This window comes from Haloarcula sp. CBA1127, from assembly GCF_001485575.1.
In the GTDB taxonomy this organism is placed as follows: domain Archaea; phylum Halobacteriota; class Halobacteria; order Halobacteriales; family Haloarculaceae; genus Haloarcula.
In genome coordinates this window covers 1167012-1222923 of the sequence record NZ_BCNB01000006.1, presented here as the reverse complement: position 1 = coordinate 1222923, position 55912 = coordinate 1167012, and the positions used below count along the sequence as shown (strand labels likewise).

The 55912-nt window shown below is 62.9% G+C and carries 58 protein-coding genes and 1 tRNA gene (1 of these 59 running past the window's edge); 33 read left to right on the top strand and 26 right to left on the bottom strand.

Annotated features, from left to right (window positions below; genetic code table 11):
- Nucleotides 1–350: the final stretch of an FAD-binding and (Fe-S)-binding domain-containing protein gene (locus tag AV059_RS10850; RefSeq protein WP_058994423.1), read on the top strand. It extends 2698 nt beyond the left edge of the window; the window shows 350 of its 3048 coding nt (coding positions 2699–3048); its start codon lies off the left edge, out of view; its stop codon occupies nt 348–350.
- Nucleotides 351–784: 434 nt separating this feature from the next.
- On the opposite strand, the gene AV059_RS10845 is transcribed toward AV059_RS10850, so the two are convergent.
- Together AV059_RS10845 and AV059_RS10840 are read right to left on the bottom strand one after the other, a co-directional pair.
- On the bottom strand, nt 785–2083 hold the full coding sequence (locus tag AV059_RS10845) for a DUF362 domain-containing protein (protein WP_058994422.1): 1299 nt from the start codon (nt 2081–2083) through the stop codon (nt 785–787).
- A 123-nt stretch (nt 2084–2206) separates the two neighbouring features.
- Nucleotides 2207–3340, bottom strand: a complete 1134-nt coding sequence (locus AV059_RS10840; protein ID WP_058994421.1) for a serine hydrolase — start codon at nt 3338–3340, stop codon at nt 2207–2209.
- A gap of 145 nt (nt 3341–3485) precedes the next feature.
- Between AV059_RS10840 and AV059_RS10835 the strand changes: the two genes are divergently transcribed.
- Complete coding sequence (locus AV059_RS10835) at nt 3486–4256, top strand: IclR family transcriptional regulator (RefSeq protein ID WP_058997567.1); 771 nt, start codon at nt 3486–3488, stop codon at nt 4254–4256.
- Nucleotides 4257–4316: 60 nt separating this feature from the next.
- Here AV059_RS10835 and AV059_RS10830 read toward each other — a convergent pair whose 3' ends face one another.
- A complete protein-coding gene (locus tag AV059_RS10830; RefSeq protein ID WP_058994420.1) occupies nt 4317–5480 on the bottom strand; it encodes an acyl-CoA dehydrogenase family protein in 1164 nt (387 codons plus the stop codon).
- Nucleotides 5481–5562: 82 nt separating this feature from the next.
- Here AV059_RS10830 and AV059_RS10825 point away from each other — a divergent pair, with 82 nt between their 5' ends.
- Together AV059_RS10825 and AV059_RS10820 are read left to right on the top strand one after the other, a co-directional pair.
- Nucleotides 5563–7032 (top strand): aldehyde dehydrogenase family protein, encoded by a 1470-nt coding sequence (locus tag AV059_RS10825; RefSeq protein ID WP_058994419.1) that lies wholly within the window; start codon nt 5563–5565, stop codon nt 7030–7032.
- A gap of 94 nt (nt 7033–7126) precedes the next feature.
- Nucleotides 7127–7942, top strand: coding sequence for an aminoglycoside N(3)-acetyltransferase (locus AV059_RS10820; RefSeq protein WP_058994418.1), 816 nt, complete (start codon nt 7127–7129; stop codon nt 7940–7942).
- Nucleotides 7943–7975: 33 nt separating this feature from the next.
- On the opposite strand, the gene AV059_RS10815 is transcribed toward AV059_RS10820, so the two are convergent.
- Together AV059_RS10815 and AV059_RS10810 are read right to left on the bottom strand one after the other, a co-directional pair.
- Nucleotides 7976–9037 carry a zinc-dependent alcohol dehydrogenase family protein gene (locus AV059_RS10815; RefSeq protein WP_058994417.1) on the bottom strand — a complete coding sequence of 354 codons (1062 nt, stop codon included), beginning with the start codon at nt 9035–9037 and terminating at the stop codon, nt 7976–7978.
- 146 nt (nt 9038–9183) lie between these two features.
- Nucleotides 9184–10839 carry a long-chain-fatty-acid--CoA ligase gene (locus tag AV059_RS10810; RefSeq protein WP_058994416.1) on the bottom strand — a complete coding sequence of 552 codons (1656 nt, stop codon included), beginning with the start codon at nt 10837–10839 and terminating at the stop codon, nt 9184–9186.
- Between the two features lie 171 nt (nt 10840–11010).
- On the opposite strand from AV059_RS10810, the gene AV059_RS10805 reads away from it, so the two are divergent.
- The 3 genes from AV059_RS10805 to AV059_RS10795 all read left to right on the top strand — a co-directional run bounded on the left by AV059_RS10805 (nt 11011) and on the right by AV059_RS10795 (nt 15051).
- Nucleotides 11011–11805 (top strand): enoyl-CoA hydratase/isomerase family protein, encoded by a 795-nt coding sequence (locus AV059_RS10805; protein WP_058994415.1) that lies wholly within the window; start codon nt 11011–11013, stop codon nt 11803–11805.
- Nucleotides 11806–11848: 43 nt separating this feature from the next.
- Complete coding sequence (locus AV059_RS10800; protein ID WP_058994414.1) at nt 11849–12919, top strand: phosphotransferase family protein; 1071 nt, start codon at nt 11849–11851, stop codon at nt 12917–12919.
- A gap of 167 nt (nt 12920–13086) precedes the next feature.
- Complete coding sequence (locus AV059_RS10795; RefSeq protein WP_058994413.1) at nt 13087–15051, top strand: 3-hydroxyacyl-CoA dehydrogenase/enoyl-CoA hydratase family protein; 1965 nt, start codon at nt 13087–13089, stop codon at nt 15049–15051.
- A 26-nt stretch (nt 15052–15077) separates the two neighbouring features.
- Here the strand turns inward: AV059_RS10795 and AV059_RS10790 are convergent, their stop codons facing one another.
- On the bottom strand, nt 15078–16295 hold the full coding sequence (locus tag AV059_RS10790; protein WP_058994412.1) for an acyl-CoA dehydrogenase family protein: 1218 nt from the start codon (nt 16293–16295) through the stop codon (nt 15078–15080).
- Nucleotides 16296–16463: 168 nt separating this feature from the next.
- On the opposite strand from AV059_RS10790, the gene AV059_RS10785 reads away from it, so the two are divergent.
- Nucleotides 16464–17159: an HAD family hydrolase gene (locus tag AV059_RS10785; protein ID WP_058994411.1), complete on the top strand. Its 696-nt coding sequence runs from the start codon at nt 16464–16466 to the stop codon at nt 17157–17159.
- A gap of 39 nt (nt 17160–17198) precedes the next feature.
- On the opposite strand, the gene AV059_RS10780 is transcribed toward AV059_RS10785, so the two are convergent.
- Complete coding sequence (locus AV059_RS10780; RefSeq protein ID WP_058994410.1) at nt 17199–18008, bottom strand: SDR family NAD(P)-dependent oxidoreductase; 810 nt, start codon at nt 18006–18008, stop codon at nt 17199–17201.
- A 277-nt stretch (nt 18009–18285) separates the two neighbouring features.
- On the opposite strand from AV059_RS10780, the gene AV059_RS10775 reads away from it, so the two are divergent.
- Nucleotides 18286–18729: a MaoC/PaaZ C-terminal domain-containing protein gene (locus tag AV059_RS10775; protein WP_058994409.1), complete on the top strand. Its 444-nt coding sequence runs from the start codon at nt 18286–18288 to the stop codon at nt 18727–18729.
- Between the two features lie 30 nt (nt 18730–18759).
- Here the strand turns inward: AV059_RS10775 and AV059_RS10770 are convergent, their stop codons facing one another.
- A complete protein-coding gene (locus AV059_RS10770; protein WP_058994408.1) occupies nt 18760–19899 on the bottom strand; it encodes an acyl-CoA dehydrogenase family protein in 1140 nt (379 codons plus the stop codon).
- 222 nt (nt 19900–20121) lie between these two features.
- Between AV059_RS10770 and AV059_RS10765 the strand changes: the two genes are divergently transcribed.
- The 7 genes from AV059_RS10765 to AV059_RS21605 all read left to right on the top strand — a co-directional run bounded on the left by AV059_RS10765 (nt 20122) and on the right by AV059_RS21605 (nt 27050).
- Nucleotides 20122–21492 (top strand): ABC transporter substrate-binding protein, encoded by a 1371-nt coding sequence (locus AV059_RS10765; protein WP_058994407.1) that lies wholly within the window; start codon nt 20122–20124, stop codon nt 21490–21492.
- A 3-nt stretch (nt 21493–21495) separates the two neighbouring features.
- A complete protein-coding gene (locus AV059_RS10760; protein WP_058994406.1) occupies nt 21496–22383 on the top strand; it encodes a branched-chain amino acid ABC transporter permease in 888 nt (295 codons plus the stop codon).
- Nucleotides 22376–23497, top strand: a complete 1122-nt coding sequence (locus AV059_RS10755) for a branched-chain amino acid ABC transporter permease (RefSeq protein WP_058994405.1) — start codon at nt 22376–22378, stop codon at nt 23495–23497. The genes AV059_RS10760 and AV059_RS10755 overlap by 8 nt, the downstream gene beginning before the upstream one ends.
- A complete protein-coding gene (locus tag AV059_RS10750) occupies nt 23494–24231 on the top strand; it encodes an ABC transporter ATP-binding protein (protein ID WP_058994404.1) in 738 nt (245 codons plus the stop codon). The genes AV059_RS10755 and AV059_RS10750 overlap by 4 nt, the downstream gene beginning before the upstream one ends.
- Entirely contained in the window at nt 24228–24944 is a 717-nt protein-coding gene (locus AV059_RS10745) for an ABC transporter ATP-binding protein (RefSeq protein WP_058994403.1), read from the top strand. Before AV059_RS10750 ends, AV059_RS10745 begins: the two co-directional genes overlap by 4 nt.
- Before the next feature lie 877 nt (nt 24945–25821).
- A complete protein-coding gene (locus tag AV059_RS10740; RefSeq protein WP_058994402.1) occupies nt 25822–26157 on the top strand; it encodes a hypothetical protein in 336 nt (111 codons plus the stop codon).
- A 545-nt stretch (nt 26158–26702) separates the two neighbouring features.
- A complete protein-coding gene (locus AV059_RS21605; RefSeq protein ID WP_079990755.1) occupies nt 26703–27050 on the top strand; it encodes a four-helix bundle copper-binding protein in 348 nt (115 codons plus the stop codon).
- Nucleotides 27051–27159: 109 nt separating this feature from the next.
- Here the strand turns inward: AV059_RS21605 and AV059_RS10735 are convergent, their stop codons facing one another.
- Nucleotides 27160–27408, bottom strand: coding sequence for a PRC-barrel domain containing protein (locus AV059_RS10735; protein WP_369815292.1), 249 nt, complete (start codon nt 27406–27408; stop codon nt 27160–27162).
- 146 nt (nt 27409–27554) lie between these two features.
- Between AV059_RS10735 and AV059_RS10730 the strand changes: the two genes are divergently transcribed.
- Entirely contained in the window at nt 27555–28205 is a 651-nt protein-coding gene (locus AV059_RS10730; protein WP_058994400.1) for a helix-turn-helix domain-containing protein, read from the top strand.
- A 27-nt stretch (nt 28206–28232) separates the two neighbouring features.
- Here the strand turns inward: AV059_RS10730 and AV059_RS10725 are convergent, their stop codons facing one another.
- The 4 genes from AV059_RS10725 to AV059_RS22395 form a co-directional block, all read right to left on the bottom strand.
- Nucleotides 28233–28598, bottom strand: coding sequence for a hypothetical protein (locus AV059_RS10725; protein WP_058994399.1), 366 nt, complete (start codon nt 28596–28598; stop codon nt 28233–28235).
- A gap of 80 nt (nt 28599–28678) precedes the next feature.
- The gene (locus AV059_RS10720; RefSeq protein WP_058994398.1) at nt 28679–29437 is read right to left on the bottom strand and encodes a YihY/virulence factor BrkB family protein; all 759 of its coding nucleotides are present in this window, start codon (nt 29435–29437) and stop codon (nt 28679–28681) included.
- Nucleotides 29438–29825: 388 nt separating this feature from the next.
- Nucleotides 29826–30815, bottom strand: coding sequence for an aldo/keto reductase (locus AV059_RS10715; RefSeq protein ID WP_058994397.1), 990 nt, complete (start codon nt 30813–30815; stop codon nt 29826–29828).
- Nucleotides 30816–30937: 122 nt separating this feature from the next.
- Nucleotides 30938–31087, bottom strand: a complete 150-nt coding sequence (locus tag AV059_RS22395) for a hypothetical protein (RefSeq protein WP_195156651.1) — start codon at nt 31085–31087, stop codon at nt 30938–30940.
- Between the two features lie 253 nt (nt 31088–31340).
- On the opposite strand from AV059_RS22395, the gene AV059_RS10710 reads away from it, so the two are divergent.
- From AV059_RS10710 to AV059_RS10700, 3 genes are all read left to right on the top strand, one after another.
- Nucleotides 31341–32522 (top strand): alanine--glyoxylate aminotransferase family protein, encoded by a 1182-nt coding sequence (locus tag AV059_RS10710; RefSeq protein WP_058994396.1) that lies wholly within the window; start codon nt 31341–31343, stop codon nt 32520–32522.
- Nucleotides 32523–32754: 232 nt separating this feature from the next.
- A complete protein-coding gene (locus AV059_RS10705) occupies nt 32755–33573 on the top strand; it encodes a universal stress protein (protein ID WP_058994395.1) in 819 nt (272 codons plus the stop codon).
- Nucleotides 33574–33725: 152 nt separating this feature from the next.
- Complete coding sequence (locus AV059_RS10700) at nt 33726–34187, top strand: hypothetical protein (protein WP_058994394.1); 462 nt, start codon at nt 33726–33728, stop codon at nt 34185–34187.
- A gap of 126 nt (nt 34188–34313) precedes the next feature.
- Here AV059_RS10700 and AV059_RS10695 read toward each other — a convergent pair whose 3' ends face one another.
- Nucleotides 34314–34514, bottom strand: a complete 201-nt coding sequence (locus tag AV059_RS10695) for a hypothetical protein (RefSeq protein WP_058994393.1) — start codon at nt 34512–34514, stop codon at nt 34314–34316.
- Between the two features lie 412 nt (nt 34515–34926).
- Nucleotides 34927–35000 (bottom strand) — tRNA-Tyr (locus AV059_RS10690).
- A gap of 266 nt (nt 35001–35266) precedes the next feature.
- Here AV059_RS10690 and AV059_RS10685 point away from each other — a divergent pair.
- From AV059_RS10685 to ftsZ, 3 genes are all read left to right on the top strand, one after another.
- On the top strand, nt 35267–35890 hold the full coding sequence (locus tag AV059_RS10685) for a zinc ribbon domain-containing protein (RefSeq protein WP_058994392.1): 624 nt from the start codon (nt 35267–35269) through the stop codon (nt 35888–35890).
- A gap of 237 nt (nt 35891–36127) precedes the next feature.
- Entirely contained in the window at nt 36128–36304 is a 177-nt protein-coding gene (locus AV059_RS10680) for a ribbon-helix-helix domain-containing protein (RefSeq protein ID WP_004515010.1), read from the top strand.
- A gap of 2 nt (nt 36305–36306) precedes the next feature.
- Nucleotides 36307–37545 (top strand): cell division protein FtsZ, encoded by a 1239-nt coding sequence (gene ftsZ, locus AV059_RS10675; RefSeq protein ID WP_058994391.1) that lies wholly within the window; start codon nt 36307–36309, stop codon nt 37543–37545.
- A gap of 80 nt (nt 37546–37625) precedes the next feature.
- Here the strand turns inward: ftsZ and AV059_RS10670 are convergent, their stop codons facing one another.
- The 3 genes from AV059_RS10670 to AV059_RS10660 form a co-directional block, all read right to left on the bottom strand.
- Nucleotides 37626–38621, bottom strand: coding sequence for a TIGR00269 family protein (locus AV059_RS10670; RefSeq protein WP_058994390.1), 996 nt, complete (start codon nt 38619–38621; stop codon nt 37626–37628).
- An 88-nt stretch (nt 38622–38709) separates the two neighbouring features.
- The gene (locus AV059_RS10665) at nt 38710–39408 is read right to left on the bottom strand and encodes an alpha/beta hydrolase (protein WP_058994389.1); all 699 of its coding nucleotides are present in this window, start codon (nt 39406–39408) and stop codon (nt 38710–38712) included.
- 88 nt (nt 39409–39496) lie between these two features.
- Nucleotides 39497–40519, bottom strand: a complete 1023-nt coding sequence (locus AV059_RS10660; protein WP_058997563.1) for a DUF2332 domain-containing protein — start codon at nt 40517–40519, stop codon at nt 39497–39499.
- Between the two features lie 163 nt (nt 40520–40682).
- On the opposite strand from AV059_RS10660, the gene AV059_RS10655 reads away from it, so the two are divergent.
- Both AV059_RS10655 and AV059_RS10650 read left to right on the top strand, forming a co-directional pair.
- Nucleotides 40683–42161 (top strand): NAD(P)/FAD-dependent oxidoreductase, encoded by a 1479-nt coding sequence (locus AV059_RS10655; protein WP_058994388.1) that lies wholly within the window; start codon nt 40683–40685, stop codon nt 42159–42161.
- Nucleotides 42162–42275: 114 nt separating this feature from the next.
- A complete protein-coding gene (locus tag AV059_RS10650; protein WP_004591112.1) occupies nt 42276–42926 on the top strand; it encodes a hypothetical protein in 651 nt (216 codons plus the stop codon).
- A gap of 27 nt (nt 42927–42953) precedes the next feature.
- Here the strand turns inward: AV059_RS10650 and AV059_RS22390 are convergent, their stop codons facing one another.
- Entirely contained in the window at nt 42954–43112 is a 159-nt protein-coding gene (locus AV059_RS22390; protein WP_195156650.1) for a hypothetical protein, read from the bottom strand.
- Between the two features lie 169 nt (nt 43113–43281).
- Between AV059_RS22390 and AV059_RS10645 the strand changes: the two genes are divergently transcribed.
- The 3 genes from AV059_RS10645 to AV059_RS10635 are packed head-to-tail and all read left to right on the top strand — an operon-like array spanning nt 43282 to nt 45173.
- A complete protein-coding gene (locus AV059_RS10645) occupies nt 43282–44112 on the top strand; it encodes a hypothetical protein (RefSeq protein ID WP_058994387.1) in 831 nt (276 codons plus the stop codon).
- Between the two features lie 52 nt (nt 44113–44164).
- Nucleotides 44165–44596 carry a CopD family protein gene (locus tag AV059_RS10640; RefSeq protein WP_058997561.1) on the top strand — a complete coding sequence of 144 codons (432 nt, stop codon included), beginning with the start codon at nt 44165–44167 and terminating at the stop codon, nt 44594–44596.
- Nucleotides 44589–45173 carry a hypothetical protein gene (locus AV059_RS10635; RefSeq protein ID WP_058994386.1) on the top strand — a complete coding sequence of 195 codons (585 nt, stop codon included), beginning with the start codon at nt 44589–44591 and terminating at the stop codon, nt 45171–45173. The genes AV059_RS10640 and AV059_RS10635 overlap by 8 nt, the downstream gene beginning before the upstream one ends.
- Here AV059_RS10635 and AV059_RS10630 read toward each other — a convergent pair.
- The 3 genes from AV059_RS10630 to AV059_RS10620 form a co-directional block, all read right to left on the bottom strand.
- Nucleotides 45151–45897, bottom strand: coding sequence for a methyltransferase domain-containing protein (locus AV059_RS10630; RefSeq protein ID WP_058994385.1), 747 nt, complete (start codon nt 45895–45897; stop codon nt 45151–45153). The two genes, AV059_RS10635 and AV059_RS10630, sit on opposite strands and share 23 nt — an antisense overlap.
- Before the next feature lie 93 nt (nt 45898–45990).
- Entirely contained in the window at nt 45991–46824 is an 834-nt protein-coding gene (locus AV059_RS10625; RefSeq protein ID WP_058994384.1) for a deoxyribonuclease IV, read from the bottom strand.
- 40 nt (nt 46825–46864) lie between these two features.
- On the bottom strand, nt 46865–47182 hold the full coding sequence (locus AV059_RS10620; RefSeq protein WP_058994383.1) for a hypothetical protein: 318 nt from the start codon (nt 47180–47182) through the stop codon (nt 46865–46867).
- 211 nt (nt 47183–47393) lie between these two features.
- Here AV059_RS10620 and AV059_RS10615 point away from each other — a divergent pair, with 211 nt between their 5' ends.
- Entirely contained in the window at nt 47394–48143 is a 750-nt protein-coding gene (locus AV059_RS10615) for a helix-turn-helix domain-containing protein (protein ID WP_058994382.1), read from the top strand.
- A gap of 75 nt (nt 48144–48218) precedes the next feature.
- Here the strand turns inward: AV059_RS10615 and AV059_RS10610 are convergent, their stop codons facing one another.
- From AV059_RS10610 to AV059_RS10600, 3 genes are all read right to left on the bottom strand, one after another.
- Complete coding sequence (locus AV059_RS10610; RefSeq protein WP_058994381.1) at nt 48219–49013, bottom strand: biotin/lipoate A/B protein ligase family protein; 795 nt, start codon at nt 49011–49013, stop codon at nt 48219–48221.
- 278 nt (nt 49014–49291) lie between these two features.
- On the bottom strand, nt 49292–49768 hold the full coding sequence (locus AV059_RS10605; RefSeq protein ID WP_058994380.1) for a cupin domain-containing protein: 477 nt from the start codon (nt 49766–49768) through the stop codon (nt 49292–49294).
- Nucleotides 49769–49901: 133 nt separating this feature from the next.
- Nucleotides 49902–50579 (bottom strand): helix-turn-helix domain-containing protein, encoded by a 678-nt coding sequence (locus tag AV059_RS10600; protein WP_058994379.1) that lies wholly within the window; start codon nt 50577–50579, stop codon nt 49902–49904.
- 88 nt (nt 50580–50667) lie between these two features.
- Between AV059_RS10600 and AV059_RS10595 the strand changes: the two genes are divergently transcribed.
- From AV059_RS10595 to AV059_RS10580, 4 genes are all read left to right on the top strand, one after another.
- Nucleotides 50668–52305, top strand: a complete 1638-nt coding sequence (locus AV059_RS10595) for an NADH-quinone oxidoreductase subunit D (protein WP_058994378.1) — start codon at nt 50668–50670, stop codon at nt 52303–52305.
- 64 nt (nt 52306–52369) lie between these two features.
- Nucleotides 52370–52894 (top strand): peptide-methionine (S)-S-oxide reductase MsrA, encoded by a 525-nt coding sequence (msrA, locus tag AV059_RS10590; protein WP_058994377.1) that lies wholly within the window; start codon nt 52370–52372, stop codon nt 52892–52894.
- The gene (locus AV059_RS10585) at nt 52891–53310 is read left to right on the top strand and encodes a thioesterase family protein (protein ID WP_058994376.1); all 420 of its coding nucleotides are present in this window, start codon (nt 52891–52893) and stop codon (nt 53308–53310) included. Before msrA ends, AV059_RS10585 begins: the two co-directional genes overlap by 4 nt.
- A gap of 102 nt (nt 53311–53412) precedes the next feature.
- Nucleotides 53413–54600, top strand: a complete 1188-nt coding sequence (locus tag AV059_RS10580) for an AI-2E family transporter (protein WP_058994375.1) — start codon at nt 53413–53415, stop codon at nt 54598–54600.
- Between the two features lie 4 nt (nt 54601–54604).
- Here the strand turns inward: AV059_RS10580 and AV059_RS10575 are convergent, their stop codons facing one another.
- Entirely contained in the window at nt 54605–55837 is a 1233-nt protein-coding gene (locus AV059_RS10575) for a DolP-mannose mannosyltransferase (protein ID WP_058994374.1), read from the bottom strand.
- Between the last annotated feature and the right edge of the window lie 75 nt (nt 55838–55912).

Genomic DNA, 55912 nt, shown 5'->3' with positions numbered 1-55912 from the left:
CCGGCGCGGTCAGCTACCACGGCCACTGTAACCAGAAGGGGACCAACAAGGACCACCACGCCGTCGGCGTCATGCGCCGCGTCGGCTACGAGGTCGACCCGCTGGACTCGACGTGCTGTGGCATGGCCGGGAGCTTCGGCTACCATGACGAGCACTACGACCTCTCGAAAACTATCGGGCGGCTGCTGTTCGACGAAGTCGATGAGAGCGATGGTGACCGCGTCGTTGCTCCGGGCGGCTCCTGCCGCTCGCAGTTGGGAGACCGCGACGGCGTCGACGAGATTCCGCCACACCCTATCGAGGTCGTCGCCGAGCAACTACCAGACACGACAGTCGAGCAGTCGGTATGACAGGTTCGGCGACTGTTCGCGTAACTCAGAGGGCAGACCTGGTGGAACGTATCCGGTAGTTTCCGGACACACCTGAGTCTGAGGATAATTGAGTCGTGTATGTCTCCAGATCTTGCGTTTTCATCGGCTCTTGTAGTTAGATAGGGGCAAGCTATACTATTTCTTACTTTCAATTCCATATTCGCGTTAAAATACTCGAATCATTTCTTTCTGAGAATAGTAGGCGCGATATAGATGTATATATCCACTCAATAGGATTGGTTCCCTCAAAGTGGAAGTAATACTCGTGCCTCTGCTTGCATCCAGTGCTGCCAGTTCAGACTGAATCCTATTCCGATAGTCTCATCTATCTGAGGTTTTGTGGCTAGGGAAACGAATGTACAGTTGTTAGAAATTGTTCCAGATGCATGACGGGGACCGTCGCTACCCGGTAGTCAGTTCCCGAGAAACGACGCGGTGCCGTCGGTGAACGCGAGCGACTCGCGGTCGGTAACTGTAGCGGCATTCGGCAGGTCCCCGACAAGCGGCTCGGAGACGTGGAGCGTCGAGAGGTCCTGTGTGGTCTGTATCCAGACGATACGGACGGTGTCAGGATCGTAGCCCCCGAGCGCGGACAGCGCCGCCCGGATGGCGAACTCGTCGTCCGGCGCAACGAGTGGGAGCTTCGCCTTCGCCGTCGAGCCGCTGGTGAGCGCGTTCGCGTACGTCTTCTGCAGGTCCAGCTGGTCGACGGCGGCCCGGCGGGTGATGTCGGCCAGGCCGATACCGTTGCCGTTGCCCTTCGTCGCCTCGGTGAGTCCGCGGGCGTACAGCAACTTGATAGACGGTTCGTCGGGGTCTGGCGCGTTGAGGACGCGGTAGCGGCCGATGACGTTCGTGTCCATCCCCGCGCCGGAGACGTCCTTGCCGAGCTCGTCGACGACGAGCAGGTCGATATCGTCGACTGGGAGCGTCGCCATCTCGTCGTAGGCCTGTTCCAGCAGCGCTGGCTCACGGTCGGTGAACGAGCCCGCTGGAATCGCCTCGACGTGGGCCGTCTCCTCGTGGAAGTTCTCGACCAGCGCCACGCCGCCGACCAGCGGCAGTGCCGACTCGACAACCGGGAGTGCGGCTTCCAGCGTCTCCACGTACCCCTGCTTGATGGCTGTCGAGTGGAACGCCTTCGCGCCGTGTTGCTTGCCCAGCCCGACGACGGTCATCTTCGTCAGACCGCTCTCAATGCGGCCACTGTAGTTGGTGTGAGGTTTCACTCGGTTCACGACGACGACGGCATCCGCCTCCCGTGCCGCCGTCGAAACGTGGACCGGAAACTCGGTGTCACCGACGGTGACGGTGTCGACCTGTGCAGTGTCCATCCGAGCGTCGATGGGGGCATCGAGGCGCGATTCCGTGATACCCAGGCTTTCCAGCACTTCACGCTGGCCCTCGGGCGTTGCCCCGCCGTGGCTCCCCATCGCCGGGACGACGACCGGCTCGAAACCCTTGTCGCGAACAGCTTTGACGACAGCCTCGGCGATATCGTCGATACAGTGAATGCCACGGCTGCCGACGGCAACGGCAACGGTCGCGCCCGGTTCCAGCCCGTCGAGATCGAGGCGGTCGAGTTCGGCCCGCACCGCAGCAGACGGGTCATCGACGGCGGCCGTCTCCGGCTCGTACTGGACGCGAGCGAAGTTCGGCAGCGGCTGTGGGTCAATGAGGGCATCCACGTCGCCTCGGTCGGGGAAGTTCATATCAGAGGATTAGCGGCGGGCCATACAAAAACCAGGGTCGCCCAGCCCTATTGTGGCCGGAGATACGAACGTCGGCCCGAACAGTCGGAAATACCTACGGCGGCAGCCCCTAGATCGGCGCGGTCAGTCCTGCAACAACAGCCGGACGGCGTCAGAAAGCTGGCCGACACGAGCGGCGTGTTCGAAGGACTCCTCGCGGATACCGTTCGTGACGAGCGCGAACCCGACGTTCAGTTCAGGGTCGCCCCACCCGAACGAACTCCCGAGGCCGGCGTGGCCGAACATCCGTTCTTTGCTGGCGGCCCCGAACATATCGGCGGCCAGCCCGCCGGTCCAGACGCCGAGTCCGTAGCGGGCCGGACGCGACAGCGTGCCGTCGGATTCCGTTTCAGCGTGGGTCGTGGTTGCCTCGTCAACAGTCGCTTCGGTCAGCAGTTGCGTCCCGTCCAGCGACCCGCCGTTTGCGAGACAGGCGTAGAACCGGGCCATGTCCCGGGCGGTGCCGATGCCGTTGGCTGCTGGAATCACCGCCCGATGGGTCGCTTCCTGATTGTACGCCGCGGCGTACTCGGCGGCAGGGTCTTCAAGCCCTTCTTCGACGTCGGTACACCGCTCGGACGTCTCGTAGCCGGCGAGTGTCGCCACGTCGTCGGGTTCGTCGTCGCGCAGGCCGATACCGGTATCGTCCATCCCAAGCGGCTCGAACACGTTTTCGGCGACGTATGCTTCGACCGGCTGGCCGCTACAGCGTCGGATGAGTTCGCCGACCAGCCAGCCGTAGTTGATGGCGTGATACGCCGGAGTCGTTCCAGGCTCGAACACGGGCTCGATATCTTCCATCGCCGTGACGACGGCATCCCAGTCGCCCCATCGCTCGGGCTGGTCGTCAAACTCGCCGAAAGGGATACCGGCGGTGTGGCTGAGCACCTGCCGGACAGTGATCGATGCTTTCTGTGTGCCGTCGTCGGCAAACTCCGGCCAGTGCTCGACTACCCGGTCGTCGTAGTCGAGTTCGCCCTGCTCAACGAGTTGGTGCAGGCCGACGCCGGCGAACGGCTTCGTACAGGAAAACAGGAGGTGACGCGTCTCGGGCGTCGTTTCGTCACCGTCGGGACCTGTGGAGCCGCCGGCGAAATCGACGACTAGGTCGCCGTCGACGTACACCGCCAGCTGTGCACCGTGGTGCAGTCCGACATCGAGCTGTCGCTCGAACTGGGCCCGAAGCTGTTCGATGGCGTCCGCGCTGAGCTGTGGCATGGTATGACTTGAATCCGGCCAGGTAATAGAAGTTAGGTTCGGCTGCGAAATCGAACGGCGGATCGCTACTGGTTGCGTTCGGGCTGTCGAACCATCATGGTCGATTATGCGAAACGTTGATGACACTGAGCAGTCACAACTCCGTATGCTCGAAAACAAGAACGGAACGTCCGAGGTGTCGACGACCCGGACGTCGTTTGAGATTCTGGCGCTGATTCGGGATGCGGGCGGCGCGACAATCGCGGACATCCGGGCAGAGACGGGCCTGGCAAAGAGCACGGTGTATCGGCATCTCAAGACGCTGCACGACATGGACTATCTCGTCGCTGAAGACGGGGAGTACCGGCTGTCACTCCGGTTTCTACAACTCAGCGAACCGCCGCGGATACGGCGGCCAGGCTATCTCGTCGCCAAGCAGAAGGTCATCGAACTGGCGATAGAGACTGACGAGCGAGCCCTGTTTCTGGTCGAGGAGGGGTTCGAGGGCGTGTATCTGCACCGGGCCGGCGGCCGGAATCCACTCCAGAGCGACACGATGATTGGCAAACGCCGGCCACTGCACGCGCTCGCCTCAGGGAAAGCCATTCTTGCGGAATGGGCTGACGAACGCATCGAGGAGTTCGTCGAAACCACGCCCCTCGACGGGCTGACGGCGAACACGATCACTGACCGGGACGCGCTGTTCGAGGAACTCGAACAGGTCCGCGAGCAGGGCTATGCGACCAATATGTCCGAACACATGGATGGCCTGCGTGCGGCAGGTGTCCCGGTGTACAACCACAAGGACGACCTCATCGGCGCGCTGAGCGTCTTCGGCCCGAGCGGCCGGGTGAGCCGGGAGGATGTCGAATCGACGTATCCCGACCTGCTGGAACGGAAAGCCAGTGAACTGAAGATCGACCTCACGTACGATTGAGAAGTGCTGGTTCGCGCCGGCGCGGTCGTTCCACATACCGGAATGTATCGGACAGCCGCCTTACTCGAAGGCCGGGATGCCAGTCAGGTCGTGGCCGATAATGAGCGAGTGGATGTCGTGAGACCCTTCGTAGGTGTAGACGGTTTCGAGATTCGTCAGGTGCCGCATCGGGGAGTAATCAGCCGTGATGCCGTTACCGCCGAGCATCTCGCGGGCCACCCGTGACTGCTCGCGGGCCATCCGCGCGTTGTTGCGTTTTGCCATCGACACCTGTTCCGGGCGGAGGTCGCCGCGTTCCTTCAGGTCGGCGAGTCGGTGGGCGAGCAACTGGCCTAACGATATCTGGGTCGCCATCTCAGCGAGCTTCTCTTGCTGGAGCTGGTAGCCGGCGATCGGCTTCCCGAACTGCTCGCGGTCGGTGGCGTACTCGTGGGCGGTTTCGAAACAGTCCATCGCGGCCCCCACTGTCCCCCAGGCGATCCCGTAGCGGGCCTGCGTGAGACAGGACAGCGGTCCCTTCATCCCCTCGACACCCGGCAGGACGTTTTCCTCGGGGACACGGGCGTTCTGCAGGCTGATCTCACCGGTAATCGAGGCCCGCAGTGAGAGCTTTTCGTCTATCTTGTTCGTCGTCACACCGTCACGCTCCGTTTCGACGAGGAAGCCCCGAACGGGGTCGCCGTCAGCGGAGGTGACCTTTGCCCAGACCACTGCGAGGTCGCTGATAGGCGCGTTCGTGATCCACGTTTTCGAGCCGTTCAGGACGTAGCCGTCGGCGTCCCGTTCGGCCGTTGTCTCCATCGCTGATGGGTTGGACCCGTGTTCGGGCTCGGTCAACCCGAAACAGCCCACCTGCTCGCCGCTGCCGAGTGCCGGCAGCCATTCCTCCTTCTGGGCGTCGCTACCGTAGGCGTGAATCGGGTACATGACGAGTGCCCCCTGCACGCTGGCCATCGAGCGCAGGCCGCTGTCGCCGGCCTCCAGCTCCTGCAACAGGAGGCCGTACGCCGTCTCGCTGAGGCCCGGCAGGCCATACCCATCGAGGTTCGGGGCGTAGAATCCGAGGTCGCCCATCTCGGTGATGAGGTCCGTCGGGAACGTGCCGTCGATCCAGTGTTGCCCGACATCCGGCTTGACTTCGTTCTCGACGAACTCCCGGGCTGTGTCACGGACCATCCGCTCTTCCTCGCCGAGGTCGCCTTCGAGACCGAGGTAATCGATCATATAGGATCTGTGGCCGGGGTTCAATTAAGCGTTTGCCTGGTGCCAAAGTGCTAAAAGTCCGTGGCGCTGTCGACACTATGGAATGTCACAACCAGATAGCCAGATGGCGTGGGACCGACTGTACATCGACGGTGAGTGGCGAGACGCTGGCGCATCTGAGACGATTCCGGTGACTAACCCCGCGACAGGCGATGAAATCGCGGCGGTACCCGCCGGAACGGAGGGCGATGTCAACGATGCCTATCAGGCAGCCGATGCGGCCCAATCCGACTGGGCGGCGCTGTCGCGCGAGGAGCGCAACGAGTACGTCCAGGCGATGATTGGGGTGATGCAGGAACGACTCGACGAGATCATCGAACTGCTCGCGACGGAGTCGGGCAGTGTTCAGGCCAAAGCAACTGCTGAGGCCAACTTCGCCATGGCGGACTTCCAGAGTGCGCTGGAGATGGTCCCGCCGGAGGAAGAGGTACGCGATTCGATGTATCACGAGGACAAGGACCATCACATCGTCCGCGAGCCCGCTGGCGTCGTCGGGATTATCTCGCCGTGGAACTTCCCACTGCACCTCACGACACGAGCGCTCGGCCCCGCGCTAGCGCTGGGGAACACTGTCGTTATCAAGCCCGCAACGGACACGCCGATTACCGGCGGACTCCTGCTGGCCGACATCGCCGAGGAAGCCGGCGTTCCGGACGGCGTCGTCAACGTCGTCACGGGCCACGGCTCCGACATCGGCGACCGGATGGCCGGCCACCCGACCGCCCGCGTGATGTCGTTCACCGGGTCGACGGCAGTCGGCAGGTCCGTGGCCAGTCAGGCCGGAGACGCGCTCGCCCTCCCGGCGCTTGAACTCGGTGGGAACGGACCGTTTGTCGTCACTGAGGACGCCGATATCGAGGCGGCCGCCAAGGCCGGCTCTGTCGGCGCGTTCGGGCATCAGGGACAGGTGTGTATCTCGATTAACCGCCACCTCGTCCACGAGGATGTCTACGATGAGTACGTCGAGAAGCTCGTCGAACACGCGGAGTCGCTGACTATCGGGAACCCAACCGACGAGGACGTGGAGTTCGGTCCGATCATCAACGAGAGCCAGGTCGACCAGCTCACCTCGTTCATCGAGCAGACTGTCGATGCCGGTGCGACGCTGGAAACGGGCGGCGAGGTCGAGGACCTGTTCCTCGAACCAACCGTCCTCTCGGGGTGTACCAACGATATGTCCGCGGCGTGCAACGAGCACTTCGGCCCCGTCGCTCCGGTCATCCCCTTCGAGTCCGACGAGGAAGCCGTCGAACTCGCAAACGACACCGAGTACGGCCTCGCCGCAGGCGTGTACAGCGACGATGTCGAACACGGGCGGTCCATCGCCGACCAGATCGACGCCGGGATGGTCCACGTCAACGACCATCCGATTCAGGACGAACCCAACGCCCCGTTCGGCGGGATGAAAAACTCCGGCCTCGGCCGGTACAACGGTGAATGGATCATGGACGAACTGACCGAGACCAAGTGGATCTCCGTCCAGCACGAAGAGCGCGATTACCAGCTGCTCTAAGCCAGTCGACTCGGGGGCATAGCAGTAACCCAGAACAGCGGCTCGGTGTCTCCGGGAACACGAAACTTATGCCCGCTTTCGGCTATCGTCGCTCATGGACACGCCGCGCCCAAGCGACCGTTCAGCGGAACCGGTCACCGTGGATTCGATAGCACAGGACCTCCGGACGCTGGGTCTCGAACGCGGGGAAACAGTACTGGTCCACGGGTCGCTGTCCGAACTGGGATGGGTCTGTGGTGGCGCACCAGCGGTGGTAGACGCCCTGCAGCGTGTCGTCACGGAGAGTGGGACGGTAGTGATGCCAACGCATTCACCCGGCAACAGGGACCCCGACAATATGGAGAACCCACCGGTCCCAGACTCGTGGGCCGATACAATTCGCGAGCAGTTCCCCCCGTACCGCCCAGCAGTGACGCCGACGCAAGGGATGGGTGCAATCGCCGAGTGTTTTCGCACGTATCCAGCTGTCCACCGGAGCGACCACCCACAGCATTCCTTCGCCGCGTGGGGTACCGACGCCGAGGCCATCACGGGCGGTCACACCTACGATTACTCGCTCGGGGAGGCATCACCGCTGTCCGAGGTCTACGACCGTGCTGGGAGAGTCCTGTTTCTTGGAACCTCACATGCGACAAACACCTCGCTGCACCTCGCTGAGTACCGCGCCGATATCGACACCGACACGACAGAGCACGCCAGCGCCGTACTTGTAGAGGGCGAGCGCGAGTGGTGCCACTGGACGGACATCGAGCTTACCGATACGGATTTTCAGGCCTGCGGTGAGGCATTCGAGCGTGCCCATCCCAGCGCCGTCGAGACGGGGACTGTCGGCGTCGGCGAGTCGAAGCTCCTCGAACAACGGCCGATGGTGGACTTCGCCGTTGAGTGGCTGACAGCGAACCGTTCGTAGGTATCGGCGACCACAGCGTAGTGCCGCCGTGTCTCAGAACTCGTCGATAACGGGGATGCCGACCGTCTCGTACTCACCCATCGACGAGAGAGTAGCCGGCACGTCTTCGAGTGCGAGCGTCTCCCCGACGATCTTGGCGGGGTCAAGCGTCCCGGCGTCGATGAGCCGGAACAGTTCGTCGTAGCGGATCGGCGGCATCCCATAGGAGCCATGGAAGTCGATTTCCTGCAGTGTCATCGTGTCCACCGGGAGAGAGATTTCCCCAGCCTCCACGTCAGTCGTGAGCCCGACCTGCACGTGGGTACCTTGTTTACCCAGCGAGCCGACCGCGTTGCGACACGTCTCCGCGATACCCAGCGCGTCGATAGCCACATCGGCCCCGCCGTCCGTGACTGCGTGAACCTCTCCGGGAACGTTGTCTGCCTCGGCAGCGTTGATTGTCGTCGCCGCGCCGAGGTCCAGCGCCCGGTCGAGTTTGCTGTCCTGCACGTCGACCGCAATCGGTTCGGCTCCCAGTGCATCGGCGATATGAACTGCCGAAAGTCCAACGCCGCCACAGCCGTGAATCGCGACGGCGTCGCCCGGCCTGAGATCCGCCCGGTCAGTCAGCGCGTGGTACGCCGTCATGAACCGACAGCCGAGCCCAGCCATCTCGGTGAAGTCGACAGCGTCCGGCAGTGTGACGCAGTTGAAGTCGGCTTCACGAACGGGAAACGCCTCGGCGAACGCCCCCGGTGCGGCGTCAAGGAAGCCGAGCGGCATCGACGTCTCGCAGATGTTGGCGTGCCCGCGCTGGCAGTACTGACACGACCCGTCACCGAGGTGAAACGGGACCGTAACGCGGTCTCCCTCGGAGAACTGTTCGACGTCCGCACCCACGTCGGCGACGACCCCAGCCGGCTCGTGTCCCAGAATCTGCCCGGGACCGGTCTGGATGCCGAACCACTCCCAGTCCCCCTGCCAGGCGTGCCAGTCGCTCCGGCAGACCCCGCAGGCTTCGGTCTCGATGACGACCTGGTCTGGCTGGGGCTCCGGATAGGGCACGTCCTGAATCGTGAGCGGTTCGCCGTGCTCCTCAATGACAGCTGCTCGCATACCACAATCATCACAGGACTATCATAAATACCTATCCGCGGTTGGAGGTGTTGTGGCTGGAGCAGTACGATGGCTGCACGCTACCGAGAACGCCGCCGTCGATAATGTGTCCGACAGCCAGAACGCGCTGCCACATTTCGGCCGAGTTACGTCGCTGGAGCGTTCTCGGCAACAGTTTCGATGACCGACTCGTCAACGTACTCGTCACGGAGTGTCTGCTTGGAGAACTTGCCGGTCGCGCCCTTGGGAATCTCATCGACCAGACGGATGGCATCGGGGACCCACCACGACGGATAGGACTCGGCGACGAGGTCTTTGATTTCCTGCCGGAGCGCGGCTTCATCGGACACAGCGTCGCGTGTGACGACGAACGCGGCGGGGCGTTCGTCCCACCGCTCGTGGGGGACAGGGACAACTGCGGCTTCAACGACCTCGTCGTGACCCATGACCGCGTTTTCGACCTCGACGCTGGCGATCCACTCGCCGCCGCTCTTCACGAGGTCATCCATCCGGTCGACCACGTCGACGTACCCCTCCGGACTCACCCGGACAATGTCACCGGTTTTGAACCAACCGTCGTCGGTGACGGCCTGTTCGGTCGCGTCGGGGGCGTTGTAGTACTCCTGTGTGACCCACGGGCCACGCATCCAGAGTTCGCCCAGCGACTCGCCGTCCCAGGGCACTTCCTCGCCGTCGGTGTTGACGACTTTGAACTCCAGCCCGGCAATCGGGAGCCCCGCGGAGTGGCTCCGCAGGTCGAACAGTTCCTCCTCTGGCAGGTCGGTCATACCGGGCTTTGGCTCGTAGGCGTGGGTGACCGGTGACGTCTCGGTCATGCCGTAGCCGGAGATGAGGTCCACGTCGAACTCCTGCTTGTAATCCTCCATCAGCGACCGCGGCGTCGCGGACCCGCCGCTGGTGAAGTACCGAACCGAGGAGAAATCCACGTCAGTGTCACGGGCGTACTCTAGCAGATCCATGAACACGGTCGGGACCGCTGCGGAGACGGTCACGTCCTCTTCGTCAATGAGCATCGCCAGGTCCTCGGCCGACGGGTTCGGCCCGGGGAGGACCGTCTTGGCTCCAGCAGCGATGGTCGTGAACGGACGACACCAGCCGCTAACGTGAAACATCGGAACGTACGTCAGCTCTACGTCGTCGGTCTTGATACCGGCCTGGCTGGTCATCAGCGACATGACCTGTGTCCAGTACATCTTCTGGGTGTACTCGACGCCTTTCGGCTTGCCTGTTGTCCCGGACGTGTAGCACATCCCCGCCGGCTGGTCCTCGGGCAGTTGCGGGAAGGAGTAATCGGGGTCGCCGTCGGCGATGAACGATTCGTAATCGACGACTGGCCCCAGCGACGTTTCGGGGACGGTGTCGCCCATCACGATGTACTGCTCGACGGACGCGAAGGCCTCCTCGTCGTAGGCACCTTCGAGCTTTTCTAGCATGACGGGGTCGACGATGAGGATTTCGTCCTCGGCGTCGGCTACGATGTGCTGGATGTGCTCGTCGGGCAGGAGGAGATTAATCATGTGGACCTGTGCGCCCATGCAGGCGACCCCGTAGTAGGCTTCCTGGTGCCAGTGATTGTTCCAGGCGAACGTCCCGACTCTGTCGCCGCGTTCGATACCTGCCTGTTCGAGGGCTGAGGCCAGCTTTCGTACGCGCTCGGCGTACTCCGCTATCGTGTATCGGTGAATCCCCTGATGTGTCCGCGAGACAATCTCGCTGTCAGGGAACACGTTCTCGCCACGCCACAGGAATGACCGGAGGTTGAGTGGTGCACCACCTGGCATACTCCGTGTCAACACACACCGATATGTTAAAACTAGCCCTGCTCGCTGTGGTAGCCCTCGGCGTGCCACCCGCAGTTCGTGGCCAGCGCTATCCGAAACTGTAAACCAGCGGTAAATTTATACCGGAACCGTGTGAAGCGACCCCATGCAGCGACAACGGAGTGATATCCAGTGAGCGAGTCCGTACTGCTCTCTATCAACGACGGCATCGCCACGCTGACACTAAACGAACCGCAGACGCGGAACGCGCTCACACAGCCCGTATACGACGCGCTGGAGCGCCACCTCGATACCATCGAGACTGCGTCCGATGTTCGATGTGTCGTCATCGAAGGCACTGGCGAGTCGTTCTCGGCCGGCGGCGACATCGAGGGGATGAGCGAGCGGCTCACGAACGACGACCCGACCGACGACGCCGTCAGCGAACTGGCTCGCCGGACCCGCGACACCATCGCCAGAGTCGTCGCACTGCCCGTCCCGACCGTCGCAAAGGTCGACGGGTCGGCCGTCGGGGCCGGCGCGAACCTCGCGATCGCCTGTGACATCCAGCTGGCGAGCGAGTCGGCCAGCATCGGCTTCGTGTTCCGGCAGGTCGGCCTCAGCGTCGACGCTGGCACGTCGTATCTGCTCCCCCGTATCGTCGGGACCAACGTTGCAAAAGAGCTAGTGTTCACCGGCGAGATTCTCGACGCCGAGCGAGCCGCGGAACTGGGCCTGTTCAACCACGTCTACGACGCCGAGTCGTTCGAGTCCGAGGTCGCGGCGACTGTCAGCCGCATTGCCAATGGGCCCACCATTGCCCTCCGGCATTCCAAGCGGCTGCTTCAGGACGGCCTGGAGAAGTCCTTCGACCGCGCCCAGCGCGACGAGGCAACTGCCCAAGGTATCGTCTTCGAGACGGCCGACCACGAGGAGGGTGTCGAGGCGTTCCTGACCGACCGCCGGCCGGAGTTCGTCGGACGGTGACACGACCCGCAGCTTTTCATGACACGGAGCCAAATCAGACACTATGACTGAACACAGCAGCGACTACTACCAGCGGCTGGTCGACGAAAATGCGCTCGAAGAATTTCTTACAAGGGAAATAGGCCCGGCCGAGACGTTCGACGTTGCGCGCCACGAGCAGGGCCACTCCAACGAGACGCTGTTTGTCACCTGGGGCGACCGAGAACTGGTCGTCAGGCGGCCCCCGCCGGGCCAGACCGCCGAGACGGCACACGACGTGTTGCGGGAGTATCGCGTCATCGACGCACTGCAGGACACAGCCGTCCCGGTCCCGCCGACGGTGACGGCCTGTGACGACCAGTCGGTCATCGGCAGCGATTTCTACGTTATGGCCCGCGTCGAGGGGACCGTCATCCGAGATGACGAGCCAGCACGCTTCGGGAACGACGACGCCCGAGCGGCAGTCGGCACCGAGTTGGTCGACACTCTCGCGGCCATCCACGAGGTCGATCCGTCAGCCGTCGGCCTGTCCGACCTCGGCCGTGCGGACGGGTATGCGAAGCGGCAGGTCGCGCGCTGGGGGAAACAACTGGCCTGGGCGTTCGAGCGGACGGCCGAGTCCCGCACTATCCCTGAACTGGAGCGGGTCGGCTCGTGGCTTCAGGACGAGTGTCCCGACGACCATCCGGAGACACTGGTGCATGGCGATTACAAGCTCGACAACGTGATGTTTGGCCCCGACGACAGCCCCGAACTCGCCGCCGTGTTCGACTGGGAGATGGCAACGCTGGGTGACCCACGGGCCGACCTCGGCTGGCTGCTCTCGTACTGGCGCGACGCCAAGGACCCCGAGCCGGAGATTCCCGACCTCGCCATGGAGTTCATCGAAGCGCCGGGCTACCTGACCCGGACGGACCTGGTCGACCGCTGGGAAGCCCAGACCGGCCTGACGTTCGAACACGAGCGGTTCTATCGGACGCTCGCCGTGTACAAGCTCGCCGCCCTTGGTGAGATGTTCTACCGCCGCTATCTGGAAGGCAACGCCGACGACCCGTTCTACCCGCTGATGGAGAACCGCGTGCCCGCGCTGGCCGACCGCGCGATTCGGATTATCGAGGGCGACGAACCGCTCTAACAGAGAAGAAATAAGCGCCGGTTTTCGTGTCGAAGTCCCGGTAGATGGCAGCAACCCCATACACAGCTCGCCGGTGGCTTTCTGGCTGGTAATAATCGTCGACGTATTGCGACACAAAACGGATGCCAGGGGGATGATTGATATGTGTTGCAATAGACACTACGCGTATGCGAGCAGAGCAGCCAGAGATAGCGACAGTTGCAGTGCTCGGTGCGGGAACGATGGGCCACGGCATCGCCGAGGTCACGGCAATCGCCGGCTACGACGTCGTGCTGCGTGACATCGATGCGGACATCGTCGAAGGTGGCTACGAGGAAATCAAGTGGTCGCTCGAAAAGCTCGCCGAGAAGGGGCGACTCGACGAGGACCCCGACGACGTGGCGGCGCGGGTCGCGACGACGACCGATCTGGAAGCGGCGGTGAGCGACGCGGATCTGGTCATCGAGGCCGGCCCGGAACAGCTCTCGGTGAAACAGGACATCTTCGAGTCCGTCGACGCCGCAGCGCCCGAAGATGCGCTGCTGGCGACGAACAGCTCCTCGCTGTCCATTACGGAGATCGCCGCAGCGACGGAGCGGCCGGACTCGGTGCTGGGCCTACACTTCTTCAATCCGCCGGTGAAGATGGACCTCGTCGAAGTCATCTACGGCAAGGCAACGACCGACGAGACAGCCCAGCGCGGCTACGAGTTCATCGAATCGCTCGGCAAGACGCCGATATACGTCCGCAAGGACGTGCGTGGGTTCGTCGTCAACTCCGTCCTCGGGCCGTTCATGAGCGAGCCGGCCTGGATGGTCTCGGCGGGCGAGGCGACCATCCGGCAGGCCGACGCCGCGATGGTCCACGAGCGAGGCTACCCGATGGGCCCGTTCGAACTCGGCGACCTGACCGGCATCGACATCGGCTACCACGTCCGGACGGAGGCCGGAAGGCCGGTGCCGCCCATCATGGCGGAGAAAGTCGAAAATGGAACTCTCGGCCGCAAGACTGGCAAGGGGTACTACGACTACGACGACGGCGGCGGCCCAGAGTACGTCCCGGAGGATGCCGAGGGGTTCGACCATCTCCGCGTCGAAGCGGTGATGGCGAACGAGGCCGCAAAGCTCGTCGGCGACGACGTAGCGACGGCGGAGGCCGTCGACACGGGGATGCGACTCGGAGCCGGGTTCCCGGAGGGGACCTGCCGCCGGGCCGACGACATCGGCCTCGACAGGGTCCTCGAAAAACTCCGGAAGCTCCACGACGAGCACGGCGACGACCGCTACGAGCCAGCGGAGTACCTCGTCGAACTCGTGGAAGCCGGCCACACCGGGACGGAAGCAGGACGGGGTTTCCACGAGTACGACACCGGCGACAGCCCGGGTGACTACCACACCATCAACTGGGAACTCGACGGCGATGGCCTGCTGGAAGTGGAACTCGACCGCCCGTCGCGGATGAACGCTATCAGCGAAACCCTCGCGGACGAGGTCGTTGACCTGCTCTCGTCGGTCGACGAGGACGACGTCCGGGCCGTCGTGTTCGAAGGGGCCGGCGACCGTGCCTTCTCCGCCGGGGCCGACATCTCCGGCTTCGCGGACCGCGACCCCGCACAGACGTCGGAGCCGACAGCAGTGTTCACGACGGTCGCCGAGTACCCCCGACCGACGCTGGCGCGCATCGACGGCTACTGTCTCGGCGCGGGGCTGGAACTCGCTCTTGCTTGTGACCTCCGGCTGGCGACGACAGACTCGGAGTTCGGCTTCCCCGAAATCACGCTTGGCCTGCTCCCCGGCGGCGGTGGGACACAGCGCGCGATCCGAATGCTGACCGATGCGCGGGCGAAGGAACTCGTGTTCCGGGGCGAACACATCTCCGCCGAGCGGGCGGCTGACTGGGGACTCATCAATCGGGCTGTCGACGCCGACGAGTTCGATGGCGTGGTCGAAGAGTTCGTTGCGGACCTCGTTTCCGGGCCGCCGATTGCCCTCCGGAAAGCCAAGCGCGTAATGAACGAGGGGGCCGACGAGAGCCTCGACGCCGGCCTCGAAATGGAGAGCCAGGCCTTTGCGCTCCTGCTGACGACCGACGACGTAGCGGAAGGGACGGCGGCCTTTGCGGCCGACCGGGAACCGGAATTCGAAGGAGAGTAGCGACCGTTGCCGCTGACCGCCCGGTCCTACTCGCGGTAGCGACGCACCGGCTCCAGTTCCTCGCTGTCCACGTCCTCGAAGGCCTCCCGGGCGATGGTCCGCAGGTGGACCTCGTCTGCTCCGTCGACGATGCGGAACGTCCTGACCAGCTCATAGAAGTCCGCAAGCGGGAGGTCCCGGCCGATGCCGTTGCCGCCACAGAACTGGACCGCAGTGTCGATAGCGTCCTGCGTCGCCCGGGCGGCGAACACTTTGCTCATCGACACCTCGACGCGGGCTTCTTTGCCGGCGGCGATAGCGTCCGCGGCGGCCCGGACCAGCGCCCGCGCGGCCTGAATCTGTGTCTCCTGTTCGGCGATTTCAAAGCGGACGTGCTGTTTATCGGCCACGGAGTCGCCGAAGGCCTGCCGTTCGGTGGTGTAGGCCTTGGCGATGGACAGCGCCCGCTCGGCCATCCCCGAGAAACGCATGCAGTGGGTGAGCCGCGCCGGGCCGAGCCGTTGCTGGACGTGCTGGAAGCCGTTGCCTTCCTCGCCCAGCAGGTGCTCCTCGGGGACGCGAACGCCGTTGAACTCGATTTCGGCGTGGCCCTTCGGGTCGCCCTGACTCCCCATGTGCGGGACGTTCCGAACGATGTCCACGCCGTCGGCGTCGGCCGGGACGATGAACACTGAACACCCCTCATACGGGTGGACGTCCTCGTCCGTCCGAGCGAAGACGAGCAGAATGTCGGCGTCAACACCCCCGGTCGTCCACCACTTGTGGCCGTCGATGACCCACTCGTCACCGTCCTTCTGCGCCGTGGTGCGTATCATCTTCGGGTCAGAGCCCGCGCCCTGCATCGGCTCGGTCATCGCGAAGCCCGACTGAATCTCACCCTCGACGAGCGGGTCGAGGTACTCCGATTTCTGGAGGTCAGTCCCTTGCATCTCTAGCAGATGCATATTCCCTTCGTCGGGCGCGTCGACGCGCATCGCAAGTGGACCGAGCAGACTCCGACCGGCTTCTTCGAACGTCGGCAACACGTCCCGGAAGTCATAGCCCATCCCGCCGTGTTCTTCAGGAATCTGTGGAGCGTACACGTCGTACTCCCGTGCGGCAGCGCGGAGGTCGCGAACTGTTGCGTCGGAGATAGCCGTCCCGCCCGCGAGTTCTCGCTCCCGCGGGATGACGACCTCGTCCATCAACGCTCGGGCACGCTCGGCAAGCGTAGTCGCGGCCTCGGAATCGGTGAACGATATCATGGCACATTCTCGTTCTCGCACGTCGACATCATAAGTGTTGGAGCACAGCGAACGCGTGGTCGGTTGTTTATTTCCCGGCGCTGTGCTCCGACACGCCCACCCCGGCGCATCCGGGAGACGCCGGGCGTCGGCGGCAGTTTCATACCCGGGCCAGTCCAAGCCGCTGCCGTGAGTGAGAGTCCAGACGTTGAGGCCGTCTTCTGGGACATCGGGGGCGTCATCCTTCGGATGGCGTCCGTCCGGGCGGCCCACCGCGAGTTTGTCGAACGGCTGTGTGCCGAGTACCCGGCCACTGCGGCTTCCGACGCGGCCCTCGAACGATGGCGGAACGTCCTCGGAACGTACTTCGGCGAGCGCGAGGGGACAACGTTCCGGCCCGCCCGCGAGGGCTACCGGCGGGCAGTCGACGAGATTCTGACAGTCAGTCCCAAGGAAACCGAGTGGGAATCACTGTTCCAAGAAATCCGTAACGAGCAGGTCAGGCCCAACCCCGACGCCATCGCGGCCATTGAGGAACTGGCAGACGCGCCGCTCCATCAGGGCGTCATCAGCGATGTGGACGCCGACGAGGGCGAGCAACTGTTGCGGACCTTCGGCGTCTGGGACGCGATGGATTCGTACACCGCCTCGGAGTCCGTCGGTCGAACCAAGCCCGACCCGGCGATGTTCGAAACGGCGCTCGGGAAGGCTGGGGTCGCACCGACACAGGCCGTGATGGTCGGTGACCGCTACGAGCACGATATGGACGGCGGAACGCGGGCCGGGCTGTGGACGGTTGCCTACGGGGCCGAGGACGGACCCGCCGTGGATGTGGCTCTTGACGATCTCCGAGAGTTACCGGACTGGCTCGGCGTTTCGAAGTGAGACCGCGGCACCGACCGTCGTTACTGGAACTCCCGGCGCTCAGATGTCAGGCGTCTCTTCGAGCCGTGGGACGCCGGCGGCGGTGATGGTCTGACCGACGATGTACGACGAGGCCGGACTGGCGAGGAACAGCGCGATGTCGGCGATCTCCTCCGAGAGACCGATGCGGCGCTCGACGGCCTCGCGGTCGATGTTGTCGGCGCTGACGCCCATCTGTGACTCGACGCCCGGCGTGGCGACGAAGCCAGGCGCGATGCAGTTGATGCGGATGTCCCGGTCGGCCCACTCCGCCGACAGCGTCGACGTGAGATTGCTGACGCCGGCCTTTGCGGCCCCGTAGTGGCTCATGTACGGCGCGCCCTGTTCCCCGGCGACGCTGGAGAGGTTGATGACCGTCCCGCCGCCGTCCGCGGCCAGCGCGTCCCCGGCCGCCTGCGTGCAGTGGTAGGTCCCGTGGAGGTTGATGTCGACGATGGTTTTCCAGCCGTTCTCGCTGATGTCGTCGAACCCGGACATGAAGCTCGCGCCGGCGTTGTTCACGAGCACGTCCAGCCCGCCGAACTCGTCGACGGTCGCTTCCACTAGCGCCTCGACGGCCTCGCGGTCTGTCACGTCGCATTCGATAGCGACCGCCTCACCGGGCCGGTCGCTGTCGTTGATTTCGTCGGCCACCGGTCCGACGTTGTCCTGTTCGCGCGAGCAGACAACCACGTCGGCCCCGTCGGCCGCGAACTCCTCAGCGATTGCCCGGCCGATGCCGCTCGATGCACCCGTTATAATCGCCCGCTGTCCTTCCAGGCGAAACCGCTCCGTGTGTGACTTTGACATCGCATCGGACATCTCGGGCATCCGCAATAAAGCTACGTCCTGAGTGTTCTCTTCCGGATTCCGTTGAATATAGTTGAACAGCCAGAACAGCCTGTGGGCGCTGTGTCTCCCTGTGGTGGCGTCGCGAGTAACCGGCGATCCCCGGTAGCATTAACACCGGTGCGGGATACGGTTACAATGTGTATGTCTAGCAATAGTAGCGGCCCACAGTCCCGGGACCGGCGGGTGCGAACGCGGCAGTGCCGACTCGACCAGCAACCGAAGCGTCGTGCCACGGCCGCTTGTGAGGGCCGGTAAGATGGCCGGCGAGTTCGATGCAGTCGAAGTCGGCGACGGCTTCACCACGTCGGGGCGAACCATCACTGAGGCCGATGTGGTCAACTTCGCGGGTGTCAGCGGGGATTTCAATCACCTCCACACGAACGCCGAGCGGATGGCCGACTCGGGGTATGGCGAACGAATCGCCCACGGTGCGCTGGTGTTTTCAGTCGTCACTGGCCTCCTGTGGCAGGCCCGCGACGAGGCCGAAAAGCGCCACATGGTCGCGTTCTACGGCATCGACCGGCTTCGGTTCGTCAAGCCGGTGTTCCTGGGCGATACGATTCACGTCGAGGCCGAGATTGTCGATACCGAACGGCGGGACCATCCGGTTGCGACGGGCGTCGTCCGAACCGAAGTCACCGCGGTGAATCAGGCCGACGAAGCTGTCTTTTCGGCCGAGTTCCTGACGCTCCGGCGGTAGGTTGCGCGATCTCTCAGCTTTAGTGCAGTCTCACAGCACGCGGTCGGCGATGATGTTCTTCTGGATCTCGCTGGTCCCTTCGTAGATCTTGGTGATGCGGGCGTCGCGGTAGTACCGCTCGACGTTGTGGTCGGTGACGTAGCCCGCGCCGCCGTGGACCTGAATCGCCTCGTCGGCCACGTCGACGGCGTGCTCGCTGGCGAACAACTTCGCCATGCTGGCCAACTTCGTCGCCACATCGAGGTTGCCAGAATCGATCGCGCTGGCGGCGCGATACGTAAGCGACCGCGCGGCCTCGACGTTGGTGGCCATCTCCGCGACCTTGTGTTCGATGGCCTGGAACTCGCTGATCGGCTGGCCGAACTGCTCGCGCTCGTTCGCGTACTCGATAGAGTCGTCGATGGCGGCCTGTGCAGTGCCGACGGCCTGCGCGGCTACGTTTGCCCGCCCGCTCGCGAAGAAGTCCATCAGCTGGTAGAAGCCAGCGCCCGCTTCTCCGACGAGGTTCTCCTCGGGCACGCGAACGTCGTCGATGATGATTTCGGCCAGGTCCGACGCGCGGATGCCGAGCTTGTTGTCGATTTTCTCGGCCTGCAGGCCGTCGGTGTCTGTCGGCACGAGGAACGCGCTGATGCCCTCGTGGCCGGCGTCGGGGTCGGTTTTTGCCATCACGACCATCACATCGGCGACGGTGCCGTTCGTGATCCACATCTTGTTGCCATTGAGTACCCAGCCGTCGCTGTCGCGTTCGGCGTAGGTCTCGATACCGGCCACGTTCGAGCCGTGGGCGGGTTCGCTGATGGCGCTGGCACACGCCGACTCGCCGCTGGTGATCTTCGGCAGCCACTTTTCTTTCATCCACTCGTCGCCGTACTTCTGAATCATGCTCGACCCGAAGCCACGGGAGCCGATGGCGCTCCCGATGCCCGGGTCGGCACGCCACAGTTCTTCGGTGACGACGACACCGGTGAGGCTGTCCATCCCCGCGCCGCCGTACTTCTCGGGGACTTCCGGCGCGATGAGGTCGTACTGTGCCGCCTGCTCCATCAGTTCCGCTGGGTAGCGTTTCTCCCTGTCACATTCCGTTCCGAGCGGCTCGATCTCGTTCTCGCCGAATTCACGCACTGCTTCTCGGACTGCCGTCTGCTCGGCCGTCAAGCTAAACGCCATATTCGATGTGTGATGGCCACCCAAATATAGATTTGGTCGACTGTGGCTTCTGCGTGCCGGGGCATACGGCCACGGAGCGCCCACTGTCGACATGGGCTCTGATGGCCAGCCCATCGTGACCGTCCCGCTGTACCTGTGAGGGAGCTTGGAACAGACTGCGGACTCTCCCGCATCTTTAATGTGAATGGTTTGGAACGTGGTACCACCCACCGAGGGTAGACCATGGCAGACCCAACGAGCACACCCAGCGACAGGAGCACAGCATATACCAACGGTATCGGTCGGCGGTCATTCATCAGAGCGGCCGGGGCGAGCGCAGCGCTCGGACTGTTCGCCGGCTGCAGCGGTGACGGCGGCGGTGGTGGGGAGAACCCTGATGGAGGTGGTGGCATCTCCGAGACGGTCACCATCGGCCACCTCGCACCGCTGAGCAACCCACTCGGCATCGGCTCGAAGCGGTCGGCGGAGATGGCGGTCGCGGAAATCAACGACGACGGTGGTATCGCCGACCAGACCGTCGAACTCGTTACGAAGGACACGCGGGCGTCGCCGTCCGAGGCGCGCACCGTCGCAGGCGAGTTGGTCCGACAGGAGGAAGTCGACGCCATCGTCGGCACGTTCTCCAGTGAGGTGACCCAGTCCATCATGGACCTGGTGTCGGAGTTCAACACGCCGTTTCTGGTCACCGGCTCCGCCGCGCCGAGCACCGTCACGGAGTTCGTCGCGTCCGACTACGAGCGCTACAAGAACACGTTCCGGGTCGGGCCGGTGAACTCCCACTTCCAGGCGGAGGTCATCAGCCAGTACGCCAGCCACCTCTCGGACCGCCACGGGTGGAACACGTTCGCCGTCGTCGCCGACGACGCCGAGTGGACGACGGTGTTCCGGAACCGGCTGGTCGACCTGCTGAGGGAGGCGGACTTGGACGTACCGATGGTGAACGGGCTGGCAACTGATACCACCTCATTCGGGTCGGTACTAGACGACGTGGACGAGGTGGGCGCGGACGCGATGTTCCGCTTCTTCGCGCACATCAACGGCGGGCCGATGGCGGCCCGCTGGGCGGAGGGCGAGTACGAATTTGGCATCGAAGGAGTCCACGTCGCGTCGATGCTGCCGGCTTACTACCAGCTCACCGAAGGCGCGGCGGCCTACGAGACGACAACCCAGTCCGGCGCGGCGGGTGTCACCGACATCACGTCGAAGACGGTCCCGTTCACGGAGTCGTACATGGAGGAGTACGGGGACGCCGATGACCCGCCGAGCAAGCCGATGTACATGGGCTTTGTGACCTACGACGCGATACACGTCTTCAAGAACGCCGCCGAGCGCGCCGGTACCGTCGACCAGGAGAACAACCTCGATGCAATTGTCGACGCGCTGCTCCAGACCGACTTCACTGGAACGGCCGGGCAGGTCCAGTTCTACGGGGCCGACGAGACGTACGCCCACGACCTCCGAGAGAAGCGGGATAGTGACGGCATCATCACGAACTACCCGCTTACCCAATGGCGCGAGGGCGGGTCTCTGGAGTGCGTCTACCCGGAAGACTTGCGGACCGCCGAACACGCCGCGCCACCGTGGATGGGGTGAACGATGCTGGGAGACATTGCCAGCGTCATCGTCGACGGCGCGCTCATCAGCGCCGTCTACGCCCTGATCGCTATCGGCTTCACCATGGTGTTTGGCGTCGGCGGCGTGTTGAACCTCGCCCACGGAGCGCTGATAATGGCCGGCGCGTACACCTACCTGAGTCTCGTCTCGGACAGTATCCTCGCGAGCGTGACGCTGCATCCGATAGTCGCGTTCCCGCTCACAATCGTCATCGTCGGGCTCATTTCCTACGGTCTCTACGTCGTGCTGGTCCGGACCATCGAGGAGAACGTCGTCATCACGTTCCTCGCGACCATCGTGGTCGCCATCGCCTTCACCGAACTCGTCACGCTCGTGTTTCACGCCCAGCCCTACCAGTACAGCGTGGTACCGGGCGTGCTGCAGGTCCAGGCGCTCGGGACCCGCATCCTCTACGTGGAACTCGCGGCCTTCGTCGCCTCCTGGGTCGCGATGGGCCTGCTCTGGTACTACGTCACCAAGACCGACAGCGGCCGGTCGATACGCGCCACCTCGATGAGCGAGCGCGGGGCCATGCTCACCGGCGTCGACGTGTCTGGCGTGCGTGCCCGCACGTGGCTCGTCGCGGGCGGCCTGGCTGGCATCGCCGGCGTGTTTTTGGGCGGCATCGGCGCGGCCGAACCGACGATGTGGCTGGAACCGCTCGCGCTCGCCTTTATCATCGTCGTCGTGGGCGGCATCGGCTCCATCAAGGGGTCGGTCGCCGCCGCCTACATCGTCGGCTACCTGCAGACGGCAACCGGACAGTTCCTCGGACAGAGCGTTCGCGGCATCATGTCGCTGGTGGTCCTCGTGGTCGTCCTACTGGTGCTGCCACAGGGCCTGTACGGCACGGAGTTCGTCCATGAGTGACCGAGAACAGACCGGCCAGGGTGTCGGTCGACTCGTTGGCCGCGCCGAATCGGTGCTAAGAGACAACATCCTCGCGCAGGGAGCCGGCGTCATCGGAGCGGTCGGCCAGCCAGCGGAGCGGCTGCTCTGGCCGGTCGCCGAGCGGTACAACCGCAGGCTCGGCGAGCGCTTCGGCGAAGTCACCGGCCTGCAGTTGTTGTTGCTGGTGGTGGCCCTTGGCGGTCTCGTCACTGCGCCGCTGTGGGGGCCGGATTACCTCAGACCGCTCACGCTTGGCGCGGTCTGGGCTATCTTCGCAATGGGCTGGGACATCCAGAGCGGCTACACCGGCTACATCAGTTTCGGCCATTCAGCGCTGTCGGGAGCGGCCGGCTACACCACCGGCCTGTTGACACTGCATCTCAGCCCCGAGCTACCGCTGTTTGTCACAGTGCCGCTGTCGATACTCGCGACGACGGCGCTAGGGCTGGCGATTGCCGTCCCGTCCCTCCGACTACGGGGCCCGTATTTCTCGCTTGTCACCTTCGTCACCGTCTTGCTGTTCTACCGGCTGACGAAGGCGTTGAGCCACTGGACGAACGGCCTGCGTGGCATTCGCGTCGACGTGTTCACCTACGACCTGACGCTGCAGTACTACATGGTTGTGGTGCCGATGCTCGCCGTTGCGGCCACGCTGACCTACGTCGGACGTTCCGATGTTGGCACAGTACTGATCGCCATCCGAGAGAACGAGGACGCCGTCTCGGCGGCCGGGCTGGACCCGACGAAATTCAAGCTCTGGTCGTTCGTGCTGAGCGCGGTTCCGATGGGCATCGGCGGCGTCCTGCTTGCCCACGTCAACGCGGGCGTCGACCCCCAGACGTTCGTCATCGTGGACAACAGCATTCAGATGATCGCGATGGCGGTTATCGGCGGCATGAGCTCGATTCTGGGGCCACTGGGCGGCGCGTTCCTGTTCGTTGGACTCCGGGACGTGTTCCTCGTCGGTCTCGGCGAGGAACTGCGCTGGCTCGCCCTCTGGCTGCTCGTTCTCCTCGTGCTGGTGTTCGCCCGGGACGGACTGTTCCGTCTCCTCTGGCGTGCACTCGGCGCGCTGGGAGGTGACCGACGGTGACGCTGCTGTCGGTTGAGGACTTGACCAAGCAGTTCGGCGGCCTCGTCGCCGTCGACGACCTCTCCTTTGGCGTCGAGAGCGGCGAGATACTCGGCCTCATCGGCCCCAACGGCTCCGGCAAGACGACCGTGTTCAACTGCATCATGAGCATCTACGCGGTGACTAGCGGAACAGTGCGTTTCGATGGCGCGGACATCACGGACAAGAAGACGCACCAGATTGTCAACCGTGGATTGTCGCGTGTCTCTCAGGAGTCCAATCCGATCGGGTCGATGACCGTCCGAGAGAACATCGAACTGTTCACCTTCCCCAACAGTATCCGCTCGTTCGACGGGGGTGCAAACGACGATGCAATCGCCGGCTACGCCGCACAGGTCGACATCGAAGACGCACTTGATGACGACCCCGGCTCCCTGCCCCACGCTGACGTTCGCCGCCTCGAAATTGCGAAAGCGCTGGCGACAGAGCCGGACCTCCTCCTGCTGGACGAGCCCTTCGCCGGCCTAAACCAGACGGAGGTCCGGCAACTCTCCAAGCAGTTCGAATCGTTCCGCGAGCAGGGCATCACGATGGTCGTCGTCGACCACAACATGCGCGGCCTGATGGACCTCGTCGACCGAGTCGTGGTGTTGCACAACGGCCAGAAACTGGCGTCTGGTGACCCGGCCGACATCGTCGGTGACGAGCGGGTCCAAGACGCCTACCTCGCCGGGGAGGTGAGCGCGGTCCAATGAGCGACCCGCTGCTCGAAGTCGAAGACCTCGACGTGTACTACGGCAAGTCTCAGGCGCTGGACGGCGTTTCGCTGACCGTTGAGCGCGGGGAGATCGGCGGCATCGTCGGCCCCAACGGCGCGGGGAAGACGACGCTGTTGGACGCCGTTGCCGGCTTCCTCGACTACGGCGGGACGATTCGGTTCAACGGGCGAGACGTGGCCGACCTCAACCCCCAGCAGCTGGTCAACGACGGCCTCATCTACTGCACCGAGGACCGCGACCTGTTCCCGTTCTTCTCGGTGCACGAGAACCTGCTCATGGGCGCGCAGTTCCGCGAGGACCGCGACGCCGTCCGAGCTGACCTGACGATGGTGTACGACCTGTTCCCGCGGCTCGACGACCGCCGGGACCAAGAGGCCCAGACCATGAGCGGCGGCGAACAGCAGATGCTCGCCCTCGGACGGGCGCTGATGGGTGACCCAGAGTTACTCGTCCTCGACGAGCCGACGCTCGGGCTGGCTCCCGTCATCATCGACGACATCAGCGACGCCATCGAGACGCTGAACGACCAGGGCCAGACGCTCCTGCTCGTCGAGCAGAACGCCACGTTCGCGCTGCGCCACGCCCACCGGCTCTCACTGCTGGAATCCGGCCGGGTCGAGCTCAGTGGCTCCGCCGCGGAGTTCCAGAACAACGACTACATCACAGAGGCGTACGTCGGCATCCACTGAGCGAGCGTCGGCGAACCGAACTCTCGGACGTGTGCTAACACTACGTCCGTCGCCGGCTGGCACTCGCGCAGTCGCACTTCGCTGTCGATAGTTCGTATTCTCGAACAGATGCCGAATACAGTGAAAGCAACAGGTGGCCATCCATCGGACTACAGCGCCCCGCGAAATAGGCGCATATGTGGCTGTACGCGCTTGCCGCTGTCCCCTACCATGTCGGTCCATTGCCGGCAAACGTAGAGCGCACCGGGATCAAACAGAATCGATGTGTTGCTTGTTCCGTATGCTGAAACTGACAGTGTTCCACGGCACTGTGGCTCGCCGATAGCCCCGTCCAGCGGAAGAGACAGGAGACTGTTCAGTTCAGGGGAATAATAACCGTACTTTTGTTATCCGACGGGACAAGAGAGAGTAGACTGCCCGAGCGTGTGTCGCCCGTGGGAGCGGATACACCGGCCCAGCGGCAGGGTACCAGTTGACGTGGACTAGTTAGCTGCCACCGGGCCGGGCTTACGCTACGACGCAGGCACTTTTGATATCGTTCGACCTATCCGAACGATCACAACAGGGGCAGTGCGTCTTTGATGATGTGAGATTACCGAGACCACGGTAACAGGCCTGGTCAAGGAGAGATATCTAAACTTGCGAAATATAGCTAATTATTCCGACAAACTGAGATTAGATTGAGAGATTAACTACTAAATAGATGTGTCGACACTCAGAGTGGGCCAAGTATTTTCCTATCACGTAGTTATATCCACACGTATTGGACAGGTAACAACAAGACTGCAACTCACTTTTGCAGTGAAACAGCCGGTAGATGCGTCTGTTGTAACAAATATGGAAACGTATTTCTACAAGTGCGCATATATTTGCCCCTATGGGAGACGAAGAAGACATCGAAGGCGAGGCCGTGTCCGTATCGATGGAGATATCTGGGAATTACGACGAAGTCATGTCGAAACTGGCGACAGAAGACGAGGGGTCGACGTCGCTCGTCTCGCTACTCGACGACCTCGAACAGTTGCTTGACACGGTGGTCCGGATGGACGGTGGGACACGCAGTGCAATCGCCCAGCAACTGCCCGAGGATATGACCGTCTCCTTCGACGCCCAGGCAGTCGTCGATACGCTTCAGGTGCTCGAACGCTACGACCTCGTTGTCCTCGAAGGCAACACTTGGAAGCCCGGTCCGAAACTCACCACCGAAGAATAACGACCACTTCGGCAGACCCGTGGTGGGCCGACTCGTTTCACACCAGACCGGCGTCGTGATGTCCCACGGCCCAGCCGGTAGCGGTTGGCTAGTCCGTCACAAACGGACAGTAACGGTCGAAGTCGACGACTGTAACACCCGCCGGAGGACCGATTGCGGTGGTCAACGACGACGGATGTCCGGTCGGTGTGGACAACGTTCAGTAGCGGCCTCCTGCTGCCCAGTTCACTGACGGTCAGCAGATAAAGAGCTGTATAACAAATATCGGATAGTGCGGACCACTGTCTGCGAGCACATTGGGTGCTCGTACTCTCCCGACGCCCACCGTCTCATGCTCCCCTGTACGGGACGGTTTCACGCCGGGTTTGCCCACCCGGCATTGGTCCTTGATACGTCCATTGCACAACTGCAAGTCCCGAGCTGGGGCCGCAAACCGTGTCGCCAGCCCGAAACGGGCTGTGACACCAGCTATCCTGTGGCTGACAGGCCAGCTTTCGCATGCAGGCCGCACTCTCGTAGACGAACAGGCAGTAGCAAAGACCGTAATGTCACAGCCCCTCACTGACGCAGCACATCTGAGCGAGCGGGAACGCGAGTGTCTGAAACTGTGTCGAGAAGCAGTCGACGTGTGCGAGTGGTGTGCCGACAAGTGTGCGGAACTTGACGGCATGACCGAGTGTATTCGCCACTGTCATGACGTGACGGACGTCGCAGCCCTCCACTGCAAGCTCCTCGCGCGAGGGTCATCACACCGAGAAGCGATGGCCGGACTCTGCGCGACAGTTTGTCGGGAGTGTGCCAAAGAGTGTCAGCAGCACGACCACGACCATTGCCGTGCCTGTGCGGAGGTCCTTTCAGAGTGTGCTGAGGCCTGTGAAGCGATGGTCAAATAACGGCGACCGACGGCACGAACGAGCAACACGGTTTGTCACCGCCTCCCCGTTCGGCCTCAAATGCAAAAACAGTCGCAGCACGATACCCCGGTTTCTGACCGTCTGTCTGTTACAGGTCCGTGCTGAGACGGATTTGGTCCTCGGTGATGGTGTCGACGGCATCAGTCTGCAGCGGGTAACCGTCATCGGCGTCGGTGTCTTCCCAGCCGAGTTTCGTCAGGAGTGTCGTTTTCAGCCCGGGGTCCGGGTCAACGTAGGCGGTGCCGTATCTGTACCCGCTGACGATGCCGATTTCGTCGCCGGTACTCGTGACAACTGTCTTGCCGACATCGTCGTCGGTCAACTGGATCGTAGACATTGCAGTCGTCGCTACCGGCGGGATGCCCATCACCGACGTGCTTGCACACGCAGCCGCTGGGCGAGCGATGAGACGGTCATGTGGCTACCGACCCGTAATAGTCAACGAAAAGACATACCAGCGTGCCACTCCCAGTTCAGGTATCTATGCCCACCATCGTCTCCGGGACGGTTCCGGCCAGCGACCTAGCGCTCAATCACTCGCTGGAACAGTTACCGGAGCTGCAGTTCGAAATCGAGCGGATCGTCACGAGCGGTGACGACGCACTCATGCCGATGCTGTGGGTCCGTGGGAGTCAGCGCGAGGACATCGAGCAGACACTCGAAGCGGACCCCTCCGTTGACAACGTCGAACTGCTGGGCGACTTTGAGGACGAGTGGCTGTTCAGGATGGAGTGGGTCGACCACGTCGACCTCATCGTCCAGATGCTCACTAACTCAGAGGCGACGATTCTCGATGCCGTGGGCCATGGGACCGCCTGGAAGCTGCGAGTGCTGTATCCGCGTCGGTCGCTGTTCTCCAAGACGCACGACTTCTGTGCGGAGCACAACCTCGCCTTCGAGGTCTCCTCGATCCGGGAACTCGACGAAGACCCGGCGGGCCGCTACGGACTTACGTCGGCCCAGTACGAGATCCTCGCCGAGGCGTCCGACCGCGGCTACTTCGAGGTGCCCCGCGAGGTGGATTTGTCAGAGCTCGCCGACGCGCTGGGTATAACACACCAGGCAGCCTCCGAGCGGCTCAGACGCGCGACCGACGCCCTTGTCGAGGACGTGCTGTTTGTCGACTTCGACTGACGCACGGACCGTGCGTCGTTGCCGGCGCTACGTTTCCTCGCTTGAAGACCGACGACGGCGGGAGAGGTAGGCACCGAGTGCAAAGAGCCCGAAGGCCAGTGTTCGGCGAGACCGAAGTCGACTGCCGGAGCCTGAACGCGAGCCGCCCTGTTCGTCGTCCCCGGCGGACGACGCCGACTGGTCAGCGTCTGTGCCGTCCGACGGGTCCACTTCGGTGCGTCTTGACGCAGGCGCGGACGCTTCTGGCTCGGATTCGGCGTTTCCGTCCCCGTTCTGGGCCGCGTCCGCGAGCACTTCCTGTACAGCCTCCTTGACCGGTCGTTTGATGGCTTGTTCCGCGCTGGACTGCAGACGCCCGGCGACCCGGGGCCGCAGTGACGATGATTCGCTCATGTGGCGACTGGATAGACCGGAGGAACCAGAAGGAAGCTACTGCCTGCCAATGCAAGACCCGACGCGGCCGCCCACAGGTGCTACCAGTCCAGTGTCGCGTTGACGACGACGCCGAGAAGCAACACGATGGCGGCCAGATACAGCGCCGTGACGAACAGGAGCAAGGCACCGAGATAGCCGTAGGCCGCGTACCGACCCGCGGTACCGGCGTAGTAGAAGAACCCGACCTGGATAGTGATCCAGCCCACCGCGGCTAACAGCGTGCCCGGCACGACGTGCGTGAGCGAGGTTTCGACGGGCGGCAAAACGTAGTATATCGGGACGAACGCGATAGCGAGGGCGGCAAACGCTGCGAGATTGCCGACCAGCGTCGGATACGGGATCTGAAATTGAACGTACGTGAGCGAGACGCTCGTGGCCGACAGCAGGACGACAGCACCGAATAGCACTCCCATCACGACTGCGCTACGGGCGAGCTGGACCGGCAGCGAGATATCAGTGACCTCGCCGTACACCTCGGTAAAGGCAATTGTGAGACCACGGAACACCTTGCTGCCGCTCCAGGCCACGAACACCAGACTCAGCGTTCCAGTCGCCCCGTGGCCGCGCGTGTTCTCAAGCAGTTCGGTCAGAATTACCTGGCCGTTCTCGGAGAGGACCGTCCGAAGCAGGTCCAGCAGCGTGGCGGTGCCCCCGAACGTAGAGAGCACAGCGAGCAAGAGCGCAAGCAGTGGAACGATCGATGCAATCGCATAGTAGGCGATGCTGGCCGCCATGAACGGGACGTTTTCCTCGCGAACCGCCCGGACGATCTCGCGCCCGGTCGCGATACCACTCATCGGTGCCTGGGGCGCGTTCCGGTGACGTGGATTCTACCCACTAGCTGAACTGGACTCACAGTACGCGGGTCGCGAGCCACGGGAATAGAACGTCCGCCTGCGATGGCAGGCATTGTGTGACTCGGTGTCCGCCGACGACTGATGGGCAGTTCGAGTGTGGACTACAGGGTCCGATAATTGTCTGACGCACTCTCAGATTCTGACACGACGATGGCCGTGAACTGTCTGTATTCATATGTTTTCTGTGGCCAGAATGGTCAGATTTGGTATATGATTTCGGGGACGCAAGCGTTGCTCCAGATAGAGGTCTGAGCCAGATTTCGTTGCGTCAGTCGTTGTTTACCGCTGTGAAAAGTGTCTGCAATCGTAAACGTTTGCGGAGCGGTGACTACCAGCGATGGTGGACGTCGTCGAAGACGTACTCCTCGTAGATGTCACGCACCGCGCCGTGGACCTGATTCGAGAGCGGGTCCATCTCGCTGACCGCTGCGTTTGCCCGGACGTGGTCCGGCGAAGTCGAGCCGGGGATGACAGTCGATACCGCGTCGTGGTCCAGAATCCAGCGTAGCGCCATCTGGGCCATCGTCATTCGCTCGGGGACGTGCTCGCGGAGTTCGTCGACGGCATCGAAGCCTTCGTCGACCGGGAGGCCGGCAAAGGTCTCACCGCGGTCGAACGCCTCGCCTTCGATGTTGAAGTTCCGGTGGTCGTTCTCGGGGAACTCCGTGTCCCGGGAGAGGTTGCCGGTCAGGAGTCCGGAGGCCAGCGGGACCCGGACAATGACGCCGATGTCGCGGCGCTTGGCTTCCTCGAAGAACCGCTCCGCAGGCCGCTGGCGGAACATATTGAAGATTATTTGGACCGTTTCGATTTCCGGGTACTCGATGGCCTTCAGCGCTTCCTCGACGCGTTCGACACTGACGCCGCAGTGGTCGACCTTCCCCTCGTCTTGCAGCCGCGAGAGGGCGTCGAACGTCTCGGGCTGGTAGTAGGCATCGGTCGGCTGGCAGTGCAGTTGCAGGAGTTCCAGCGAGTCGACCCCGAGGTACTCCCGCGAGCGGTCGACGTGTTCGGAGAGATTTTCGTGGTTGTAGCGCTCGGCCGTGTGGGGGTCGAGCCGGCGACCGGCCTTCGTCGCGACGGTCACCTCGTCGCGGACTTCGCGTTCGTCGAGCACGTCGGCGATGCGCTGTTCGCTGAAGCCGTCGCCGTACACGTCGGCGGTGTCGATGAAGTCGACGCCAGCGTCGAGCGCAGTCCGGATCGTTTCCCGACCCTCCTCCGCCGAGACGTCGCCCCAGTCACCACCGATGTTCCAGGTGCCAAGTCCGACATCCGTCACGTCGTACCCTGTCGTCCCTAACTGTCGTCGGTTCACGGACGACCGTACCGGCGGCGGTCACTTGGTGGCTGTGGTACACAGCAACACTCTGGACAAAAAAGGGCAGTGTAGCCCGATAGCAGGCAGTCCGGTGGACGTGCCAACGTGGACGCCGGGGGCTACGTGAGCCACTTCGTCCGGCGGATGTCGTACCCACCGCAGTCCGGACACGAGTGGTACTGAACGTCGAACGACGCCTGGCACACCAGACAGGTGTACCGGCGTCTCGGTTCCTCCCCAGGGGACGCAGCGTTATCGAACAATCCCATCGACGACCACACGCCACCTTAGCAGTACGAGAGTAAAAACAGGGTAGATTGTTCACACCTTTCACACCAGTGGCGTCTGGCGATTGTGATTATGGAGTAGGGTAGTGGCAGCCGATGACTGGCAGCATAGAAGTGATAGTTAGTCTATATTTTTCCGGGAGAGAGGGACACTCCCAGCAGAGATGTGAGGCCGCCCCTGACTCAGGGGTTGTGACCACTGATATTAATGCCCAGTCACCGGGTACCCCAGGGTATGGATGCGGCACCCGCTGTCGGTGAGTTGACACCGCCGGATCGAACGCTGATGGGCCCCGGCCCGAGCGACGTACACCCACGCGTACTCAAGGCGATGAGTACGCCGCTGGTCGGCCACCTCGATCCCTCGTTCATCGAAATCATGGATGAGGTCCAGGGCCTCCTCCGATACACGTTCCGGACGGAGAACAAGTGGACGATTCCGGTCTCCGGGACCGGGTCCGCGGCGATGGAGGCGGCCATCGGCAACGTCGTCGAACCGGGCGATACGATGCTCGTCCCGACGAACGGCTACTTCGGCGACCGGATGGCGAGCATGGCCGAACGCGCAGGCGGCGAGGTCGTCACCGTCGACGCCCCCTGGGGCCAGCCGCTCGACCCAGTGGCAGTCGACGCGGCATTCAACGAACACAGCCCGGACGTGTTCGGGTTCGTCCACGCCGAGACCAGCACTGGTGTGCTCCAGCCGTCGGTACCCGAACTCACTGACATCGCCCACGCAAACGACGCGCTGGTCATCGCTGACAGCGTGACCTCGCTGGGCGGCGTCGAACTCCGCGTCGACGAGTGGGGCATCGACGTGGCCTACTCCGGCCCGCAGAAGTGCCTCTCCTGTCCACCGGGCGCGAGCCCGCTCACGCTTAACGACGACGCGATGGACAAGGTCCTCTCCCGCGAGTCCGAGGCCCGCTCGTGGTATCTAGACATCTCGCTGCTGGAAGGGTACTGGGGCGACGAGCGCGCCTACCACCACACGGCCCCAATCACGAACGTCTACGCGCTCCGCGAGGCGCTCCGACTCGTCGCCGAGGAAGGCATCGAGGAACGCTGGGATCGCCACCTGCGCGTCGCTGGCGCGCTGAAAGCCGGCGTCGAGGGCATGGGGCTGGAGATGAACGCCCCGGACGACTTCTGGCTCCCGAGCCTGAACACTGTCCGTGTGCCCGACAGCGTTGACGACGGCGCGGTCATCCAGTACCTGCTGGACGAGTACGACCTCGAAATCGCCAGCGGACTGGGTGCACTGGAAGGCGACATCTGGCGTATCGGCTGCATGGGTCATTCGGCCCGACGGCAGAACGTCAGCTATCTGCTTGCAGCGTTGGGTAACGCGCTCGGTGAGCAGGGCGCGGCCGTAGACGTGGACGCGGGGCTAGCGGCGATGAGCGAGCGCTTCTAACGCCACGCCAAGCCGACACGCGCAGTTCGATTCGAGATTCTGCAGGTCTATATTCAGCACCTTGTGGCCCCTCGGTTTTCGCTTTGATGCGAGATCTACGTCTACTGCTTCGAGCGCATCACAACAGTACGGTTCATATCACCCGGTCGAGCTGGTCACGCAGACTGGCTTTCTTACCCTGCGGGAACATATGTCATGATTTAATTCAGTTGCACTAACACATCTATGTGTGATGTACAGTGTACTCATACCCGTCGACAGAGACGAAGCGCGCGCGTCGAATCAAGCGAGCTATGTTTCACAGCTCCCGGATGCCACTGAAACCGTCGAGGCGACAGTACTCTACGTGGTGCCCCCCGACGAATTCGCCGACGCTGCTGAGGTGGCGTTCGACGACATAGACGCTGCTGTCCAGGCGGCCGATCAACTGGAAGCAGCCGGCGTCTCAGTAACTCGAACCGTTGACGACGGCGGCGTTGCCCAACAGATCGTCCGTACTGCGACCGAACTGGACAGCGATGAGATCGTCGTCGGCGGACGCAAGCGATCGGGCGTCTCGAAAGTCTTGCTCGGTAGCACTGCCCAAGACGTCCTGCTCTCAGCTGAGCGGCCGGTCACAATCACAGGCGAGAGCGTTGTCCTCGGCGACGGGATACGGCGAGTCCTCGTCCCAGTCGATACGAGCGAAGAGCGAGCACGGAACCAGGCTAAATACCTTGCTTCCCTTCCCAACACTCCCGATTCAGTCGAAGCAACAGTCCTCTTCGTGTTCCCTCATCAGGATTACAAGGGCGCTCCATCCCACAACTTCGAGGAGGTCGACGCCGCTGTCACTGCTGCGGAGCATCTGGAAGCGGAGGGCATCTCCGTCGAACGGGTCGCCGTCGGCGGTGAAGTCGGACGGAAGATACTCGACGCCGCAACGGACCGCGATGCCGACAGCATCGTCATGGGCGGACGCAAACGGTCGGGGATCGCGAACGTCCTCCTCGGGAGCACCACGCAGGATATCATGCTCGCTGCCGAACGCCCGGTTACGCTCACCGGCTGACCGCCTCCAGTGGGCTGGATGGTGCAGGGCCGAAAACCAAGTCGTCTTCCCCGACGTGGGGTATTCTCCTGCCTGTACCTCTTGGCAGTGTTGAACTGGAAAGTAACACGCAAGTTAAAGTAGATACTGACGGACGTATTTAGTATTGTAATATGAATGCAGATGACTATGTGAAAAATAATGAGTCGCGTCTGGCATCCGCAGAGGTTGATCAGACAACGCCAACTCCCCCGTTAACAGGCACGGGCAAACTCGTTTGCACGGATTCTCGATTGGTCTTTGACACGGCCAAGTCAATCACAGATATCCGGGTGGACAGTATTTCTGAGATCGATTACTCCCCACCGTCATACCTCAATAGAGCGACGGTTGCTGGGCTATTGGGAATCGTTTTTTCAGGGATTCTCTGGCTTCTATTGTCAGTTATATTGCCAAGTGGGCAGGCTATCGCTCTTATTTTCTTCATGTTGGGGGCTATCTCGATATTTGCCGGACTCCTGATGGCGAAGGCGACACTCGTCATTAAAACCAATTCCTCAAAGTACCGCTTCCGTGGGAGTGAGACAGAACTCTCAAAGCTTCCTCACGCGATTAGAGGTGCAGACCGGACCTAAAGCCCCGACACAATATTTCGCCTGCGTTCGCTTTTAGGTACGTTCGGCTCTGTTGAACGTCACATCGAGTTATAAGTCATGATCCGGTCGTGATCAATACAGGCTACTCCACACCCCGTTGTCCTGTTATCCCATCTTCGTTACCGATGGAGAACCTGTCTCATCCTCTCGTAGTTCCTTACCAGCCTGATACAGTTCGTAGGTGAAAAACGCCATTCCGAGTATGCTAATCGGAGGTATCAGAAGTGCCACGCCCAGAATCTTTTTCCATCGAGGAATATACTCAAGTCGTGCCTCAACCTCCTCGATAAGGTTTCTTTGGTCCATGGGGACACTTGCTTTTGTCGAAGGAAGTATCTGCTGACGACCAATTTGGATGCTCTATCTAACAGCTGTTTCATTCGAAAGAGTATATAAAAATAACAGTCCACTAGAGCCCGCGGTAGATCGGTCGCGGAATCGCTCGCGACCGCTCTCGGCCGCTTTGCAGCGACGTGAACGCCGTAGGTGTTTGCCTCCACGCACTCAGTGTAGGCCGTCCGCATCGGGATGGGAACGGCTCACGCCGACCACCTCCTCTCAGCTATGAAATTCGCAAGAAGGCAGCGACCCCCAACTGGAATCAAGCTCCACTCCGGATTTTCCCGTCGCTCTCGGGAAAGTGAATCCAGTGATAGAGGGATTATACACCACGTAAACGTGGCGTACGCTATCAGCCATAGTTCGGCTGAAAACCAAGTCCGCCCTCCCCGATTTGAACGGGGGACAAGTCGATCTACAGTCGACTGCTCTACCAGTCTGAGCTAAGGGCGGTCGACACCCGAAAATACCCCGCCGTCTGGACTTAAGGGTTGTTATTCGCAGAGGGTTCGGCGAACGGTCACACGACGCGGGGTGACACACTGGACAGTGTCAGACACGTCTGACCTCGCTTCCCGATCTTCCGAGAGACAAGTCAAAGCGGTCTACGAGCGGAATCCACCGGGAGGAGATGTACCGCGTCATGCCGGTAGCTGACGGGCGTCAGACAGTGCGGGAAGATTAAAATACCATCATGCATAATACTCTCACCGAGTCCGATGAGTAAAATAACGTTCCGTGCTGACGATGACCTCATCGACCAACTCGAGGCGTTCGACGCCTCGAAGAGTGAGGTCATGCGCGAAGCGCTCCGGGAGTTCCTCGGAGACGCGTCACCGTCAGTGTCGGACCCATCGTCGTCGTCGGAGTCCGTAACCGACGCCGAGACAATCGACGAACTCATCGAAGAACGCGTCGACAGCATCATCGCCGACCGACTGCAGACGCGACGCCCACCTTCGCAGCCGCAGGATGTCAACGTAAACATCTCGTTAGACGGCGTAAGCGCAGGGGCAGCGAACGCCGAAACCGAACGACGGCGCACCGCTGACCGAGGAGCGAGCGCCGAGGGCGAGCGGTCCCACGACGAAGATCAAACGTCTGATACGAGCGGGCGTAAGACAGAGCCGGAAACACGGGACAGAACCGAGGCGGAAGAACGTAAGACGTGCGCACAATGTGGTGAAAACCTGGGATCTGACCACGTTTACTGTCCGAATTGCGGTGAGAAGGCATCCCGCCGGGTGTTCTGTGATTGCGGCGATGAGCTCCGATCGGACTGGGGATTCTGCCCGGGCTGTGGGAGACGAACACCTGCAGCAGATGTGCTCGATCAGGCCTAAGTTAGCGTTTGCACTGGATAGAAGCGCTTAGGCGGCGTAAACGGGAAAGTGTATGACACTGCCCGTAAGTTTTAATACATCAGGGTCAGTGGTTTATTCTGCGTAAGACGGTCGTCTTACACAGCGATGAACGCGGGGGGATGCCGCCCTCGTACTGCGGTTTCGCTGTGTAAACACTCGTGCGGGTCGTAAACAGATCCCGTCCGGGCCGTCTTACCCAAGGGGAAACTACCAAACATGGAGCGTGTGACACTACGGATTCCGAAGCAGCAGATTGAAGAGGTCGAACAGATGGTCGAGACGGGCGAGTACCCCAATCGGAGCGAAGCGATTCGCTCGGCGGTTCGGGAAATGCTCGCCGAGGAAGGCTCCGAACAGGCCTCCGAAAAGAAGCGGTCCTGGGCCAAGGTGTAACGATGCAGGATATCGTCAACGAGGCCCTCGAACGCGACGAGCAAGAAAAGAAGAAGATGTCCGACGAGGACGTCGACGGGTTCGGCGACCCGCGCATCGTCATCGTCGGCTGTGGTGGCGCCGGCAACAACACGGTCAACCGCCTGTACAACATCGGCGTCGAGGGCGCTGACACCGTGGCCATCAACACGGACAAACAGCACCTCAAGATGATCGAAGCCGACACGAAGATTCTGGTCGGCAAGTCCCTCACCAACGGCCTCGGTGCCGGTGGCGACCCATCGATGGGCGAGCGCGCCACGGAGATGGCACAGGGGACTATCAAGGAAGTGCTGGGCGACGCTGACCTCGTCTTCGTCACCGCCGGCATGGGTGGCGGAACCGGAACGGGTGCCGCCCCCGTCGTCTCGAAGATCGCCAAGGAACAGGGCGCAATCGTCGTCGGCATGGTGTCGACGCCGTTCAACGTCGAGCGGGCCCGCACGGTCAAGGCCGAGGAAGGCCTGGAGAAGCTCCGCAACGAAGCGGACTCCATCATCGTGCTGGACAACAACCGGCTGCTCGATTACGTCCCGAACCTGCCCATCGGCAAGGCGTTCTCCGTGATGGACCAGATCATCGCCGAGACTGTCAAGGGCATCTCGGAGACCATCACCCAGCCGAGCCTCATCAACCTCGACTACGCCGACATGACATCCATCATGAATCAGGGCGGCGTCGCGGTGATGCTGGTCGGCGAGACCCAGGACAAGAACAAGACCGAAGAGGTCGTCAAGGACGCGATGAACCACCCGCTGCTCGACGTGGACTACCGCGGCGCAAGCGGCGGTCTGGTCCACATCACCGGCGGCCCGGACCTCACGCTGAAGGAGGCCGAGGGCATCGCACAGAACATCACCGAGCGGCTCGAAGCCGACGCCAACGTCATCTGGGGCGCACGGATTCAGGAAGAGTACAAGGGCAAGGTGCGGGTCATGGCCATCATGACCGGCGTCCAGTCCGCTCAGGTGCTCGGTCCGACGACCCAGAAGCAGGCCAACAAGTCCCGCGAGGCGATTCAGGAAGTCGGTGACGACACGTCCTTCGACGCGTCCGACAACGTCGAAAGCTTCGACAGCCCCGCCCCGAACAGCGGGAGTCAGAGCAGTGGCGGTCGCACCACCGGCTACAGCGAGACTGACGGTGGACAGGACCAGCGCGAGAAGAACAACGGACTCGACGTCATCCGGACGAACAAGTAGCGACGTCCGCGATTCTTCTTTCGGTTTCTCGGTCGTGAGCGATGCTTTTACTCAGCGGTGTCTGACAAACGAGACTTCGGTCAGACCGCTTCCAGCGCGTCCAGCAAATTGCACTTCCGGCAGAGGTCCCGCGCCGTCGGTGCGCCGCAGTTGTCGCACTCGCCGTAGTCGGTGTCGCCGTTTTCGCCGCCGTAGGTGTCGGCGGCTAACGCGGCGAGTTTCTCGTAGCCGGCCATAATCGAGTGCCGAGTCCCGGGGTGGTTTTCTTCGAGGCCAAGCATGAGGTCCTGTATCTCGCCGCGGTAGGCCTCCTCGGCGTGGGGGCATTCAGTGATGTGTGCCGGGAGATCCTCGAATCGGGCGTACAGCGCGACTTCCTTCTCCGGGATGTCACGGAGCGGCTTGGCCCGTGGGATGTGATGGTCTTGCGCCTCGCGCGTCTGTTCCGTCGGCGCGTCGGCAGACGAGTCGAATGGCCCCAGCGACGCTTCGAAATGCTTGGCAATCTGTGAGATATCACCTTCGAGGAAGTTCATCAGCGCCGTCTCGGCCTCGTCGTCGAGGTTGTGGCCGGTCAGGAGTTTGTCCGCATCGAGTTCCTCGGCGTACTTCGAGAGGAGGTCGCGGCGGAACACGCCACAGTAGGCACAGGCGGCCATTCCCTCGGGGTCGTCCTCAACGACATCGTCCATCTGGACCCCGAACTCCTCGGCGTAGGAGACGGTGACGTGTTCGATGCCGAGGTCGTCGGTCAGTTCCTCGCAGGCCTCTAAGCTTGCGTCGCGATAGCCCTCAATGCCCTCGTGGATAGAAAGCGCAACCAGTTCGATGCGGGGGTCTTCGGCGAACGTGTCGTGCAGAATCTGCGTGAGAACGACGCTGTCTTTGCCGCCCGAGAGGCCGATGACCCACGTCTCGGGGTCCTCGACTGTGGCGTCGTCGGACACAAGGCCGTCCTCGCGGATGCGACGGCGAACCCGTTTCGTGACCGCTCGGCAGAGATGAGACTCACAGAGGTGAAGCCCGGAATAGGCCGCGTGTAACACCGCGTTCTCGCCGCATTTGTCGCACTCCATCGTGACGAGTAGTCGTGGCCGCAATGGTGAGAGGGTTTCGTCTCGGACCCGACGGGCTAGGTCGTACCGAATCGGTCACAGCTACCCCTCACAGCGCGTCGGGGCCGTGCTGTAACGTGTCGATGACTGTCTTTGCAGTGTGCTCGCGGCCGCTCGATGAGAACAGTTCGTGGCCGCCGTCGTACAGCCGGATGCGGTCGGCCGGCAGACGCTCCCCGACGGCACGCGGGTCGACAACTGTGTCCGTAAGTGAGCAAAACGCCACGGCGTCGTCCCGGGCCGGCGGCAGCGACCGCTGGGCCCGAAACACCGTCCGAAGGAAGGCGGGCGAAACCGACGACGGAGCCTCCGCGAGCTGCTGGGCCGTCGCCAGGTCGCCGATAGCATCGGCGTCCAAGGTGTCGATAGGGATGAACGGTTTCGTAATCGGGAGCGATGCGATAGCGTCGAGTACCGGCCCCGGAACCGGAAAGTCACTGTCCCACCAGGGGCTCAGATACACTCGATTCCCGATACCGTCGGCGTCGAGATGGGCCGCTGTCAGCCCGCCTGCGCTGTGTCCGAGCAGGTCGAACTCGCCGAGGTCGGCGGCGTACTCCTGGACCGGACCGACCCACTCCCGCCGATAGTCGGTGATGTGTGTCGGCAGTTCGACGGCATGGACGCGGTACGCCGTGGCAAGCTGGTCGATGAGCCACTGGACGTTCCGGTGTCGACACCGGTTCCCCCAGCCGAGGACGAACAGGCAGTCTTTGGCAGCCCCTTCGTCGTACACGCGAATCTGCATACCCGATGTTCCCGCGGCGAGGACATAAGCCCGGGTGAACGCCTGACAGCCGCCATTCGCGTTGTCAACGTGGATCGCCCGTGCGCGCTCACGGCCGCCACGACAGCCACGCCCCGTGTGGCTCGTAGTCGGCGAGGTGGGTCGTTTTGACGCCGTCACCACTCCAGCGCTTCCAGTCCAGCTCCACCGACTCACCGCCCGACAGGTCCCGCCGACCGGTGAGCCAGTGTAGCGGGCGCTCGGCCATTTGCTCTTCGAGCAAGGTCGTCAGCGTCTCGTTCAGTTCTGCTGAGACCTGATACAGCACGAGCGTGTTGACGACACAGACCGGGATGTCGGACGGAATCTCGTCGAGTACCGCCGGCAGGTCATCGAGCATATCGCCCTCAATGAGGTCAGGTGGGTCGTCCCGTGCAACCGTCAGCGCACCGTCTAAAACGGCGCGCCGCTCCTCGTGTTCGGGCCAGACGAGTGCGCGGAGCCAGTCCCTGTCGGCCTCGTCGGTTACGTCGAGCGGATTGCGGTCGAGACCGACCCGGGAGCGGATAGCGGGCGGCGTTTCCGGGAGCGGCGGGTCGCCACGTCGGACGCTGCTCCCGATGGTGATCGGTGAATCACTGTTACCCACTACGCGACCGTCGTAGTCGTAGCGGTAGCGGTCGAACAGTAGGTTCAGGCCGGCGCTCGGCCCGAGTTCCACCAGCGCGAGCGGCCCGGCGGCGCGGGCCACCTGTGCGATGGCCGGGTAGAGGACCGCGCTGCGTCGCACTGCGTTCGTCTGCGTGCGCCGGGTCCGCAGGAGCGGCCGGATGTCGTCGGCATGGTCGAGACAGAACGCGCGGAACGCCGGGAAACACTCCTCGTCGGGATCACGCGCCCCTTGGGTGATGCTCAAGTAGTACTCGGCCAGCCGATGGTTAGGATTTCGGGCAAGCAGATAGTGGACCGCGGCAAGCAGGAGGTGTGGAGCCTGGCGACCTTCGGGAACGGTCGCTGCGATGTCGAGGATGTCGCTGTCTTCAGCCGCCTCGCGGCAGAGATGGGCGTACAGCGGCGAGGAGTCGTCGGCCCATTCAGCCAGGTCCCGGAACTGCGTTCGGCGGTCAGACATATCAGCGGGGACACTGCACTGACAGATGAGTGTTTGGCTGGCGTAGGTACTATTTTCACCGGCACACATGTAGACGAAGTAATGAGTTTGTGTCAGAAAAACGACTGCGGACGAGCCACAGCCCTCACCGCGACTATCGAGTATGTGGTACAGGTGCGGAGCCGTGGGAACTGAGTCTGCAGACGTAGCCGTCATCGGAGGCGGTGTCGCCGGCATGAGCACGGCCGCACGATTGCAGGCGGATGGCTACTCGACGGTCGTCCTCGAACAGCACCACAGCGTCGGTGGCTGTGCGGGCTACTACGAACGAGCGGGGTTCCGGTTCGATGTCGGTGCGACGACACTCGTGGATTTCGTCCCGGAGGGTGTCGGCGGCCAGCTGTTGTCGGCTGTCGGCTTCGAGCCTCCAGCGATGGCGATACAGGACGCCTACGACGTCTGGCTGCCGGACCGGACAGTGACGCTGTACCGCGACCAGGCCGACTGGGACGCCGAGCGACGCAGGAAATTCGGCGACGACAAGCGACATCTGGCGTTCTACGACTTCATCGACGACCTCTCGGCGCGGCTCTGGCGACTCACCAGAACAGATGTCAAGATGCCTATACAGAGCGTCGGCGATCTCGTTCGGAACGCCAGTGCGGTCGGTTTCCGGGATCTTCCGCTGATCAGATACCTCCGCTGGACGATGGCCGACGCGATGCGCGCCCACGACGTGTACGACGACCGACCGCTCCGAGCAGTCGTCTCGATGCTCGTCGAGGATACAGTCCATGCTACGCTCGACGACGCGCCGCTGTTGAACGCGGTTCTCGGGATGACGATCCGTCGGACAGGGCTGGGCCGAGCGACCGGCGGGATGTACGGCTTCTGGCAGTCCTTCGTCGACCAGTACATGGACATCGGCGGACGAGTCGAGACGGGCCGCACTGTCAGGTCGGTCACCGGAACCGGCGGCAACTTCCGTATCGACTCGGCGGCTGGGCCGGTCCACGCGGACCAGGTCGTCAGCACTGTCCCAGTCCCCGTTACCAGAAGCCTCGCACCAACCGTTGTCGGCGACAGACTCGACGAATACTGTGCGATGTTGCAAGCCCACGAAGGAAGCGCGCTCGTACTATTTCTCGGCGTCCCGGCAGCCGAGGTCGACGGCCGCGAGCGGACGCACCACCAGATTCTGCGGGCCTACGACGAACCGCTCGGCAACGGGAACAATATGTTCGTCTCCGTCTCCGCACCGGGCGACGACGTGAGCGCACCGGCAGGCCACCGGGCAGTCATGCTGTCCACCCACTGCGCTGTCGAGCCGTGGCAAGGCCTTGACGAGGCGACCTACGAGGAGGAGAAGGCCGCCGCTCGCGAGCAACTACTTGCGGGCGGCCGGACCGTCTATCCCGACCTCGGGACCGATCCGGTCGTCTCCGAGATGGCGACGCCGGTCACGTACGAGCAGTTCACGAACAGACCCCGCGGGGCTGTCGGGGGATACAGGCAGACGCCGGCAAACGCGAATCAGGGAGCCGTGCCACAGGACGTGGGCGTCGAGGGGTTCTACCTCGCCGGCGACACTACATGGCCGGGGCTTGGCACCGTCGCCTGTGTCAAAGGGAGCGAAATCGCGGCCGACCACGTCCGGAGCTGACCACCACAGTGAGGCATAGATGTGCTACTACGGCGTGGTGCGGGTGACGGGCGACGCGCAGCGTGACGGGCACGGAGAGTCAGCGTTTAGGCCGCGCACGTAGTAGGGCAGGCAATGAGTCTGGACCGTCCGGAGGCAGTCGAGCGGGTCGAAGAAATCGTCGCCACGGTCGAAGACGAGACGATGCCGGTCCCGGTCCGGGAGGTGTGGGTGTACGGCGACGTGGCGCTCGGGCTGGACCCGGTCGAGCGGCTGGACGTGTACGTCACCAAGGACATCCTGTTCAAGGACGCGCCGGAGCGTGCCGAGGAGTTCCAGCGCAGTCACGGCGTCGACGGCGTCGGCAAGACCGTCCGGGCCGCGTGGGCCGACGAACATCCCGAGTACATCCGCGCGAACGCCAACGGACACGCCGCCCCCGAGAAGTGTCTCGCCGCTCACCTCCTGAACGACGACGAACCGGTCCATTTGGAAGTGTGCAACGCCTCCTTCGAGGACAACGTTACCCAGCGGCTCAAGGGCGCAAAGATGCGAAACGACTACGAGCAGATTCTGGACCCGCGCGGGGCCTGCCTGTGGCTCGACGGCGAACGGTCGCCCGACGCGTTCCAGAAGCTCCGTGACAACGAGTTCGTCTTCCCGACGTTGACCCAGTCGCTGTCGATGCTCGGGATGGACGAGACGGAGGCCGGCGACGCTGCCGACGCGGTCAAAGAGTACCGGGCACAGCAGGAGGGAGCGACGGTTCGGGGCGACGTAGTGTAGAGGACCGCAGCCGACTCTGGCAGGTCATCACTGCAACCACGGTGCGTCGACTGTCGAGAACCGGTGTCCGCAGGCGGGACATTCGACGAGCTGCGAGCCGTGCTCGCCGTCGTCAACGGCAGCGAACCGACGGCTCCAGGTCACGTGGCGGCACTCCGGACAGCGGCGGACGAGCGGTGGTATCATGGGGAGACGCGAGTCGGCACGTGTCGTTCGTAGCCGTTCGCCCCGCAAGGGTCTATCGGCGGGCGACATCGCCTCGCGGGGCCGCCGGGCGCGAACACAGTCCATGACAACTACAACGCGATTTTGAGCGAACAGAAGGGATACACCCACACCACGGGAAGGGAATCGTATGAAACGGACGCGACGAGCGACCATAGGACTGATCGGGAGCATGGCCATCGGTTCCCTGAGTGGGTGTCTCGAATCGGGCGAGAACAGCGGCAGCGGCGGCGGCGCGGAAAGACGCACGGATTCGTCGCCGGCACCAGATACCGATACTGAGACGCCAACGGACGACAAAAGTACGGAGACAGCTACCGACGACGATGAAAGCACGGAAACGCCCACCGAGGAAACGCCGACTGACGCGCTAGACGGGCTACCGGACAGTCTGGACAGAGTCGACACGCCGCCATACGAGGTCGAAGATATCGAGTGCAACGTCGACGACTCCGGCGAGGGCGGCCGCGACCCGCTGTATCTCTGCGCGAATATGCCAGCCGAGCCATCGCTGTCGTTCGAGCAGGCGTCGACCCGAGGGACGCTGTTTGCCGAAGAAGGACTGGCGCGCGCCCCGGACGACAGCGGCGACCAGTTCTATGCGACACTGCTGACGGAGGCCGAGGACATCGAACGGTTCGAGAACGACAGCGGTGACGCGTACAGCCTCGCTGCCGACACTGACTTCAAGAGCCACGCCGTCCTGGTCGTCCAGACCGGCTGGGGATCGGGGTCGATACTGCCCCACCTGAAACGCATCGAGGAGACGGCGGACGGCATCCACGCGTTCGGCTGTTACACGCAGCCCTGTGTCACCACCAGTGATTTCACTGCTCGGTCGACAGTCGTCAGGTTCGAGCGACCGGACGCCCTCGACAGCGGCGTCGTCAGCCTGACCGTCGACCCATCGACGCGGTACAACGTGGCGACGGGCGAGGGCGTGGTAACAATCGACCGGTAGGACACCCCGCCGTTCTATGGGACCGCGCCGAGTACCGCCGACCATGGGAGCCCTGACATCCCTCGCCATACGAACCCTCCACGTCCTCGCGATGGCGGCCCTCGTCGGCGGCACGACCGTGCTCTGGTACAGCTATCGGAGCGGCGCTATCGCCGCACTCGCGCCCGCGCGACAGTTCGAGTGGCTATTCTGGGGCGGGGTCGGCGTGCTCGTATTCACCGGCGTCGGAAACCTCGGTGCGCTCGGACCGCCAGGCCCTGGAACCGACTGGGGACGAACCCTGCTGGTGAAACTCGTCGTCGTCGTCGCCCTCGTCGGAGGGTCGGTCGTCCGTACGCTTTTGCTCGTTCGGGCCAGTGACCGCGAGGACACGTTCGACGACCTGCCCCCGGCCCTTCGGCGAACGCTTTCGCGGGCCTACGGCGCGACAGCGGCCGTCCTCCTGAGCATCGTCGTCCTCGCGGAGGTCCTCGCACATGGCTGAGGACCAGCGTGCGGGGGAACACATGGCGGAAGGAGCGACCGATGGTGAGCCAGCACACGGGGCGGAACGGGCTGACGCGCGACCGGTGTCACTCGTGACGTGGACGCTCGCCACGTTCGACACTACCGTGTTCGTCCTGCTCGGCGTCCTCACCGCCCACGCGAGCGGCGACCTCGCCGACCTGCTCGCCGGGCTGAACACCCTCGTCGGCGTGGCCGTCTTCTGCTATCTCTGGGCGCTGTTCGTCTTGGCCGTTCGGTGGGTCCACAACCGGGTGGCACTCGACTCGGCCGGAGTCAGTACGCTTGCCCTCCACGGTGCCGCTGCCGGGAGTGTCGCGGGCGTCGTGTTCCTGCTGGGACTGCTTGCGGTAGTGCTCGTCCCGACGCTCCAGAGCGGCGGGGTCCGCCTCCAGTCGGTACTGTTGGTCCTTCTCATCGGGGCCGGTGTGGCCGCTGTCGTCGGCGGCGTCGTCGGCCTGCTCGCCAGTCTTCTGGACATCGCCGTCTATGGACTGGCGGGCTATCTGCTCCCCGAAGCCGGGACTGAGCGGGTCACGGAAGCTCGCCCACGGTGACGAAGAACGGCACCGTCTCGCGGCGCTCGTAGGCTTCGTCTTGCATCTGCTCGATCACGTCACGGCCCATCGACCGCCAGCGCTCCCGGAGTGCGTCGTACTCGGCGGGTGTCGCCTCGCCGTTGAGAATCGTCTCGCGGTCGTGGGCCAGCCCAGTTCCCGTTGCTTTCCGACGGGCCGCCTGTATCGCCACGTCGTCGTAGGGCGGCTCGATGCGCTGCTCCTGGTCGTACTGTGTCGTCGAAACGACGGTCAGCCCCGCATCGCTGAACACGTCGGCGGCGTCGCTTCCGAGAGTCACGTCCGTCCGCACGCCATCGAGAAAGAGCCGGCGAGCGCGGCGGGCCAGCATCGGCTCTGCGTCGACGGTCGATTCAACAGTGACAGCGGCGTTGTTCGGCTCGATGGCGGCCACCCGGTCAGTAGCGACGCGGGCGAACTCACGAACCGCGACCTCGGGGTCAGGAAGATTGATGAGCAGCGCCTGGCACACCACCAGGTCAAAACTGTCGTCATCGAAGGGGAGTCGCGTCGCGTCCCCGCAAACGGTCGGGTCGCCGGCGGCGGCCAGCAGGTCCGTATCGGCGTCAAGGCCGACAACCGTGCCGTCGGTCTCCTCGCGGAGGACGCGGGTCAGTTCGCCGGTCCCACACCCCACGTCGAGGACGCGCTCGCACTCGCCCAACTGCAGGTCTGAGAGCGCCTCGCGGGAGTCGGCCCACATCCCCCTGCGGGTGGTTTCGAGGTAATCGGCGGAAAACCTGCGCACAGTTCCTCACAGTCGAGTCGCCCTCAAAAGTATCGCGGTCGAAAGGCCCTATTCGCCGCGGAGTTCTTTAACGCGCTCAACGTTCCAAGCGAAGCTCTTACCGTCCTCGGTCGGCGTCTCAAGCACCAGCGGCACGTCGCGGATGGCGTCGTGGTTGACGAACGCGCGCATGCCGTCCTCACCGATGTGGCCCTCGCCGATGTGGGCGTGTTCGTCCTTGTTCGTCCCGCACTCGTGTTTGGAGTCGTTGAGGTGAACGCAGGCGAGATCCTCGACGCCGACAACCTCGTCGAACTCCGCGAGCGTCTTGTCGACGGCCTCGGGTGTCGAGAGGTCGTAGCCCGCGGCAAACATATGGGCCGTGTCGAGACAGAACTCGATATCCTGGTCCGTGCGTTCTCGGACCGTCGCCAGATGCTCGAACTGGCCGCCGAGTTTCGTCCCGCTGCCGGCGTCGGACTCGACCAGCACCGTGACGCCCTCGGGGATGTCGAGATCGTCCAGCACGCTGGCGGCGTTGTCGAGGCCACCGTCGACGCCCGCGCCGGTGTGGGCGCCGAGGTGGACGTTGACGTACTCGATGCCCAGCTTCGCGGCGGCGTCGACCTCCTTCTGCATTGAGTCCAGTGACTTCTCGCGGAGGTCGTCTTTGGGCGTACAAAGGTTGACAAGGTACGACGAGTGGATGACCCACGGGCCGACGCCGTGGTCGGCTGCGAGGTCGCGGAACTGCTCGGCCTCGTCGTCGTCGATGTTCGGGTCCTGCCAGACCTGCGGCGAGTGCGAGAAGATCTGCCCGCAGTTGCCGCTGTACTCGACCTGTTCCTCGACAGCATTGTAGACGCCGCCGGCGATAGAGGTGTGTGCCCCGACTCGTACCATGCACACCGGTCGGTGATGGCCGACAAAAGAGGTTCCGGAGTCAGAGCCACTCGCGGGCGGGCGGAATAACGCCGAGACTCGACGTAACGAGGTAAGCGCCAAAGAGGATGAAAACGGCGGAGACGAGCAACGAAATCAGTGTCACATCTGCAAGCAGTGCGGACGCGCCGGTAGCAATCAGGATGATTCCGATGCCGACCAGCATGAGCGTTCCGAGCGCGCCGAGCACCGCGTCCTCGGCTGCGACACGGACAATCGCGTACAGTTCTTCCTCGGAAAGCGCTGCGACGGTGCCGTCGGTTGCCGGAGGGTCGGTGGAGGTGTCGACAGGGTCGTCATCAGCGGGGGACGAGACCATGCCATCGCTTGGCCGGGGTGTCACAAAACGGTGACGTAGGTCTGTTGTCACGACCGTCGGACAGTCCACTCCCATAGCCCCGTCATTGCAGACGTGCGGTCCGCAGTGGCGCGACTGTATAGCCTTATCAATAGCCAACTAAGCAGAGTGAAAGGAGTTCGATGGACCAGTAACCGACTTATAGCAACACGCCTACTTTAGTAATAGCCAGATGACCGAATCACAGGCCGCGGTCGCGGACACACGCGAGTTCGAGTTCGTCTTGCAGTTCGACGCAGGGGCTGATAGCCTGATGGACGTGTTTCGGCAACACGAGAGTCTCTCTGTGTGGTCCTCGGCCATCTTCGTCGGTGACGACCATATGTGGCGACTCGACCACGCGAAAGGGACGCCCGAGGCTCTGGATACGTTCGACGAGGTCTTTCTGGACGAAGACCGCTGTAACGAGTGTTTCGACGTCGTGAGCTGTGAGACGACGCGGACGTACCACGTGCTGGACCGCGGGGAGACGTCACGGACAGTGTACACGCTACGTCGTGAACTCAGCGGCTGTCAGTCGCTGCCGAGTTTCCTGCACCGGCACGTCAGCGAAGGCACTATCTTCGAATCCCGACGAACTGGCGACGAGTACCGCTGGCGCGTTCTCTATCCGGGGTCCAACCCCATCGGCGAGGTGTACGACAAAATCGAATCGAGCCTCCGCGATGGCGTCACGCTCTCAGTGTCTCACATCACCAGTGCCGGAAACTGGAAGGCGACCGAACGGGTCGCGGCGAACTTCTCTCCCCAGCAGTGGCGGGTGCTGAAGGCCGCCGTGACCCACGGCTACTACGAGCGGCCGCGGGAAGTCTCAGTCAAGGATCTCGCATCGATACTGGACGAACCCCGGTCGACCGTGCAGTATCAGCTCCGGACTGCCGAGGACCGCATCGTCTCGCAGTTTGTCGAGGAAACACTCTGAATGCCGATATTTCAGGGTAGTACGCGGCTCGTTGCGACCCGGCACGCCCGTCATCGCAGGATCGTGCCGCCAGCGTCAGGGCGACCGTCGAATCCACTCGTCTGCGTCGTATTTCTCTTTCGCGTGCTCGCGTGCGCGTGCAAGCTCGTCGTCCGTCCACGATCCCGCCGACGCGTCGACCCACTCGGCCAATGTCGAGCGGAGCGTCTCGACAGCCTCGGTGCGGTCGATATCGGTGTATTCGTCTATCGCCCCGACGCGTTCGGCGAACCGCTCCGAGTCAGGGTCAGCGGTGAAACAGCCACAGTGGCGGTCGGGACGCAGCGAGACGGATAGAGAGCCGTGCTGGATGACGGCGTCTTTCTGGCGGTACTGCGCGTTCCCGCTGAGTTTTCGGCCATCGGGACCGACGATATCGTGGGCCGGGTGGAGTTGCCGCAGGTAACAGGCCGGCTGATGGACCGCCGACCGCTCGTCGTCAGCAAACGACGCGTCGACGCCCATGCGCTCGAACGCTTCGAGCACCGGCTCACAGAACTGCTCGTAACACTCCATCAGATCACCCGGCACGGCGTCAGCCGGCGCGATGATGCCATAGGAGATATCAGCCACGCTGTCATGGTAGATTGCGCCGCCGCCGGTGGGTCGTCGCGTTACCCCGATACCTTCGCGTTCACACGCCTCCCAGTCGATCGTGTCTGGGTCCTGTCCGTAGCCCAGCGACAGCGTATCGGGCCAGGTGTACACCCGCACCGTTGCCGGACCGCCCGCGGCGACGGTTTCGGCAGCGGCCGCTTCCAGTGCCATCGTCATCGGTCCGGGTCGTGTTTCCTCGCCGATGACGCGCCAATCCAGGTCGGCCAGTGACATACCCGGGCTTCGTGACGCGATGCGATATGAATTGCGGGCTAGTAACGATTGAGAGAGGTAGTGTGGTCGAAATTGGTTCAGAGAACCAGAAAGCCCCCTCGCGGACGACTCGTCTGATTCCGTGCGCTCCTCGCTTCGCTGCGGTGCTACTGTCGCCAGACTCGTCCTCCGCTCGGCCCCTTTCAGTCCACCCACAGCCGGTTGGACAAGAAATACTGGGCGGGACTGAAAGGGGCGACCGGCTGAAGCTGTAGTTCCACAAAAAACTGAAGCGACTGCTAGCCCTGAACGTTTCCGCACTCAGTACAGGTCAGTTCGAACCGGCCGTCGGCGAGGGCGACGCTCTGGGTGGTTTCCGTGTCGCACTCCGGACAGTGCACTCTCGATTCGATGGCGTCCCAGTCGTGGGTCGCGCCGGGCGCGCCAAAGGCCCAGCCGATAACGCGCTCGTCGCCGGAGTTGTACCCCTCCTGAAACTCGCCGGGCTCGAAGCGAATCAGTTCGCCGCCCGAAACGTCGACTTCCTCGCGGTCGAGGCCGACCTCGAAGGTGGTCTGTCCCTGTTCGATGTAGAACACCTCCTCCTGGTCGTGGTGGCGGTGGAGGCTCCCCGAGAAGGAGTCGCCGGGTTCGAGTTCGAAGTAGTTCGCCGCAAAATGCTCGGTCCCCAGTTTCCGGGAGACGGGCTTGCGGATGTCGTGTACCTGCATCGGATTCCGTTCGACCGGTACGTCGTCGATAGTTACTGTGTCCATGGTCAGTGTTGTCCTGAGTCGGGCCACGCTGGCCCCGTGATGTGTTCGCAATCCAGCATTAGAGGACACTGTTCCGGAGTTTATAGTTTTTCGGGACGATACAGTCGCTCTGGGAGTTCACGGGCAAAGCGGACTACGCCGTCGATGCGGGACGCTGTTCGAGTATGTCAGCCATCACACGGGCCTCGGCTTTCCGGAGGTGTTCGGCGGCAGTTCCGGGTGCACAGCCGAGTTCGTCGGCAACATCGTCAACGCCCCCTTCGCGAGTGTCGCCGTAGTACCCACAGTCGACGGCGGCGGCGACGGCCTCGAACTGCCGGTCGGTGAGCGCCGCGCCGGTGTCGAGCCGCCGGCTGTCGTACTCCCCCACCTCCCGCACGTCGACAGAGATACCGTCTGGCACCGTCTCGACTGCCTGCTGGACCGTCCCGCCTGGACCGACCAGCGTGAGCCCGACAGTGCCATCGGTGTGGTATGCGACCGGTGAGACGATGACCAGACCGGCCCGCGTGAGAGCGTTGACGAGGTCGTGACCGGTCGCCGACGGCGAATCCTGTACGTAGAGGTAGAACGTCTCGTCGGGACACGTCGAGATGGCGTACTCCCGGACAGTGTCGGCCTGTTCCAGCGCCGCTCGGTAGGGCTCCGGCGGGAAGCCGTCGACGTGAAACAGCAGCGTCTGGAGGTCGGTGCCCACGTCGTTGCCCCGAAGGAGATAGCTCGCCTCGTAGCCGTCGTGCTCGACGACGAACTGGTGCATCGGGTGGCGGACCTCGGAGGCCATCCACAGCGAGAGCGTGACGTACTTCATACCGGACTGTTCCGAGAGGTATTTAAAATAACCTCGGGCATGAGGGGATAGTCCGAGGCACTCGGCCGCCGAACACACGACCACAGAGATGGCCCAAACAGTCCACCGCACCGACGATGTCCATCCGCTGATCGAGCCGATTGCCGACCACGTCCTCTCCACCGAACGCCACGAGAACGCCCCGGCCGCCGTCATCCGTGCCGACGAGGTACAGACCGTCCTCTCGACGCTGAAAGAGAATGCCGGTCTGGACCACTGCGCCTGCGTCACGGCACAGGAGTACGACGACCGGTTCGAGACGATCTATCATCTGCGGCGCTACGACGACCCGACACAGGAACTCTCGGTCGTCGTCCCGACACCCCGAGAATCACCGACCAGCGAGTCCGCCGCGCCCGTGTATCCGACGGCGGCGTGGCACGAGCGGGAGGCCTACGACCTCATCGGCATCGAGTACGAGGACCACCCCGACCTCCGGCGGATTCTCCTGCCCGAGACCTGGCAGGGCCACCCGCTGAGCCGGGACTACAATCAGGACCAGCCACAAATCGTCTCCTTCCGCGAACACGAGCGCCTGCTTGAGGACCACCGTGCGGGACCGGAGACGATGCACATCAACATGGGGCCACACCACCCCTCGACACACGGCGTCCTCCACCTGAACGTCCAACTCGACGGCGAACAGGTGGCGGCCGTCGACCCCGACATCGGCTACATCCATCGCTGTGAGGAACAGATGTGTCAGCAGGGTACCTACCGCCACCAGATAATGCCGTACCCGGACCGCTGGGACTGGGGCGGGGCCGGCCTGCTGAACGAGTGGGCCTACGCCCGCGTGGCCGAGGATCTCGCCGACATCGAAGTGCCAGCGTACGCGCAGGTCATCCGGACAATGGGCGGCGAACTCTCACGCATCCTCTCACATATGCTCGCGGTCGCGACCTACGCGCTGGACGTGGTCGGGGAGTTCACTGCCACCTTCCAGTGGGGGGTCCGGGACCGCGAACTCGTTCAGGACATCCTCGAAGACCTGACCGGCCAGCGGCTGATGTTCAACTACCTGCGGCTGGGTGGGGTCGCCTGGGACTTGCCCGAACCTCGCGAGGCGTTCTTCGAGAAGATCCGTGCGTTCCTCGACGATCTGCCCCACAAGCTCACAGAGTACCACGATATGCTCACCAGCAACGAAATCCTCCAGCTCCGGACAGTTGACACGGGCCACCTCTCGGCTGAAACCGCGAAGGCGTACGGCTGTACCGGTCCGGTCGCCCGAGCGTCCGGCGTCGACTACGACCTCCGTCGGGACGACCCCTACGGCTACTACGACGAACTCGACTGGTCGGTCGTCACCGAACAGGGCGGCGACAACTTCTCTCGCCTGCTCGTGCGCCTGCGCGAAGTGGAGGAGTCCGCGAAGATCATCGGTCAATGCGTCGACCTGCTGGAGGACTGGCCCGAGGACGACCGCGAGATACAGGCGAACGTCCCCCGCACGCTCCGGCCCGACCCTGACACAGAAATCTACCGCGCCGTCGAGGCCGCGAAGGGCGAACTCGGTATCTACATCCGTTCTGACGGGACGGAGACACCGGCCCGGTTCAAGATCCGTGGCCCCTCCTTCTCACACGTGCAGGCGCTGTCTGAGATGGCTCGCGGTGAATATATCCCCGACCTCGTGGCGACAATCGGCAGCCTGGACACCATCATGGGGGAGGTTGACCGGTAGACCGACACCCATCTGCGACGGACATAGCCAGTGAGTTTTGTACGCCGGGCACGTACGACCGATGATGACTGAACAAGCGACATTCGCGGGCGGTTGCTTCTGGTGTACGGAATCGGTGTTCAAGCAGATCGACGGGGTGACCGATGTGGTTTCGGGCTATGCTGGCGGCCACGTTGCCGACCCCAGCTACGAGGCGGTCTGCCGCGAGGAAACGGGCCATGCCGAGTGCGTACAACTCACCTACGACCCCGAGGAGGTGAGCTACGAGGACCTGCTCGCGATCCACTTCACGACGCATACCCCGACGACGAAAGACCGGGAAGGCAACGATGTTGGCACGCAGTATCGCTCGGCTGTGTTCTACCACAACGAGGCCCAGCGCGAAACCGTCGAAACCCTCATCGAGGAAATAGAGCCGGGCTACGACAGCGACATCGTCACCGAAGTCGAGCCACTGGAGACGTTCTATCCCGCGGAAAAGTACCATCAAGACTACTTCGAGAAGAATCCGGACCAGAGTTACTGTCAGTTAACCATCCCGCCGAAAATCGAGAAGCTCAAAGAGAAACACGCGGAACTGCTGGCATGAGCTTCGAGTACACGACAGAAGTCGAGGTCCGGTACACGGACATCGACACGTACGGCCACGTCAACAACGCGACGTATGCGACCTACTTCGAAGAGGCTCGCATCGACTACCTGCACGACGTGGTCGACTGTGGCGAAGCGCTGCTCTCGGGCAGCGAGTCGGGCACCGGGATGGTCATCGCGAACCTCGAAGTCGATTACATCCAGCCTGTCCAGATCAGTGACTCAGTCGCCGTTGCCGTCCGGGTTCCACGTCTTGGCGAGAAGAGTTTCCCCTTCGAGTACGAGGTCCGGACCGAGGACGGTGTGGCTGCGACCGGGGAAACGACTGTCGTCACGTACGATCGTGACACGGAATCCTCGCGTCCGATCCCCGAAGACTGGCGGGAGGCGATCACGCAGTTCGAAGGGCTGTAGCCAGCCGATAGCGTGACGTCACCCATTTTCTACCGCCCACGCTAGAAATCATCGGGCCGACCGGTGGTTTTATTTTTTATCAAGATGTTGTACTGAAAACATATGGAATACAGTACCGAACTCGGACGGCGCGTCCTCCTTGCCACCGCGGGCGTAGCGCTGTTCCTCGTGGTCGGGTTCGTCCTGTCCCAGTTCCTTCCGACGCTCGTGTTTACCATCTTTCTGTACTATGCCAGCCGACCGATTTATCGGCGGCTCGGGTGGCTCCCGCTGCCCGAGTCGTTCATGGGTCGGGCCGTCCCCTACCAGAAGCAGATCCATGCGGCGGCCACGATTTTCTTCTTCCTGCTACCGTTCGTGCTTCTGGTCAGCTACACGATCATGCTTATTGTTCCCGAGTTACAGTCGTTCTTCGGCGAAGGTGGCCTGGGCGCAGCGTACTTGTCGCAGTTCCAAGACCTCCAAGGCGGTGGTTCGCTGCCGGGGCCGCTCGCCGATCTCGGGTTCTCAGACGTACTGGCAATGGGACCGGATGAGGTGATCGACCTGTTGCGAAACGCGACAGTCCAATCGTGGCTGGGACGCGTCTCCGATACGCTCATCGGCTCTCTGAGTATGCTGACGGCGCTGCTGCTGCGTGTGTTCATTATGTTCGCCGGAACGTACTACCTGCTTACCGACGGACCACGGCTCGTCGGCTGGTTCCTTGACACCTTCGATGGGTCGGGTGTCCTTCGCAACTACGCGGCGGCGGTCGACGAGGAACTATCCTCGATTCTCTTCGGGAATATCTTGAACGCACTGGTGACGGGCGTTATCGGGATTTTCGTGTTCTCGCTGTACAATCTGGTCGCTCCCGGCTCAGTGCAGATTCCGTTTGCACCACTTGTTGGCGCACTCACCGGCATCGGCAGTCTCGTTCCTGTTGTCGGAATGAAAATCGTCTACCTGCCCGTCGCTGCACTGCTTGCGGTCTCCGCGGTCGTCACGGGAGAGACGGCGGCCCTGGCCTGGGTCGTCCTCTTTCTCGCAGTCACGCTGGTCGTCGTCGACGCCATCCCGGATTTCCTGATTCGACCGTACGTCAGCGGTGATCTGACCCACATCGGCCTGCTGATGTTCGCGTACATTCTCGGCCCCATCGCGTTTGGCTTCTACGGCATCTTCCTGGGTCCGATCCTGCTGGTGCTCGCCGCTCAGTTCTTCCGGATTATCGTCCCCTACATCATCACGGGTTCGGTCGAAACGACACAGACCTCGCTCTCCGACTACGACTCCGCGGAGTCGTAACTGGCTACCCGTTCCCGAGTCGGGCGCTGGCGGTCCCCAAGTCGAGACAACGACTGTCTACCGACGAGTCGATTCGGTTGAGCCACCGCAACTCCATCACCGAGAGTCGGTAGTGACACGTCGATGGCTCGATCTGTTGCCAGTAGATGTACCGGACGTCGGGTACTGGTTCGGCCTTGTCATAGGCCGCTGGGAGGTCGTGGGTTTCGAGGTCCGACATCGGCACCGGTCCCGGTGTCTCGACGGGTGTGAAGATAACGCCGACACTACCGAGAAAGGCGACGTTCACGACGAGGACCAGTGCAAGAGCGCCGCCGAGATACGTCGTCTGATGCCGGTCGCGAAGCACCGTCGCGATCACTCCGACACCGATGGCGACGAACACAAGGCCCGGAATGAGGTCGGTGTAACCACCAGTCTCGAAATCGACGAACAGTATCAGAAACGCGAACCACGCTGCGCCGACCGGAATCCACCATGCGCTGCGCCCGACAACGCCGTCATGGCCAGTGAAACAGCATCGAGCGGCGTGAACGAGACCGAGTCCACCGAGCAAGACGAACGGTGACGCCCACTTGAAGTGGACGACACCGGCGACAAGTCGAGCGAGCAACGACGCGTGTTCCTCCGTCTGTAATGGGACGAGAAAGACCTGAACGACCATCTCCGAGGCCGAATGCCAGAGGAGAAACACCGGCAGTAACATGACGACGGCAAAACCGAGGCCGCCGGCAACGACACGCTCAAGCTCCCGCATGTCGCGCCGCTGGACTGCGAGACCGACCACAATCAGCGGGAAGATGACCCCGGCCTGCCAGTATCCCACGCTGGCTGCCGCAGCGACACCGCTCAGTGCCGGGTAGCCACGAATGTACAGATATATCGCCAGTAACCCACAGAGAACAAGGAGATATTTCGCTTTGAACCCATACGCCGGCCGGACGGCAAACCCCGGCAACAGGAACATCGAGAAGCCAGCCAGCGGCGCAACGATATCATCGCCGGTGACGTCGTAGACGAGTATCACAACGAGTCCGACGATCGCACACAATGCACCACTCATCAGCACCACGCTGAGAAGATGGAGACGGTACATATCGCCGCCGGATAGCAATGCAAGTACCCCGGTCGTCTCGTAGGATAGCGGCAACTTCGGTTCCCAGGCGTCGACGTACAATCGACCGCCGCGTGTCAAATACCAGCCAAGATGCTCAAAGATCCCAGCGTCGGGTGCCATGGGCGGTCGAGGAGAACTGAGTGTGATTGTCAGGAAAAAATACAACTGTGTGCCGACGGCGAACAACACTGGAAA

Excerpts from the sequence above, each read along its gene's own strand:
- ftsZ (WP_058994391.1), top strand. The coding sequence starts at position 36,307 with ATGCAGGATATCGTCAACGAGGCCCTCGAACGCGACGAGCAAGAAAAG.
- AV059_RS10645 (WP_058994387.1), top strand. The coding sequence starts at position 43,282 with ATGAAACGGACGCGACGAGCGACCATAGGACTGATCGGGAGCATGGCC.
- AV059_RS10760 (WP_058994406.1), top strand. The coding sequence starts at position 21,496 with ATGCTGGGAGACATTGCCAGCGTCATCGTCGACGGCGCGCTCATCAGC.
- msrA (WP_058994377.1), top strand. The coding sequence starts at position 52,370 with ATGACTGAACAAGCGACATTCGCGGGCGGTTGCTTCTGGTGTACGGAA.
- AV059_RS10700 (WP_058994394.1), top strand. The coding sequence starts at position 33,726 with ATGAATGCAGATGACTATGTGAAAAATAATGAGTCGCGTCTGGCATCC.
- AV059_RS10835 (WP_058997567.1), top strand. The coding sequence starts at position 3,486 with ATGCTCGAAAACAAGAACGGAACGTCCGAGGTGTCGACGACCCGGACG.
- AV059_RS10660 (WP_058997563.1), bottom strand. The coding sequence starts at position 40,519 with ATGTCTGACCGCCGAACGCAGTTCCGGGACCTGGCTGAATGGGCCGAC.
- AV059_RS10585 (WP_058994376.1), top strand. The coding sequence starts at position 52,891 with ATGAGCTTCGAGTACACGACAGAAGTCGAGGTCCGGTACACGGACATC.
- AV059_RS10810 (WP_058994416.1), bottom strand. The coding sequence starts at position 10,839 with ATGCCAGGTGGTGCACCACTCAACCTCCGGTCATTCCTGTGGCGTGGC.
- AV059_RS10680 (WP_004515010.1), top strand. The coding sequence starts at position 36,128 with ATGGAGCGTGTGACACTACGGATTCCGAAGCAGCAGATTGAAGAGGTC.
- AV059_RS10650 (WP_004591112.1), top strand. The coding sequence starts at position 42,276 with ATGAGTCTGGACCGTCCGGAGGCAGTCGAGCGGGTCGAAGAAATCGTC.
- AV059_RS10580 (WP_058994375.1), top strand. The coding sequence starts at position 53,413 with ATGGAATACAGTACCGAACTCGGACGGCGCGTCCTCCTTGCCACCGCG.
- AV059_RS10765 (WP_058994407.1), top strand. The coding sequence starts at position 20,122 with ATGGCAGACCCAACGAGCACACCCAGCGACAGGAGCACAGCATATACC.
- AV059_RS10695 (WP_058994393.1), bottom strand. The coding sequence starts at position 34,514 with ATGGACCAAAGAAACCTTATCGAGGAGGTTGAGGCACGACTTGAGTAT.
- AV059_RS10825 (WP_058994419.1), top strand. The coding sequence starts at position 5,563 with ATGTCACAACCAGATAGCCAGATGGCGTGGGACCGACTGTACATCGAC.
- AV059_RS10790 (WP_058994412.1), bottom strand. The coding sequence starts at position 16,295 with ATGATATCGTTCACCGATTCCGAGGCCGCGACTACGCTTGCCGAGCGT.
- AV059_RS10605 (WP_058994380.1), bottom strand. The coding sequence starts at position 49,768 with ATGGACACAGTAACTATCGACGACGTACCGGTCGAACGGAATCCGATG.
- AV059_RS10710 (WP_058994396.1), top strand. The coding sequence starts at position 31,341 with ATGGATGCGGCACCCGCTGTCGGTGAGTTGACACCGCCGGATCGAACG.
- AV059_RS10845 (WP_058994422.1), bottom strand. The coding sequence starts at position 2,083 with ATGAACTTCCCCGACCGAGGCGACGTGGATGCCCTCATTGACCCACAG.
- AV059_RS10800 (WP_058994414.1), top strand. The coding sequence starts at position 11,849 with ATGACTGAACACAGCAGCGACTACTACCAGCGGCTGGTCGACGAAAAT.
- AV059_RS10665 (WP_058994389.1), bottom strand. The coding sequence starts at position 39,408 with ATGCAGATTCGCGTGTACGACGAAGGGGCTGCCAAAGACTGCCTGTTC.
- AV059_RS10735 (WP_369815292.1), bottom strand. The coding sequence starts at position 27,408 with ATGTCTACGATCCAGTTGACCGACGACGATGTCGGCAAGACAGTTGTC.
- AV059_RS22390 (WP_195156650.1), bottom strand. The coding sequence starts at position 43,112 with ATGATACCACCGCTCGTCCGCCGCTGTCCGGAGTGCCGCCACGTGACC.
- AV059_RS10620 (WP_058994383.1), bottom strand. The coding sequence starts at position 47,182 with ATGGTCTCGTCCCCCGCTGATGACGACCCTGTCGACACCTCCACCGAC.
- AV059_RS10630 (WP_058994385.1), bottom strand. The coding sequence starts at position 45,897 with ATGTGGGCCGACTCCCGCGAGGCGCTCTCAGACCTGCAGTTGGGCGAG.
- AV059_RS10780 (WP_058994410.1), bottom strand. The coding sequence starts at position 18,008 with ATGCCCGAGATGTCCGATGCGATGTCAAAGTCACACACGGAGCGGTTT.
- AV059_RS10795 (WP_058994413.1), top strand. The coding sequence starts at position 13,087 with ATGCGAGCAGAGCAGCCAGAGATAGCGACAGTTGCAGTGCTCGGTGCG.
- AV059_RS10820 (WP_058994418.1), top strand. The coding sequence starts at position 7,127 with ATGGACACGCCGCGCCCAAGCGACCGTTCAGCGGAACCGGTCACCGTG.
- AV059_RS21605 (WP_079990755.1), top strand. The coding sequence starts at position 26,703 with ATGTCACAGCCCCTCACTGACGCAGCACATCTGAGCGAGCGGGAACGC.
- AV059_RS10755 (WP_058994405.1), top strand. The coding sequence starts at position 22,376 with ATGAGTGACCGAGAACAGACCGGCCAGGGTGTCGGTCGACTCGTTGGC.
- AV059_RS10815 (WP_058994417.1), bottom strand. The coding sequence starts at position 9,037 with ATGCGAGCAGCTGTCATTGAGGAGCACGGCGAACCGCTCACGATTCAG.
- AV059_RS10600 (WP_058994379.1), bottom strand. The coding sequence starts at position 50,579 with ATGAAGTACGTCACGCTCTCGCTGTGGATGGCCTCCGAGGTCCGCCAC.
- AV059_RS10625 (WP_058994384.1), bottom strand. The coding sequence starts at position 46,824 with ATGGTACGAGTCGGGGCACACACCTCTATCGCCGGCGGCGTCTACAAT.
- AV059_RS10745 (WP_058994403.1), top strand. The coding sequence starts at position 24,228 with ATGAGCGACCCGCTGCTCGAAGTCGAAGACCTCGACGTGTACTACGGC.
- AV059_RS22395 (WP_195156651.1), bottom strand. The coding sequence starts at position 31,087 with ATGGGATTGTTCGATAACGCTGCGTCCCCTGGGGAGGAACCGAGACGC.
- AV059_RS10610 (WP_058994381.1), bottom strand. The coding sequence starts at position 49,013 with ATGTCACTGGCCGACCTGGATTGGCGCGTCATCGGCGAGGAAACACGA.
- AV059_RS10730 (WP_058994400.1), top strand. The coding sequence starts at position 27,555 with ATGCCCACCATCGTCTCCGGGACGGTTCCGGCCAGCGACCTAGCGCTC.
- AV059_RS10575 (WP_058994374.1), bottom strand. The coding sequence starts at position 55,837 with ATGGCACCCGACGCTGGGATCTTTGAGCATCTTGGCTGGTATTTGACA.
- AV059_RS10670 (WP_058994390.1), bottom strand. The coding sequence starts at position 38,621 with ATGGAGTGCGACAAATGCGGCGAGAACGCGGTGTTACACGCGGCCTAT.
- AV059_RS10740 (WP_058994402.1), top strand. The coding sequence starts at position 25,822 with ATGGGAGACGAAGAAGACATCGAAGGCGAGGCCGTGTCCGTATCGATG.
- AV059_RS10840 (WP_058994421.1), bottom strand. The coding sequence starts at position 3,340 with ATGCCACAGCTCAGCGCGGACGCCATCGAACAGCTTCGGGCCCAGTTC.
- AV059_RS10595 (WP_058994378.1), top strand. The coding sequence starts at position 50,668 with ATGGCCCAAACAGTCCACCGCACCGACGATGTCCATCCGCTGATCGAG.
- AV059_RS10635 (WP_058994386.1), top strand. The coding sequence starts at position 44,589 with ATGGCTGAGGACCAGCGTGCGGGGGAACACATGGCGGAAGGAGCGACC.
- AV059_RS10720 (WP_058994398.1), bottom strand. The coding sequence starts at position 29,437 with ATGAGTGGTATCGCGACCGGGCGCGAGATCGTCCGGGCGGTTCGCGAG.
- AV059_RS10685 (WP_058994392.1), top strand. The coding sequence starts at position 35,267 with ATGAGTAAAATAACGTTCCGTGCTGACGATGACCTCATCGACCAACTC.
- AV059_RS10770 (WP_058994408.1), bottom strand. The coding sequence starts at position 19,899 with ATGGCGTTTAGCTTGACGGCCGAGCAGACGGCAGTCCGAGAAGCAGTG.
- AV059_RS10775 (WP_058994409.1), top strand. The coding sequence starts at position 18,286 with ATGGCCGGCGAGTTCGATGCAGTCGAAGTCGGCGACGGCTTCACCACG.
- AV059_RS10725 (WP_058994399.1), bottom strand. The coding sequence starts at position 28,598 with ATGAGCGAATCATCGTCACTGCGGCCCCGGGTCGCCGGGCGTCTGCAG.
- AV059_RS10705 (WP_058994395.1), top strand. The coding sequence starts at position 32,755 with ATGTACAGTGTACTCATACCCGTCGACAGAGACGAAGCGCGCGCGTCG.
- AV059_RS10615 (WP_058994382.1), top strand. The coding sequence starts at position 47,394 with ATGACCGAATCACAGGCCGCGGTCGCGGACACACGCGAGTTCGAGTTC.
- AV059_RS10830 (WP_058994420.1), bottom strand. The coding sequence starts at position 5,480 with ATGATCGATTACCTCGGTCTCGAAGGCGACCTCGGCGAGGAAGAGCGG.